Below are 57671 nucleotides of genomic sequence, written 5' to 3' on the forward strand. Positions count from 1 at the left end.
TTAACACGAAGCAATTCGTCATCAATGTCGCCCTCAATCATCATCGGCGGCTGAATATCGATAACTTTACGGCTGAAATCCATTGCCACAGGTATCACAGGTACCTGCGCGGCTTTAGCGATATGCACAAAACCTTTCTTCCACTCTGATACTTTTTTACGGGTGCCCTCTGGCGCTAACGCCAGGATAAGCTCATGCCGTTGCTCAAATTCTTCCACCATTTGCCCGACAACGCCCTGCGCGGCACTACGATCGATTGGAATACCTCCAAGCCACCGCAAAATACCATTCACAGGGAAACGAAAAATGGTGTGTTTGCCTAAAAACGATAAGTTCAGACCTAACGCCAGCATGACAAATACGCCGACAAAAAAATCCCAGTTTGAGGTGTGAGGTGCGACTGGAATAATGGCTTGGCGGGTCTCTGGAAGTTCACCTTCAATACGCCACCCGCCAAGCATACGCATGCCCATGCGCCCGATCCACCTACTGAAGCGGTTGCCCCGCCTGGGTAAAGGGGCATGCAGATGCGCTGGAATTAAAGCCTTCGCATCAGTCATTTTGCAGCGCTGTACGCAACGCATCGAGTTTAAGTTTGACGCGACGCATGTTGTCCGGGCCTAAGCGCAACATCTGTTTCTGCGCATCCGGCAGAGCTTCCAGGGCAGGATCAGCATAGCGATACATGACACTGTAATCATTCAGTTCAATCACAGTTCCAACCGACGGTGTTGCCATTAGCATGTCGATGGCATCCAGCAACACCCGATCGGGTGCGGTATCCGGATAACCAATCTCGGCCAGTGCTTCTTGTACCAGCGGCTGGTAGCGATCCAACATATCCGTTAAGACATCAACATCGAGACTGACAAACCAGTCAACCACGGGGTTGTAGCGATCATAGGAGCGCGGATCAATGTAGATCTTGTCCTCTTGCTCGAGTACCCGAAAACGTCCTTTGGGGCCTTCGACAATTGCCGCATCACTGACCACCACACCATTGCGAATATTGTCCACAAAAACCACAGCATCACGAATCAACTGTTCGCTTTCGATAGGTTCGACTGGCTGCTCTGCCGCTTCCAGGCGCGCGATAATTTCATCCGTGCTTTCGGTTAGACTTGGCAATTCTGGCTCAGGAGCACGTTCTGCAGCTTCCATCTCTTTTGAATCTCTTTGCTCAGGCTCACCAAGTTCTACCGTCGCGGCAGGTTCACTTATCAGGTCTTCGCTTGACTCAGTTTCGGTTGCTGTTGGTTCTGCCGGCAGCGCCACTTCAACAGGCTGAGGGCTGCTTGATTGCCGCGGCTGTTGATCTTGCAGCAAGTACCAGATCACCACCACCGCGAGCACGATGACAACGAGCACCGCCATTATTAACTTGCCCTTACCGTTCGGTTGCGGTTGGTAGTTGGGATCGCGATCAATCATATCAGCTCCTAAGTTGGTTTACTGGTCTCGCTCAGCACGCTGGAAAACCAATTCCGTTTCCGTTGATTGCTCAGCATTAAAACGATAACCATTGGCATTAAACTGCTTCAGCCCGGCGACGCTATCAATCGCTTCTTTCATGATAAAGCGAGCCATTGCGCCACGAGCTTTCTTGGCCCAAAAACTGATCACCTTGTATTGACCATTTTTCTCATCTTTGAAAACCGGTGTAATAACCTTGGCGTTCAGGTTTTTGGGGACCACACTTGAGAAATACTCATTCGAAGCCAGATTCACCAGGACGTCGCTGTCAATCGCAGCTAAATCTTCATTGAGCATGTCAGTAATGGTATTGCCCCAGAACTCATAAAGATTCTTACCGCGTGCGGTATCCAGCTTAGTTCCCATCTCCAGCCGGTACGGCTGCATCAGATCAAGTGGTCTCAGTACTCCATATAGACCTGACAGAATGCGCAAATGTTCCTGCGCGAATGCAATTGTTTCGGCAGACATTTTCTCTGCCTGCAATCCAGTATAGACGTCACCATCAAAAGCGAACACTGCCTGGCGAGAATTATCGGGATTGAACGGTTGATGCCATTCACTAAAGCGCGCGGCATTCAGACCCGCCAGCTTATCGCTAATCTTCATCAGCGAACCCAGTTCCTGAGGCGACAATGACTGGCAACGATCGACCAGCTCTTGCGCGCGATCAAGCAGGCGCGGTTGACTGTACTCATCCGTTGGTAACGGACTTTCGTAATCGAGGTTTTTAGCCGGCGATAGTACAACTAACATCATCCGTTCTCCTGTAATTTTTTATTAAGCGAACCGGTTAGGGCATTGGATCCAAATCTTCGCCTTCTTTCTCTACTTCTGGCGGCATCAGGTCTTCACGGCTTACACCCAGTGCCAGTGCTAACGAGCTGGCGATATAGATTGATGAGTAAGTACCGATAAACACACCAAACAGCAATGCCGTTGCGAATCCATGAATCAGTGCGCCACCGAGAAAGAATAGCGCGAGCAGTACCAGCACTGTTGTCAATGACGTGATGACCGTACGGCTCATGGTGATGGTTAAGGCACCATTGATGATTTCCTCAGGTGTGCCTTTGCGGAATTTACGGAAGTTCTCCCGGATCCGATCGCTCACCACCACGGTATCGTTGATGGAGTAACCAATAACCGCCAGCAATGCAGCCAGTACCGTCAGGTCAAATTCCAGCCCCAGAATTGAGAACAAACCCAAGGTCAGAATGACGTCATGCGCCAAAGCTCCGACAGCCCCAAGTGCCAAACGCCATTCAAAGCGGAAGGCGATGTAGACCAAAATACAAATCAGCGCTGTCAGCATGGCCAGCCCACCCTGCTCAGTCAACTGATCACCGACGTTAGGGCCAACAAATTCAATGCGACGCATGGTGACTTCGTCGTCCGTCGATGCTCGTAACAGGCTGAGAATGTTATCGCCAACTTCCTGAGCTTTAACGTCTTCCTGAGGCTCAATTCGGATCAGCACATCTTGCTGGGTACCAAAGTTTTGCACTACGGCACCGCTGAAGCCATTGGCATCCAGCGTGGTCCGAATCTCGCTCAGGTTCGCTTCCCGCTCATACCCTACTTCAATGACAGTACCGCCGGTAAAGTCGAGACCCCAGTTCAGTTGGTTCACCGCCAGTGAGGCAATGGAGGCCAGCAGTAACACACCGCTTAATACCCAGGCGACCATGCGAAAACGCATGAACGGAATGGTTTTCTCTGTTTTTATTAACTCTTGCATGTGGCCTCCTAAACCGACAACTTCTCAATGCGCTTGCCACCCCAGATGGCATTCACCACCGCACGGGTACCAACAATCGAAGTAAACATTGAGGTCACAATACCGATTGCGAGTGTGACCGCGAATCCTTTAATCGGACCCGTTCCAATCGCAAACAAGATAATCGCTGCTATCAACGTCGTAACGTTGGCATCAGCAATGGTTGATAATGCGCTGTCATAACCGTGATGGATCGCCTGTTGCGGGCTGCGTTTGGCTTTGATCTCTTCGCGTATTCGCTCGAAGATAAGCACATTCGCATCCACGGCCATACCTACTGTCAGGACGATACCTGCCATACCTGGCAAGGTCAGGGTGGCGCCCGGAATCATCGACATCACACCGACAATTAATACCAGATTGGTGGCCAGTGCGAGGTTGGCAACCATGCCAAACTTCCTGTAGTACATCACCATAAAGGCCAACACCAGCACAAAGCCCCAGATAATGGCCTGCATACCCATGTCGATATTTTCCTGGCCTAAACTCGGCCCTACGGTACGCTCTTCAACAATTTGAATCGGTGCAATCAGCGCGCCCGCACGTAGCAACAGCGCGAGGTTTTGTGCTTCTTGCACTGAATCGAGACCCGTAATCCGGAAACTGCTGCCCAAACGTGCCTGAATGGTCGCCACGTTAATGACTTCTTCTTTGCGCTCGAAGATGATGTTGTCTTCCTGATCACGCTCACCCGTCGCTTTAAACTCGATAAACAAAGTCGCCATAGGCTGGCCGACATTATCACGGGTCGCCAGTGACATTTTTTCGCCACCGGTACCATCGAGGCTGATATTCACCTGCGGCCGTTGATTCTCATCAAAACCAGAGCTGGCGTTGACGATATGGTCCCCGGTAAGAATCACATCTTCTTTCAGCAGCACGTTGCCGCCGTTGCGGTTCGGATAAAGCTCAGAGCCAAAAGGTACCCGACCAATTTCGGCTTCACGGACACTGTTCTCGTTATCAACAAGACGGAATTCCAACGTGGCCGTGGCCCCCAGAATTTCTTTCGCCCGTGCAGTGTCCTGCACCCCTGGTAGTTGTACCACAATCCGGTCGGCGCCCTGGCGCTGCACCAAAGGCTCAGCCACACCCAGTTCGTTTACACGGTTACGCAAGATAGTTACGTTTTGCGAAATCGCGTAATCTTTGGTTTCCTGCACCTTAGTGTCGGTCATCCGCAGCGTCAGTTTGCGCGCGGCTTCATCTTCCAACAAGGTGTAACCGTCATAAAGACCATCAAGATAACTTTCTGCCGCCTGATAGTCCTCTGCCGTACGCAGGGTGACGATAATGCTATTACCGCTGCGTTCGACGCCGGTATAACGAATCCGCTCATCGCGCAATTCAGTTCGCACCGTATCGCGCATCTGCCCGAGGATTTTGCGCATGGCTTCGTTCATGTCCACTTCCATCAGGAAATGCACCCCGCCACGTAAATCCAGACCAAGCTTCATCGGAGTCGCGCCTAACGCCGCCAGCCAGTCCGGCGTTGCCGGGGCCAGGTTCAGTGCGACCACATAGTTGGTGCCTAATTCATTCAGAATTGCCTGACGCGCCTGCAGTTGCTCGCTATCCGACGAAAGTCGAATCAACAGCTGATCGTCTTCCATCACAATCGACTTGGGCGTGATATCCAGGTCAGCCAGCGTATCTTCAACACGGCCCATGACCTGTGTATCAACGCTGGTGGTGCGCGTTGCCGATACCTGAACCGCGAAGTCTTCACCATAGAGATTCGGTAAAGCGTACACTGCGGCGATCAGCAAAATGCCGACCACCATCAGGTTTTTCCAGAGCGGAAACTTGTTTAACACGTTAAATCCTTATCTCTATTACAGAGATTTCATGGTTCCTTTTGGCAGAACCGCGGTTACCGCTGATTTCTGCACAGTCACTTCCACACTCTCAGCGAGTGCGATAACCATAAAGTCTTTATCTTCACTGATTTTAGTGATGCGACCTACCATGCCACCGTTCATCAGTACTTCGTCGCCTTTGCTAATGCCAGCGATAAGTTCTTTATGTTGCTTGACGCGTTTTGCTTGCGGACGGTAAATCATGAAATAGAAAATCAAACCGAACATGACCAGCATGAAAATCAATTCCATACCGCCACCTTGTTGCGCTGCGCCGTCTTGTGCGTGAGCCGTACCGATTAAAAAGTCCATAAATCCCTCTGTCTTATCGAGTTAGTTTGAATAGCATTGAGATGGGGTTGTTCTGCTTGCAAACAAGCCCTCTCAGGTTTTTTTTAGAAAATTGTTCCGCATTCTAACGAATTTAACAGTGAATGGGGAGAGATGTTGCAACACAGATCGCTAGGCTTCTGTAACAATCCATGCCAAACTGGCCCCATTACAAGAAAAAAACGTCTGTTTACCATGGCTATAGAGACATTCTTCTACTGGTTTGATCATCTCGGAGTTGCTGTTTTTGCAATCTCCGGCACCTTACTCGCATTCCGTAAAAATATGGATGGCTTTGGTGTCGTCGTGCTCGCCTCGGTCACAGCTATAGGTGGCGGCACCGTTCGCGACTTAATCCTTGATTTGCCAGTCTTCTGGGCCCATGACCCAACCTATATCTATACCATTTTAGTGGCCGCTTTCGGTACTATTTTATGGTTGCGCCTGCGTGACTATATTCATCAGAAAACCTTACTCATCGCCGATGCTTTTGGGGTTTCCTTTTTTACCGTGATGGGCGCACAAAAAGCTCTTGAAGCCGATTACCCGGCAGTGGTCTGTGTCGTTATGGGAACCATTACAGCCTGTTTTGGCGGCATGCTGCGTGATGTCCTCGCACGGGACATTCCCATGGTGCTAAAAAGCGAGCTCTACGCCACCACCTGCATCGTCGGTGCCAGTGTGTATGTCTTGCTCGCGCCCTATACCGCGCTCACCGCACTCCTGGTTGGCGGTTTAGTGACCTTGTTGCTACGACTCGGTGCGATCCGTTGGCAATGGTCACTGACCGTGTTCCAGGAACATGGCGACGGGCATCGTTAACCATGTTGAGTACCGGTGTTGCCATTTTACTGGCCGTCGCCTATATCGCCATTCTTTACAGCATCGCTTATCGCGGTGAGCGTAAACCGCCCAATCAAATCAAACCCTACCGTTATGCATTGGCCCAAGGCATTCACTGCACCACCTGGGCCTTCTATGGCACCATAACTCAGTCGGCTTATTATGGCTGGTCGGTCGCGCCCACCTATATTGGTGCCATGCTGGTGTTTTTGTTTGCCCATCGCATACAACTGCGCTTGCTACATGTGTGTAAACAGCAAAACCTGACCTCTATCGCCGATGTGATTAGCCACAGGTATGGTAAATCTCCTACTTTGGCGCTAGCTGTTGCGGTCATCGCTTTGGTTGGAATTGTACCTTATATTTCATTGCAACTGCGTGCGGTCACAGGCAGTTTTGCCGCAGTCACCGGGCTGGCAGACCAACCCTTACCGTGGTTTGGTGACGTCGCAGCGCTGGTCGCACTTGCCATGATGATGTTCGCGATATTGTTTGGCACCCGCCGCATGAGTCTGGCTGAACAGCACTCGGGACTTATGGATGCGGTTGCGTTTGAATCCGTGGTGAAGCTCTTGGCCTTCATGGGAGTGGGGCTCTACGTCAGTTACAGTCTTTTTGACGGTGTTGCTGACGTGTTCTTGCAAGCGGCGCAGTCAGCTGAAGTCAGCAGCCTGTTGCAAGGGCGTCCATCAGGAGGCTTTGTCTATGTCACCCATATCCTGCTGGGCGCTATTTCAATGTTCTGTCTGCCGCGACAGTTTCATGTCATCTACATCGAAAACACTGACCCCGAAGAGCTGCGGACAGCACGCTGGGCATTTCCGCTGTACTTGTTTGCCATCAACCTGTTTATTCTGCCCATTGCGCTGGCCGGCATGCTGCTGGTGCCAGAGGCAGCGCAATCCGACACTTTTATGATCACCATTCTGCTGCAAGCAGATAATCCGTGGATCACCACCGTCGCTTTTATCGGTGGTCTGGCATCCGCGACCAGTATGGTCATTATCGCCACTTTGGCGCTGAGTATCATGATGTCGAACGATGTGGTGATGCCTTTCTGGCTGCGCGCCACCAAACGCCGACTGCGTAATGTAACCTTTACTCCGCGACGCATTCTGCGGATTCGGCGCACGACCATTGCCGGCATTATTGTTTTGGCCTTCGGTTTTCATAAACTCACTGAAACCAGTCTGCCACTGGTTAATGCTGGTTTGTTGTCGCTGGCCCTGCTGGCACAGCTGGCCCCGGCACTGCTTGGCGGGTTGGTCTGGCAGCGCGGTAATAAGAAAGGCGCGAGTATAGGGATTGCCGTAGGTACCATACTTTGGCTGTGGCTGCTGTTTTTCCCTTCCGTGCAGCTCAACCGCGGTCTGACTGACAGCGAGCTTAGCGCTGGGGTGCTGCTGAGCCTTGGTCTGAATCTGTTGATTTATGTGCTCACCTCCTGGCTCAGCAAGGCCAACGTCACCGAACAACAGCAACATCGGTTGTTTACCGATCCGACTGGTGGCCACCCCGAGCTTTATCAGCATCAACCGATTTCCTGGGGCCGCTTACGACAGTTGCTGGCACGCTTTTTCGATTCCATTGAACTGGAGCGTCTCAACGAGCGCGTCAAACATGACTTGACCAGCGCTCCCGCGGATGAACTTGTACCCGGCTCGCTGCTCGCGCGTGTCGAGCGCGAACTATCAGCGGTGATAGGAAGTGCTGCCAGCCGTATTTTACTCGATACCGTCACCCAGCAGCCCTCAGTGCCCATTTCTCAAGTCGTCACCTGGGCGACTGAAGCATCACAACTCTATAAATTTAATCGCGAGTTGCTGCAGGCCTCAGTAGAAAATATCCCGCAGGGTATCAGCGTGATCGACCAGGACCTGCGCCTGGTGGCCTGGAACCATAGGTACGTCGAAGTCTTTCAGTATCCGCCGGGCTTTTTACATGCAGGTATGCCGGTCGCCGATCTGCTGCGCTATAACGCAGAGCGCGGACTGATTCAGGCAGAAGATAGCAATGCCATCAGCGACGAAGTGGAAAAGCGCCTGAATTACCTTCGGCTCGGCAGTGCCTACCGCTATCAGCGCCAGCAGGGCGAGCATGTGATTGAGTTACAGGGCGCGCCTATGCCAGGTGGTGGCTTTGTGACCACCTATACCGATATTACCGAGCTGGTGCAGGCGCAACGCGCGTTAGAGCGGATCAACGCAGAACTGGAACAACGGGTTGCCGATCGCACCGCGCAGCTGCTTGATGCCAAACAAGCGGAGGAGCGTGCGCACCAGAGTAAAACCCGCTTTTTTGCCGCCGTCAGCCACGACCTGATGCAGCCCTTTAACGCCGCCACGCTATTTTGCGACATGCTGACCCAGCGCCTGAAGGGTGAAGAGTCGAAGCTCGCGCAGCAGATTCAACAGTCCCTCGATAACGCGGAAGAATTACTGACCATGTTGCTGGAGATGACGCGGCTGGAGGCAGGAAATCTGCCAGTGAATAAGCAGATTGTCTCCCTCCATGACATTATTCAGCCGATTGTCGACAACCAGAAAATTATTGCTGCGGAAAAGTCCGTCGCGGTGCACTACGTCCCCTCCCGTTTGCAACTGACGACCGATCGCAAAATGATTGGCCGAATTGTTCAGAACTTACTGTCGAATGCGGTGCGCTATACCGACAGCGGCAAGGTGCTCATCGGTGTCCGCCGACGCGGCAATACTGCACAACTCAAAGTCATGGATACCGGCCGCGGTATTCCCAGCGATCAGCGTGACAAGATCTTTCGCGAGTTTCATCAGGTGAATCAGACCGGCGACAACCCGGGGATTGGCCTTGGCTTAGCCATTGTCGATCGCATGTGTCGCCTGCTTGGCATTCCGTTATCACTGGAGTCACATGTCGATCGAGGAACGACCTTCACTTTGACCTTCCACGATGTGACCTGGCAGCCGCAGCTCGCAAAGGCCAAGCCTGCCACCCGCACAGATGCCGAGCAGTTCTTAAAAGGATGTCATGTCTGGTTACTTGATAATGACGCCAGCGTACTGCAGGCCATGGATCAGCTCTTCCAAAGCTGGGGCGCGAAGGTAACCACAGCAACGCACCGCGAACAGCTGCCTTGGCAGGCAACACCGCCCGATCTTGCCGTGTTTGATTACCATCTGGATGACAGTGATACCGGAATCGAAGTCCTTAAAGCGGTGCGTGCACACTTCGCGCTGGAGAAACTTCCGGCCATTATAAATTCCGCCGATCCGGACGAGACCGTGCGTGAAGAAGTGATCGCTGAGCACGCGCTGTTTGCCTCAAAACCGATCAAAATTGCAGCTCTGAAGAGGTTAATCAAACGTCTGTTGCGGCGTTAAGATCCGGAGAGTTCAGCATTTGTTTGAAGACGATTCCGGCTTGCGTCCGGTTGATCACATTTAGCTTCCGTAAAATCGCAGAAACATGCTGCTTGATCGTTGTTTCCTGCACATTGAGCTCAAACGCAATCTGCTTATTCAGAAGACCGTCAGCGAGACACTCAAGCACCCGAAATTGTTGTGGGGTGAGTTGTTCCAGGCGCTGCGCAAAATCGACATGCTCAGTGGGTAATTCTGCCTCAACGGCATCGCGAAGATGCTCAGGCAACCAGGTATCCCCGGCCAGCACTGCATGCACCGCCTGCTGAAGCTCAGCTAAGGGCATTGACTTGGGAATATAAGCACTCGCACCAAAAGCCATCGCCTGACGAATGGTCGCCACTTGCTCGTTAGCCGAAACAATCACTACCAGAATATCCGGATAGCGGCTGCGCAACGAGGTGAGACCGGTTAGGCCGCGATTTCCGGGCATGGTGAGGTCGAGTAAGATCAGTTCAATTTGGGGTTCGCTGCGGATCAATTCGCTCAACTGTTCAAACGAGGCAGCTTCCAGAATAGGTGTATCAAGAGTTTCAGTAAGTGCCTGACGAAGCGCCGCACGAAAAAGAGGATGGTCATCTGCGATAATAGCGCGCGCCATGTGTGAACCTGATTGGCTTGAAACTGATGTGCTCATGCTAGCGCGTCCACAGAAAAAAGTCAGTGGTTACCCGCATAAAATACGGGCAACCACCAATTCACCAGGGTTAAAACTTATAACCCACGCTCAGGGAGAACGTACGAGGGTCGCCGTAGTAACCAACAACGGCGTCATCGCCAAAGGTTGGGCCGAAGTTATAGCCACCAACACGATATTCTTCGTCAGTCAGGTTCTTGCCATGTAAACCAACGTTCCATTGACCGTTAGCCGAGTACCAGACCACACTGGTGTTCAGTAAGCCGTAGCTCTCCTGATCCAGTGGTGACGGAGCTTCAAACATTTGCGTATCGTCACGGAACGCGTAGTTCGCAGACCAGACCACTTGGCCGGCTTCCATTTCAAACGTCTGGTTGAAGCCGACGTTGTAGGTCAGTTCAGGCGTATTCTGGAACGACCAGGCATCGGTCACATCGGTGGTTTCACCCGTTGCTGGCTCCTGATAAACAACAGAGTCGAACTCAGCGTCGATGTAACCCAACATAGCAGTCACGTTTAAGCTATCCGTTGCCGCAAATACCGTTTCAACTTCGAAGCCTTTTACCGTAGATTCACCGGCATTCAGGACCTGTGACGAAATTCCCGACTCAACTACACGTTGCACAGTAACCTGCATATCCTGGTAATCAGAGTAGAATACCGCGCTGTTCAAGCGCATACGGCCATCGAGTAACTCTGATTTCATACCAAATTCGAAGGTATCGACAATCTCAGGATCGTAAGGCTCATCAATGGTGGGGTTCAGCGACTTATCACCGCGCATATCAACACCGCCAGACTTAAAGCCGTTGCTGTAGCTGGCATAAACCATCACATCGTCGTTCACATCGTAATTAAGCGCAACGTGCGGGGAGAAACGACTCCAGTCGCCTTGCGAATTGAAGTTCGAATTGATGCTGAACGGCTGGCCAAAGGTAGCAATTACTTCATTTGGATCGTATGGCGTGTCCAAGCCAGCACGGTTGATGTAGTGCACACCCAGATACGTGTAACGGAAGACATCGGCTTCTTTTTCATCGCTGGTGTAACGACCACCGATGGTTAACGTCAGATCGTCGGTCATGCGGTAGTCGCCCTGTCCGTAGACAGCGAAACTTTCCGTCTGCACACACCCGCCGTTATCAACGGTAACGCCACCGAAGGCTGCCAGGTACATTGGCAAGACTGTACCAAACACACCACATGCTTCACCGTCGTAGTAGTAAACACCACCGACGAAGTCGAAGTTGTTGTTGTTGGTGTAGCTTAACTGGAATTCCTGAGTAAACTGCTCGTCTTCGTAGATCGCAGGAACCATGAAGATAGGTTCACCGGTTGCGTTAAAGTCGATGTTGGTATCGGTATAACCTTCGCGGCTTGCGGTAACTGATTTAAAGTCCCACTCAGCGTTAATATCCCAGTTCAGAACCAAAGACGCGCCTTCAGTTTCCACCAGGTTATCCACTGGCATGGCGGTATTTGAATCGTAAACATCTTCATAAGGTTCCTGACCGGTAACGCCACTGGTCAACAGACGATGGGCCCCTTTTGAGTTCGACTCATCTTCTGTTTTATCGTAAGAAAACTTCACATCGACTGTATCGCTGACCAGCCATTTGGCCGATAACCGGTAGGTTAAAAGATCTTTATTGTAGTTCTCTTCACCGGTGTTCACGTATTCACCGAAGCCATCACGTTGTAGTGAAGCAACTGCACCACCAACGAAGAAATTGTCTGCTAAGGCGGTTTGGCCTGAGATTTTAATATCACGCTGGTTGTAACTGCCAACGGTGCCTTGTAACGACAGTTCGTTGTAGCCGGTAAGCTCTTTGGTCACATACTTCAGCGCACCACCAATGGTGTTTTTGCCGTACAAGGTGCCCTGCGGTCCACGCAATACTTCGATACGCTCGAGATCAAAAACCTCTAACACTGCGCCTTGGGGACGAGCGACGTAGACATCATCAATGTAGACACCAACACCAGGTTCGAAGCCCCATAAAGGATCCTGCTGACCGACACCACGAATGTAAGCGGTCAGGGTGGAGTTCGTGCCGCGGCTGACCTGAATGGTGGCGTTTGGAATCCGTTGCTGAAGTTCAGTGATGTCTTCGACACCAAGTTCTTCAAGATCGCCAGCGCCAAACGAAGTGACTGAGACCGGCACGTTCTGCAGACTCTCTGTCTTGCGGCGTGCGGTAACTTCAATACGCTCTAATTTGCTGTTTGCTGCTGCTTGTTCTTCCTGCTCATCCTGCGCTTGCGCATATGCCGGCAAACTCACAACGGATGCGATAGCCAGCGCTACTAATGAGTGACGAAACTTGGGTTGACTCATGATGTCATTCTCCCGGTTACTGTTATTGTTGTCTTGTTATAAAAAGTGCGTGTGACGGCACGTTATTTGTTATGGCACAGTTACCCTAGCGCAAAGTCTCGAGTTTGTATTCTGTACGTTAGTACTATGTAATTTTCACACGGTCTCACGCATGATGATGCCATCTCACCGAATAGTGAACTCGAGCCGATATAATAACTACAACGAGGTAATGCATGTTAAGCATGATTGGATTAGTCGGCGGCTTAGTACTACTCATTGTACTGACGCTGCGCGGCATGAACTTATTTATTAGTGCGCCTTTGTGCGCCGTGGTGGTTGCCCTCACCAGCGGTGTCCCTCTGTTTCAGGGTGAGGTGAATTTCGTTAACGCTTACATGGACGGTTTCGCCAGCTTTGTTGCCAACTGGTTCTTCATGTTCTTACTCGGCTCACTCTTTGGTAAATTCATGGAAGACACCGGGGCCGCCGACAGTGTAGCCCACTGGATCATCGGCAAGCTGGGCAAAAAACAAGCGGTACTGGCAGTCGTGCTGGCCTGCGCCATTCTTACCTATGGTGGCGTCAGTGTCTTCGTGGTGGCGTTTTCCGTTTATCCAATGGCCTTGTCTTTGTTTAAAGATGCTGACCTGCCCCGCCGCTTTATTCCCGCGGCACTGGCTTTCGGCTCAGTTACCTTCACTATGACGTCGGCAGGCTCACCTGAAATCCAGAACTGGATTCCGATTCAGTATCTGGGGACCTCACCTTACGCAGCCTGGGAAGTGTCCATTGTGGTCGCGGTGATCATGTTTATCATCGGCTACTGGTGGCTGACCAAAATGATTAAAGCCGCAGTTTCGCGCGGTGAAACCTTCCAGCAGCGCGAAAGTGATCCACAACTGATTGAACGCAAACTGCCATCGCCGTTTAGCGGGCTGATACCACTTATCGTAGTGCTGTCGTTAAGTTTCTTATTCCACGAAGATCTGAAACAGAATGCGCTGATTATTGCTTTGAGTGGCGGCGTACTGGCCATTGCTATTATTAACTTTAAGTACTTCCAGAATATGTCGCGGGCTGTCGGTGAGGCTTCCACAGGTGCGCTGATTGCTATCGGCAACACCTCAGCCGTGGTCGGTTTTGGCAGTATTGCTAAGGTCACCCCGGCCTTCGCTGAAGCAGTGACCTTTATGACCAACCTGCCCGGTAACGAGCTGGTGGGCGCAGCCGTCGCGGTTAGCGTGATTGCCGGCCTGACCGGTTCTGCCTCAGGCGGCCAGGCAATCGCATTGCCGGAAATTGGCCCGCACTACATGGATCAGGGCGTCAATCCAGATCAGCTGCACCGTATTGTCGCGATTTCGTCGGGTGCGCTGGACTCGCTACCGCATAATGGCTACGTGGTCACGACCATTCGCGCGATTTGTAATGAAACGCACCAAGCCGCTTACTGGCCGGTCGCAGCAGTCACCGTGGTGGTCCCCTTTATCGGCCTGAGCATTGCCATCGCTTTATTTAACCTGTTTTAAGCCAAGGCTGTAATTATGTTTGAAACAACACAACATCAGGCGCCGCAACTTGCAGGCGCCATGCAAGCAAGCCAGTTATTGATTATTGATTTGCTGCGCCATGGCGTGCGTCGCCATCCAACTCAGGAAATTGTGAGCCGTCGTATTGAAGGCGATATTCATCGTTACACGTATACCGACTGTTACCAGCGCACCTGTCAGCTTGCCCACAGCTTAACCAAGTTTGGCGTTAAGCCCGGCGAACGTGTCGCTACACTCGCCTGGAACACCTATCGGCATCTGGAACTCTATTATGCGGTCAGTGGCATTGGCGCAGTTTTGCATACGGTCAACCCACGCCTGATTGCCGACCAGATCGAATGGATTTTAAATGACGCCAACGCAACCTGGCTGTTCGTTGATGCATGCTTTGCCGAGCTTGCCGCTGCAGTGGTCAATCAGGTTCCTCAGCTCAAGGGTGTGATCGTACTGGCTGATGATTGCCAGCAACCTGAGCTGGCCGAGTGCCAGGCGCAACTCTATGCGTACGAGTCGTTACTCGAGGATTTACCCGGCGAGTTCAGCTGGCCTGCACTGCATGAGGATAGCGCGGCACTGCTCTGCTATACCTCAGGTACAACCGGTAACCCCAAGGGCGTGTTAAGCTCGCAGCGGGCCATGGTCCTGCATGCGCAGGCAACGGTCAGCGCCGAGCTACTGGATTTGCGCGCCAACACCGTACTGATGCCGATGGTCGCTATGTATCATGCGGGAGCCTGGGGCGCGCCCTACGCTGCTCCATTGGCGGGCTGTAAACTGGTGCTGCCTGGTATGGGTATGAGCGGCGCGGCGATGTACGAACTGATAGCAACGGAGAACGTCACCGTGGGACTGGGTGTTCCCACCATCTGGTTAACCCTGCATAATTACCTCAACGAGACAACGTCCAGCGTGCCAACGCTGGAGCGCGTTTGTGTCGGCGGGGCTGCATCTCCACTGGGCCTTGTGAAAGCGTTCGATGAGGATTACGACGTCTACTGGCAACCTATCTGGGGCATGACCGAGACTGGCCCGTTAACCTGTTCTGCTCCACCTGAACCGAGTCTTATGGCATTACCAAAAGCGCAGCGGTATCGGATCCAGACCACTGCCGGACGCGCTTGCTTTGGTGTCGACATGGAGATCGTTAATGCTGACGGTGAAGCACTGCCACACGATGGCGAAACCAGCGGCGAATTACGCGTGCGCGGTCCCTGGATCGCGAATAGTTATTATCAGCGCAACGACCCGGAAACTTTCGCCGACGGCTGGTTAGCTACTGGCGACATCGCCGTCATCGATCCGCAAGGCTACATGAAGGTTGTGGATCGTAAAAAGGATGTCATCAAAAGCGGCGGCGAATGGATTAGCTCTCTTGATATTGAAAACATCTGTAGCCAGCATCCGGCGGTAAACGAAAGCTGCGTCATTGGCGTAAAACATCCGAAATGGGATGAACGCCCGTTGCTACTGGTGGTACCGAATAAAGGCGCCAGCGTTGATAAAGCCATGCTGTATGAATTCCTGCAGGGTAAAATCGCAAAATGGTGGACACCTGATGATATTTTGATTGTTGCCGAACTGCCACATACTGGCACCGGTAAACTGGTAAAAAACGAATTGCGCAAGCAGTATGAAAATTACTTACTTGAGCAATCATCTGACGCATAACGGGAGCCTGCTATGCAACGTACTATGATTTTCATTGTTAGCTTATTCACACTGCTGCTGAGTTATGGATGCCACGCGCAGACCGAAACCGAGCCGATGCTGGTGGAGAAAAACTCTTTCACCTTTGCCGACTACACCACGTTAGGCGGTGAAGTCATTCCCGAAGTGACGATTGGCTGGGAAAGCTACGGCGAGCTCAATGCCGACAAAGACAATGTAATTCTGATCACGCACTTCTTCTCTGGAAACAGCCACGCCGCAGGTAAATACGCCGCCGATGACGTGCTGCCGGGCTACTGGGACGCGATTATCGGTCCCGGCAAAGCCATTGATACCAATAAGTATTTTGTAATCAGCTCCGACACTCTGGTTAATGCTTTTCCGCATGACCCAAATGTTATCACCACTGGTCCAGCCTCGATTAATCCAGCTACCGGCAAGCCCTACGGTCTGGATTTTCCGGTGGTGACCATCCGTGATTTTGTCAACGTACAGTATGAGCTATTGCAAAGTATGGGCATTACTAAGCTGCATGCTGTAGTCGGCGCCTCCATGGGCTCGCTACAGGCTCTGGAGTGGTCGATTGCTTATCCGGATAAGGTCGAGCGCATGGTTTCAGTGATCGGTGCGGGTGCCATGGATGCCTGGACCATTATGGCACTTGAGCACTGGGCCCGCCCGATCCGCCACGACCCGAACTGGAACAATGGTGATTACTACGATGGTGAAGCTCCTTTAACAGGCATCACCAGCACTCTGGCCATGATTACTCAACAAGCCATGCACCCGGTCATCATGAACTTACGCGCACCTAAGCCTGAAGTTCTCCCGCAAGCCGCGCTGGAAAGCGTCACCAACAGTACTCCTGTGCTTGACTACCTGTTTGCCAGCAGCGCCACCCGGGCGCCCCTTGCGGATGGTAATCACCTGCTTTACCTGGTGCGGGCCAATCAGCTGTTTGTCGCAGGGCACAACAATGATCTGGCCAGCGGCCTTGCTAAAGTGAAAGCGAAAACCCTGTTTTTGCCAGCGACGAATGATCTGTTGTTGCAGCCGTACCTCGCCAAACAGGCGGTCACTGAGCTGGAACGCCAGGGCAAAGCGCCGCAATACGAGGAAATTGAGGGTGTATGGGGACACCTGGACGGTCTGTTCAGTATTCCTAGCAAAGCCGCAACACTGAAAGCTTTTATCGAAGAATAAGCGTACAGCGCCACACCCGCTGGGGAACTAGCCGTTCCCCAGCAATCCTTTAAGTTTATCTTTTACTTTATCTTCAAGCTGATTCTGTAACTTCATTTCCAGCATTTCCTGCAGCCGTGCTTCGCGATTTTCTGCATCAGTCAGTAAACTTGTCAGCTGCGTCAGCTCTTCCTGATACTCCCCAACAAAGCCATCTGACTGTGATGTCAGACGCTGGCGAAGATTTGCCAGCTCACCCTTAGCGGCGTCTTTAGCAGCGGCCTGTAATGCCTGGCCAAGCTGTCGGTCAAGATCAGATGACAAACTGAAATCGGGGTTCATCAGCTCGCCTTTCAGGTCGGCGTTAATATCTAGTCGCTGCAGGCTCTCCAAAGCTTTGGCGATCACCGCCGCCCACTGATTCTCAGCACTGGCCTCGATCACCATGTCGGCCAGGCGCAGCGTTGCATTGCCGTCAAACTGACTGTTGCGTAAAGCGACATTCCCTTCACTATCCAGTAGCGCCGACAAAATGCTCGCCGCTAACTCGCTACGCTCACTTAATGCCGTGCGGGCCAGGTTTACCCCTTGTACTCGCCATTCCTGACGGGCATCAAATCCGGCCTCAGTCAGGGCCAGTTCGCCATTGAGCTGCAATGATGACCAGAGCGCGTTGTTTTCGCCACGGGCACGGAAGGTGGTCGGTTGACCCAGTTGCTGGTGCTGATGGGTGATATTGGCCCAGTCAACATCCAGCACCGTAGGCCCTATTGCGAATTCAGTACGTGCTTTTTTAATCAGAAAATCCGGTGGCGCATCGCTACCAGTGAAGGAAAACCAAATACCTTCGCCGCGCGGAGGTTGCAGCGCGGTTTCATCCGCGGAGCGCATTAACATAGGCGCCAGTTGTTCATAAGCAAGCAGCATATAGTCGGCCCAACGCCGAGCCTGTTCGCCAAAAAGTACGGTTGTTATCTCGCTCAACCCCTGGCTATTCATCTGCAAAAGCTCGCCGACCCGGTCTAAATCGCGTTGGGGCGCCGCTTTCACTTTTTCCATTTGCGTCTTTAATTCAGCCGCAGCAGTTGAAGCAATTTCTTTAAACTCCTGCAGCGCCTGCCGGTCGGCTGCAAATTTTTCTTTCAACTCGGCAAACTTTTCTTTTCTCTCCTGCAACTGAACGGGGGTCTCAATTTTGCCCTCAGTGAGCGCTTTTAACTCGGCTTCATAGGTTGCGATACGCTCTTTGCTTGGCAGCTTATCCATGACCGCTTTAACGCGCTCTTGTTGCTGCTCAAAGCTTGTTTTTGCCTCAGCGACGGCTGCTGGTGTGCGCAAGTCAACACGGGCCATGACCTCATCGACCGAGGGCATCGACAACTGAAGCTTATCCATGCCTTCGCCGAACCATCCTCCGACCTGCTCTTTACTTGGCAGTTGATAAACCTCACCGGTGGTTTCCCGGGGAGTATGAACACGAATGCCTGTGCTGACCACATCTTCAAAATGGAAACGGCCCATAAGCAGCTGCTCCCAGCTTAATTCTCCGCGCACATCTCCCACGGCAACCCGGTTAAAATCAGGCTGCAAAGGATCCGTCACCTGAATGCCAGAGAGCTCGACCGTAAGTGGAACCCACTGATGCTCGACCCGTTCAATATTCACCTCAGCGCCGTTGAGTGTGCCCAGCGTCCGCTCCAGCGACCATTTTAAAATAGTATCGAGCAGCAACCAGGAAAAAGCTGCAATCAGCCCGACAATAACGAGAAAAGCGACCAGTCCTGGCCAGCGAAACGCACTACGGCGAACAGTATGCTGTTCCATGCTTGTTACCCTCTCAAGTTCGAATAAACGGCCCAGAATCGATTGGCTTTAAGTGCCTGAACGATTTTCAGTTTGTTAAACCAGACCTGGATGCGACGTCGATATTGCGTCACCAGCCAAAAGCTCAGGATCGCAAGTATAGGTGCAAAAGCGAGACTAATGACCAGACTGCCTAACGTGATGGTATGGTGAAATTGCACAACCCGCCAAAAGGCAGAATCGTACATGCCCTGCCATACCGGCTGCCAGCTCTCAGCGGAAAGTATCGCGAAGCCGACCTGATGGAAAACAGGGTCCAGTAAAAAGGCCAGTCCGGAACAAATCACAAAGCTGAGAATAAACCCAGAGAGATTGACGCGGAACAATAAAGCTATCAGCAAAATCACCAGGTTATGCACTCGCCATAACGGAGTGAATCCCATAATCATGCCAAGCACGAAGGCGATTGCCAGTGCCCAGGCACCGGATTCTGAGTTCAAAGCACGAAGCAATCGCGCGAGTAACGTGAGCATGTAAACTCTCCTAAATAAGTGAACCCATTGAATTAGTTAAGGATAGCTTACTTGGTTTGTTGTGCTACCCTTTTTTATTGAGCATAAAATAAAATTTTACTTGTGTTTTCGTAAATTTAGCCGTAAATATGCGCGCAATTCTAATGCGGAGTTACTATGCAGAACGCAGCCCTGATTATTCTTGATTCCATTGCCGACTGGCAGCCCTATTACCCCAGTCAGTCCATCATTTCTGCCAGCGATTACCTGCTGGAGCAGGACGCAAAAGCGCGCGCACAAATTCTCAATTTGTGTGGTGACCTGAGCTATTTGTCGACCGGTTACTACGTCAGCTTATTGGCTGAAGCGCGAGGTCAGCGGGTGCTGCCCTCGGTCTCCACGATCAACGATCTGGCTAACTTCTCGCATTACCAGTTATTGCTACCCGCCAGCACCGACAAACAGATCAGTCGTTATCTGACGCAGCAAACCGAAAGCCAGCGCCAGCGTGTTCTCATTTGCTTTGGCCAGACTCAGGATCCTTTGCTGGCCAGCTTTGCACGCCAGATCTTTGACCGTTACCCCTGCCCAATTTTGTGGGTTGAGTTCAGCTATCAGGGGCGCTGGTTTATTCATAACCTGATCGCTGGCAATTTGGCCGAGCTGACGGACGAGCAGCAGACCTTTTTTGGCGATAGTCTGGACAGCTTTAGCAAGCGCGTCTGGCGTAAAGCGCGCGCGAAAAAAGAGTATCGTTACGATTTGGCGATTCTGCATGATCCGGAAGAGCCCATTCCGACCAGTGATAAAAAAGCCCTGCAGAAGTTTATCAAAGCCGCTAAAGAGGCTGATATCGATGCTGAACTGATCACTGCAGATGACTACAACCGTCTGCTGGAATTCGACGCGCTCTTTATTCGTGAGACGACTCGCATCAGCCATTACACCTATCACTTTGCCAAAAAAGCCGAAGCGAACGGCATGGTGGTGATTGACGCGCCACACTCGATTTTACAATGTGCGAATAAAGTCTTTTTGAAGGAACTGCTCGATAAGCACCGTATTCCGACGCCTCGTACAGAACTTATTCTCAGTCAGCAGGACATCGACTATGAAGCCATAGGTGAGCGTTTAGGCTATCCCGTGGTGCTGAAGATTCCTGATGGCTCGTTCTCCATCGGCGTCGAAAAAGCTGAGTCCATTGATGAGTTAAAAAGTATTGCCGCTGATTTGTTTAAGACTTCTACCATACTACTGGCACAGGAGTTTGTGCGTACGGAGTTCGACTGGCGTATTGGTATTTTGAATAACCGGGCCATTTACGCCTGTAAATACTATATGGCGCGTAATCACTGGCAGATCTATAACCATGCCAGTGCGACCAGTCGCAGCAAATCAGGTGGCTTTGAAACAGTTGGCATCCATCAGGTGCCAAAGGATGTGGTGAAAACCGCGTTGCAGGCGACCCGGTTGATTGGCGATGGTTTGTATGGCGTCGATATGAAGTTAACGGCACAGGGGCCAGTGATCATCGAGATCAACGATAATCCATCGATTGATGCAGGGGTGGAAGACTTACTTCTCGGTGATGAGCTCTATCACATTATCATGCGTGATTTTGCGAGGCGGTTAGACGAAAAATAATGGCCAGCTCGATTCGTCCTGCAGAACTATCTGACGTTAACGCTCTGGTTGCACTTGAAGCTGCAACCTTTGATTACAGCCAATTGGGCAAGCGCAGTTTCCAGCGCTTGCTGAAAGCTGAGTCCGCCCACATCTTTGTCTTTACAACACCAGCCGCGCCAGCACAGGTGCTGGGCTACAGCCTGCTATTGACCCGCAAAAACAGTCGCGTCTGGCGCCTGTACTCCATTGCTGTAGCGGCGCAGGCTCGCGGGCAAGGCGTCGGCCGGCAGTTGCTTGAACACGCCATGAGCTATGCACAAACACAGGGCGCTAAAGGACTATCGCTGGAAGTTAAGGTGGACAACACAGCGGCGATCGAACTTTATCGCCGCTATGATTTTGAGGTGGTCGACCTGCTTCCGGACTATTATCCCGGGCATGCCGACGGCTATCGCATGCGTTTGAGTTTTACTTAGCCGCGTACCAGACCCGTTCACCCATTTCGCGGTAACGGGCGACCATCTCCCTGGCGGGTTCAGCAGCAAGCTCTACACCGCGCTCACGCAAATAGTTCTCGTTGTAGAGTTTACTGGCTGAGCGCTCACCTAGGTCGCAGGCAAAGGTAACGATGGTTTTGCCTGGCCCATGCAGAGCTGCTGCCTGCAATGCTCCGGCAAGATTCAGCGCTGAACTGCTACCCAAGACCAGACCGTCATGATCCCGAACATAGCGCGACAGCGCGTAGAGATCCTGATCTGGCAAATTCACCGCGGCGTCGATGCGAGCCTGCTTGAAATTCTCGACCAGACGCATGATACCGATCCCTTCGGTAAAGGAGCCGCCAGTGGCAACATACTCACCGTCTTTCAAAAAGCTGTAAATGCCGGAACCATCTGGGTCCGTCAACCACACCTGAACGTCTTCATTACGCTCTTTCAGATACATCGATGAGCCAGCAATGGTACCGCCGGTGCCGGCGACCGACACCAAAATGTCGATGCTACCCTCGGTTTGCTGCCAGATCTCCGGCCCAGTTCCCAAATAATGAGCGCGGGCGTTGCTGGTATTTTCGAACTGGTTTGCCCACCAGTAATCATCGCGACTTTCGGCCAGTCGCCTGGCGGTGTGATAAAAATGGTTGTCATTGCGAAACGGCACCGGATCAACAGTTTTACATTGCGCCCCATGCAGGCGGATCATGCGCTCTTTCTCCGGCGACTGATCATTCGGCATGACTGCCAGCATCTGTAAACCCAGGGACCGCGCCACCAGTGCCAAACCGATACCAGTATTCCCCGCAGTGCCTTCAACTACGGTCATGCCGGGCTCCAGCTCACCACTGTCGAGAGCATCTTTTATCATCTGATAAGATGCACGATCCTTGATAGAGCCTCCGGGATTCTGTGACTCCAACTTCATCCAGATATCACAACCGGTCAGCTCCGACAGCGAGCGGACACGAATCATGTCCGTCTGGCCAATCAAATCTGTCGGACGTTGTGCGTTGCGCATAACCAACTCCTATTCTTTATTACTGCAATGGCACAGCTTGGTACGCATCGCCCTCGCACCACCAACGGGTCGTGCATCCGCCTTCGTCGTCTTTAACGCATTTTTTCAACACTAAACGGTTTGCCTGCCGTTCAGCGGCGGCAAGTTTCATCCGCATGCGCGCTTGTTCCTGCGAGGCCTCATCCGCCAGCAGGTGACTCGCGCACGACTCGCCCCGAACCGGACCTACGCTGACAAACTCGACGTCTGAGCGTGACAATTCATAAGGTCGCATAAACTCTACCTGACCTGCTTTAGCAAGTTGCTCGGCGCTCATCCCCTGGGGTGCGCTGGCGCACGCTGACAAGCCAGTCAACAGCATCAGGCTCGCGAAAGTGGCGGCGGCTTTGCTGTACATGTTGCGGATCTTGCACATAAAATGCCTCTTCGATAAGTTTGTAGAAACCATACGTTTTGCTCAGACTAAAGTCTAGAACGATTCGCTCTATGCTAAAACGTTCGCTGCGATAGTCTGCGTTTTTCACCAGCTTAGCTACACTTATTAGCAATCAGGAGAGAGGCGATCATGGAAACCCGAGCTTATATCGAAAAGTTACTTGCCCGCGCCGATATCAGTATAAACGGTTCCAGGCCATGGGACATGCAGCTGCATCGTGCTGATGTACTCAATGATGTCCTCGCCCGAGGTAATCTTGGTTTAGGCGAAGGCTACATGCGCGGCGACTGGGATTGTGAGCAGCTGGATGAATTCTTTTATCGAATCTTACGCGCGCAACTTGGTCAGGAAATTAAACCCACGCGCTTTCTATGGCAGCACCTTAAAGCGCGCTGGCTGAACTTACAAAGTCGAGCGCGTGCCTTCCAGGTCGGTGAACAGCATTACGATTTAGGCAATCAACTTTATCAGGCCATGCTCGATGAGCGTATGGTCTACACCTGCGGTTATTGGCAGCGGGCTGAGAATCTTGCCGATGCCCAGCGCGACAAGCTGGAACTGATCTGTCAGAAGCTACAATTACGTCCGGGCATGCAACTGCTGGATATTGGCTGCGGCTGGGGCAGCTTTATGAAGTATGCAGCAGAGAACTACTCTGTCAGGTGTGTCGGCGTAACCGTCTCCAAAGCACAGGTCGAGCTTGGTGAAAAAATGTGCGCGGGCCTGCCCATTGAATTCCGCCTGCAAGACTATCGTGATATTAACGAACATTTCGACGCTGTGGTCAGTATTGGTATGTTTGAACACGTCGGTCAGAAAAATTACGACAGTTTTATGGAAGTCGCCGCGCGCAGTCTAAAAGACGACGGGCTGTTCCTGCTACATACGATTGGCAGAAACCGCGATGTCCGTGGTACTGATCCCTGGATCAACCGGCATATTTTCCCTAACGGCGAGTTGCCGTGCCTGGCCCACATCGATAACAGTTCCCGCGCACATTTCACCGCCGAAGATATCCATAATTTTGGTGCCGACTATGATCGGACGTTAATGGCCTGGAGTGACAATTTTGAGCGCAACTGGGAACAGTTAAGCGGCGATTACGATGAAACCTTTAAACGCATGTGGCGGTACTACCTGCACTCCTGTGCCGGCGCCTTTCGTGCCCGCGACCTGCAGCTCTGGCAGTGGGTCTTCAGTAAAAACGGGATTGAGGGCGGCTATCACCGCCCGACATTGGACTAAGTCGCGGACAGGCTACATTTCGCCATTAAAGTCTTTCATAAAAATCTGCCAGGTCGCCATGAACAGCGCGGCGACCAGCGGGCCGATGACAAAGCCATTGATACCAAAAAGGGTGATACCACCGATGGTAGAAAATAGCACCACATAATCCGGAAGCTTGGTATCGCGTCCAACCAGAATCGGTCGTAACACATTGTCGGCCAGGCCTATGACAACAGCACCGTAGGCGAGCAGGATGGTGCCGCTTATCCAGTCGCCGGTGGCGAATAAATACAAACACACCGGGAACCAGATAATCGCCGCGCCCACCGCAGGGATCAAGGACAAGAACGCCATCACCACACCCCATAACAAGGGCCCTGGTATCGCAAGCAGCCAGAAGATAATACCGCCAAGAGCACCCTGCACGATCGCCACCACTAAGTTCCCTTTTACTGTCGCGCGGGTCACTTCAGCGAACTTTTTAAATAATGCCTCTTCGCGTTCGTCGCCAAGCGGAAGAGCTCTGACGATAATCCGCATCAGCTTACTGCCATCACGCAGCAGGAAAAAGGTCAGGTACATCATCAGCGCCAGACTGATCAAAAAGCTAAAGGTATTCTGCCCGATACTGAGAGTTTCTTTGGCTAGAAATTGCGTTGCACTGACCAGACTGTTAGAAATGCGCTCGCGCAGGTTAGTGGTATCGATGCCAAGCTCGACCAATACCTGATCAAACCAAGGGAAAGCATCACGGAGCTGCTGCAGGATTTGCCGGGGATCAATCTCTCCCGCTTCAACTCGCTGGTAAAATTGAATCCCCTCTTTCACGAAGGCTGTACTCAGGAAGATAACCGGGATAACGACAATCGCCATACAGGTCAATAGAGTGAATCCGGCGGCGGTATTGGGTTTTTCGCCTATTTTTGACAGTACCCAGCGTTGCATAGGCGCAAAAATAACCGTCACCGCACAGGCCCAAAAAATAGCGCCAAAAAACGGCTCTAAAATGAATCCGAAAGCGATGCTTACCAGTATAAGCAGAAGCAAAAACGAGCGACGCTCCAATTTATCGCGCATGGCCTTTCCCTTCAGTGGATTTTCTATTTATAGTAGATGGCAAACCGTCATACTGACAGCACAATAGCTACAGGGCAAGACTATGAAAACAATAACAGACCATTTGTCTGAGTATGCCGCGTACCATCGCGACCGCCGTAATATTGCAACCCATCTGCTGGGTATCCCGATGATTGTCATCGCGATACAGATTTTACTCTCGCGTCCGCATTGGTCTTTTGAGGGGTGGTTCTTAAGCCCGGCTCTGATTATTGCTGTTATCGCATCTTTTTTCTACTTGCGTCTCGACCGTCCGTTAGGACTGCTGATGGCAGTATTACTTGCCTTGACCGTGGTGCTAGGCGTGCAAGTAGCAGCCCTGTCGACCAGTGCGTGGTTGAGCTGGGGCGTTGGCTTGTTCGTAGTGGGCTGGGCTTTTCAGTTTATTGGGCATTATTTTGAAGGGCGCAAACCAGCGTTTGTCGACGACATTATGGGACTGACCATTGGCCCCCTGTTTGTCGTCGCGGAAGTGGTTTTTATGCTGGGTTTGAAAAAAGATTTGCACCAGGCCATCGAAAAGAGATTCTCGTAAATGGACCCACGCAAACTTATTTTCTCTGTGCTCGCAGCAGGATTCTCTCTTGCCTCATCGCCCCTGGTGGCCAGCACCGACACGACCACACTGGCAGGACCTGACGTTGCCTACTCAAGCGTTACCGAGCTCAGCTATAGCGCAGCACAGCAACGGGTAAGCTACGGTGATGATCCGCTGCAATTTATCGATCTCTGGCCAACATCTGGGGTGTCTGCGCCCTTGGTAGTATTCATTCATGGTGGATGCTGGTTAAATGCCTACAACATCGACCATACCCGACCAGCCGCCACTGCTTTGCAGCAGGCAGGCTATGCGGTGGCCTCGATTGAGTATCGCCGTACCGGCGATAATGGCGGGGGTTGGCCCGGAACCTGGCATGATATCCAGAATGCCATGCAGCGGCTCATTGCTCTGCCTGAGTTAGCGCTTCGTGAGCGACAGGTCGTGGTGATGGGGCACAGTGCCGGCGGACATCTGGCTTTACTTGCCGGTGGCGCATTCGCTGAGTCTGTGGATCATGTTGTTGGTCTGGCGGCCATTACCGATCTTGCTGCTTATACCGCAGCCGAAGGCGGCTGCCAGCAGGCCGGCGCGCAGTTTATGCAGAGCGCCTCGGCCAGCGACTGGCAGCAAGCCAACCCCATTACACAGGATATCACCGTCGCAGTCACCTTGCTGCAGGGAGGCGCCGATAGTATCGTGCCTACCGAACAGGCCCGCGCTTATGCACAAAAAGGTGCGGTTCAGGTCGTTCTGGCAGAAAGTGCTGGCCATTTCGACTGGGTTCATCCAAATACAGCGGCCTGGCAACAGCTGCTCACCACCCTGGAAGCGATGCATGACTGATATTAATTTCAGTGCGCTCGAGCGCCTGGACCAAGCTGATCCGCTTGCTCATCTGCGGGATGAATTTGTCATTCCCGAAGACACCGTTTACCTCGATGGTAACTCCTTGGGTTTAATGACCCACGGCACTCAAGCTCGTGTGGCCGAGACGACCGCGCAACAATGGGGTCAGGACGGCATCCGCAGCTGGAACGAACATGGCTGGGTTCACCTGCCCGCTAAAATCGGCGACAAGCTGGCACCAATCATTGGCGCGCAGGCAGGACAGGTCATCTGCTGTGACTCCATCTCAGTGAACTTATTTAAAACGCTCAGTGCTGCTTTTGCGGTTCTTGATGCCCGCGGCGAACCACGCAACCAGCGTCATCAAGTGCTGTCTACCGCGGATAATTTCCCAACCGACCTTTATATGGTGCAGGGGTTGCAGCAACTGATCGGCGCGGAGAATTGTGAGCTGGTGCTTGCCGATGAAGCTGAGCTGCTTGCTGATCTTAGCAAGCATATTCATGCTCAAACCGCCATCGTAATGCTAACCGAGGTCAACTTTCGTAGTGGCCGGCGATTACCTATGGCCGAGATTATCGCTCATGCCCACGCGGCTGGCGCATTAGTCATTGTTGACCTCGCCCATAGCGCAGGTGCTGTGCCGGTCGAGCTGGATAAGTGGCAGGCGGATTTTGCTGTAGGTTGCACTTACAAATACCTGAACGGTGGACCCGGGGCACCGGCCTTTGTGTATGTGGCCGAGCGTCACCTGGGTAGCGTCAGACAGCCACTATCCGGCTGGTTTGGTCATGCCCGGCCATTCGTCTTTGATGCACAGTTCGAAGCCACTGACGGCATCGGAAAAATGCTCAGTGGGACGCCATCAATTCTTGCCATGAGCGCTGTCGATGCGGCATTAGATGTATTTGCGGATGTTACCATGGTGCAGGTCCGCGAGAAATCCATCGGCCTGGCAGAGCTGTTTTTAGAACTTTTAGAGCAAACGGGACTGGCCCGGGAATTCGACTGCATTTCACCGAAGACGGCGCAGCAGCGCGGCAGTCAGCTGTCGTTCGCTCACCCGGATGCTTATGCGATTTGTCAGGCTCTGATTGAGCACAAGGTGATTGCCGATTTTCGCGCACCGAATTATCTGCGCGTCGGCTTCACGCCACTCTACACCAGTTTTACCGATATTGGGCGTGCCGTCGCGCGTCTGGCGGAGATTATGCAAACGCGGGCCTATACAGACCCACGTTTTCAGACGCGTCAGGCAGTCACCTGATCAACCCGGACAGGCTAGCGCAACACCAGAACTGGAGTTGTGCTTTCCTGCAGCATGCGCATGGTGGTGCTGCCCACCAAAAACTGGCGAATGCGTGAGTGGCCAAAGGCCCCCATCACCATGATGTCGATGCCATGGTCGGTCTGATAACTGTGTAAGCTTTCTTCTACATTTCCGCTCAACAGTTTGGTTTCGACGTCGTGCCCGCCCGCGCGCAGATGCTCTGCGGCCCAGTCCAGGCGCTCCTGGTTTTCCACAGTGTCATCATCAACCATTACCAGGTGCACCGGCATACCTTTAAAAAGTGGGCTCTCGGTCACTAGCTCAACCCCTTTTTTGGCGGTTTCACTGCCATCATAAGCCAGCATCGCGCTTTTCGGTGGCTGGAACTCATCAGGGGTCAGCAGTAACGGCCGATGAACGCTACGAATCACGGTTTCCAGATGACTGCCAACTTTGCGGAGCTGATTTATTGAGTCTTCGCCGTGTAAGCCCAACACCGCCAGCCGCACATCCTGCTCCATGTCGAGCAGAGTGGGTGCTAGCCCACCGTGGCGCTGGCGCTGATGAATGTCGGTAAGACCTAGCTTGCGCACCTTCTGTTCAGCTTGCTCAAGCAACATATGGCCATGCTTCAACGCCAGTTTCGCGCGTTGTTCATCCAGCTCTGCCAGCTGCTCGAGTAGATGCTCACGAGTCCCAAGCCCGATGTTACCGGTAACATCCGTGCTCGCTTCCAGGGTCGAGTTTTCGAGCACGTGCAATAGTAAAACTGGCGCAGAAAGCTGTGTTGCGGCCCAGGCGGAATACTCACACACTGCGGTGCTGGCTGTGGCCCCATCGATACATCCAATAACAAATGACATCTTGTCCTCCTGCAGCCTAGTGGCCGCCAATGATTTTATCGGCCGCGTCAGGTTTATCATGCACACCGAAACGGTCAACAATTGTTGCGCTGGCCTCATTCAGGCCTATGACTTCAACGTCAGCACCGTCGCGACGGAACTTCAATACCACTTTATCCAACGCACCAACAGCGGTGATATCCCAGAAATGCGCACGGGTTAAGTCTATTACTACTTTATCGACTGCTTCTTTGAAGTCAAAGAAAGCGACAAATTTATCTGCAGAACTAAAGAAAACCTGGCCAATGACCTGATACTTACGCTCAGTCCCTGCCTCATTGATGGTGGATTGAACATGCATGAAATGGCCAATTTTATTGGCAAAGAACATTGCCGCCAAAAGCACACCAACGCCGACACCTAAGGCGAGATTATGCGTCGCTACAACCACAGCTACGGTAGTGACCATCACGATATTGGTCGACAACGGGTGCTTGCGCAAATCACGAATTGACGCCCAGCTGAAGGTACCGATAGACACCATAATCATGACCGCGACCAGGGCCGCCATCGGGATTTGTTTCAACCACTCATCGAGCACCAGGATCATCACCATCAAAAAGGCGCCCGCAACAAAAGTTGAAAGGCGGGTACGGCCCCCGGACTTCACGTTGATCACCGACTGACCAATCATGGCACAGCCCGCCATACCGCCAAACAAACCGGCGCCCACATTGGCAATACCCTGGCCTTTACATTCACGGTTTTTATCACTATCGGTATCCGTCAGGTCATCAACGATAGTTGCGGTCATCATCGATTCAAGCAAGCCTACTATTGCTAATGCGGCTGAATAAGGAAACACGATCCACAAGGTTTCAAGCGTTAAGGGCACGTCAGGCCAGAGAAAAATCGGCAAGGTATCAGGTAGCTGCCCCATATCACCAACGGTACGGATATCAATGTTCCAGAAAATGGCAACGAGGGTCAGTGCAACAATACAAATCAACGGCGATGGCAGTACTTTGCCAATCACTGGAACATAAGGGAACAGGTAAATGATACCCAGACCGGCAGCGGTCATAGCGTAAACATGCCAGGTCACATTCGTCAGCTCAGGTAATTGCGCCATGAAAATCAGTATCGCCAGCGCATTCACAAACCCTGTCACTACCGAGCGCGAGACAAAGCGCATCAAATCGCCAAGCTTCAGGTAACCGGCAACGATCTGCAGGACGCCAGTCAACAAGGTTGCCGCGAGCAAATACTCAAGCCCATGTTCACGAACCAGCGTCACCATCAGCAGCGCCATGGCGCCAGTAGCGGCAGAAATCATGCCCGGTCGGCCACCTGTAAAGGCAATAATAACGGCGATACAGAACGAGGCATACAAGCCAACTTTTGGATCGACTCCGGCAATAATAGAAAAGGCAATGGCTTCAGGGATAAGCGCCAGCGCCACCACGATACCCGCGAGCAGATCGCCACGGATATTCGAGAACCATTGGTTTTGAATGGTCTTCAACATAATTGTTATCACTTTTAAAGTTAGAAATTAAGAACACGAAAATGCGCCGGCACAGAAGCTGGCCAGCTAAAAGAAGAGAAAACTGTTACGGCTAGGGTGGCGTAAGCAGGAACAAAGCCCAAACTCCACTGTTGTTGCATGGTTTGGGCCGAAGCCCTTTAGAGGGCGGGAATGATATAGAAAATCAGGCGGCGGCGCAAATGCCCCGCCGATTTTAGTTGCCGCCGCGATTACCGCTAAGCACATCCCCAAGGCTGCTTTGTCCTCTACCAGGACTCAATACTGCGCACGGAGAGCCCGTGTCAGCGCAGCCAACGCCGCGAATGCGTGAGCCAATGGAACGGTTATCAAAACTGCCTGAAGCGTCCAGTTGATTGACCAGACGATCGAGTTGAGTACGGTACAGACTTGCGTCTGCGGTGACCGTGATCCGCTCCATGGCCTGCTCAGCCTGACGCAGCAGCTGGCCATCATCGCTCGCAGCAAATTCAGTGCCGGCTAACTGCTGATTAACCTGCTGCAGTTGCTGCCGCGCGTCGCCATAACCTGAGCGAGCTAAGCGCGCAAACAGTGTGCCTGCGGCAATCAAATCCTGCTCCACCAGAGTTCCGGTTTGTTGCAACCGTGCCAGCGCGTACATGGCCGTCAGCAATCCTGTTTCAGCAGCCTGCTCTAACAAGGGAACCGCCTGTTGCTGCTCAGTGACAGTATTACTGGCCAGCAATTGCGTTGCCTTCAAGTACAGGGCGGGCGCGTAACCAGTTTTGACAGCACGGTCGAGCCAGCGCTGACTCTGCTCTGCATTCTGTTCCACTACGAAGCCGCGTTGGTACCAGTCAGAAATAACGTACATCGCTAACGGGTTGCGCCGGTTTGCGCCTTGCTCCATAAACTGTTGGGCTTTTTCGGTGTCTTGTTCCACACCATCACCACTGGCGTAGGCCAGCGCTACCACAGCAGCGGCATCGCCACTGCCCTTGCGTGCCAAACGCTCAAGCTCTGCCAACTGGCGCTCGCAATCGCCACTTTCACAAATGGTCAGGTTTTCACTGACCTGCGCATGTGCCGCGGAGCCAGCACTGAGCGAGATCGCAGATACGGCGAGCAAGATTGCTAACGTGAGACCCGGAAATGATGTGCGTAACATAGCTGATGACCTGTTTAAAAGAACGGATAATGACCACGCGCACAACATAGCACTGGCTGCAGCGCAACAACATTGCCGCGTGGTAAACAATTGTAACCAAGGTTTTCTGTAACGACTGTACGCCTGTTACATGCCGCCCATAGCTTGCGTTAAGGGCACTTGTTGGCCATTCATATCTAATACCCCAGCGGCAACCTGCAGATCCAATACGTAAGAACCATCTTCCTCGCGTAATACACCCTGCTGCACAAAGCTTTGGATCATCATCGCGGCTTGCTGGGCTGCAATCTGTTGCAGTTGTTCAACGGTCAATTCGCGCGCTTGTCCGGCATTAACCAGGCTCATCTGCACATACATTTGGGTTGCCCACTGCAACAGCGGTTTTTCTACATTCAGGTGGGTACTGGCGCGCATGTGTTCACGCCAGAACGCATCATCGTCCATGGCTTGTGGTAAGGCACGGACACCAGCAACCGACAGCGAGGCGCTGGCAACAAACTGACCTTCGGGCAAGCTGCCACTAAAGTTAGTGATCGTCAGCTCTGGCTCGGCCTGTAACAACGCCAGTCCCTGCTGCTCGAACAACTCTTCGAGAGCTGCCTGGAGCTGCTCGGGATCTGTGCCAGCATCGCTTTGCAGCAGTTGCAGATAGGCATCCATAAATCCCTTATCGATAGCGTTCATGGCAGTGTTCATACGCAGGTCATTGGTCTCGACGCCATTCACCCGTAGAGTATCAAACCCGTAGTCCATGGCCATCTGCACGAGCTCGTTTCCGGTCGCACTTGCCTCACTGATGGACACGACGTAGTCCATAGAGACCTTGTCGGCCCCCATCACTTCGCCGGCTTCTGCGGTCGTCACTGTCATGGCATCCAGAGTCATACTGCCGTGCCCTTCGTAAAACTGACCGCGTAACAGGGTTTGCAGCGATGCTTCAGCAAGGCCACTTAACTGTGCATTTTGCAGTTCAACCTGCAACGACTCGACCCCTAGATTAAACTCTGAAAAAGCGCCTTCGTATCTTAACGTTTTACCGTCGTACTGCCCCTGACCACCGTATTCTGCCAGTTCAAAACGTACTTCGCCGGTACGCTCGGTATTACTCAACTGCGGAATACTGTCGCGATAACTGGCATTGCCAGCCAGATTGACGGTACCTTGCTGCAGGTAAAGTAAACGGCTGCTATCCCACTGCACATAATCTTGCAGGCCCTGACCATCATTGCTGACCTGCCACGACGCAAGCCCAATTGCCAGTCCCTGATCTGTCAATAACGGACCGTGTTGCAGGGAAAGTTCGAACTCGGTGGTCACCACCTCACCGGTTGCCCCGTCTTCGAGCCCCAGAGCACGCGTATCAATACCAACCTCGATCACAGCATTTGCGCTCAACCAGTCGCGCTCGTAGCTGACCACCCGCGCTTGATATAAATGCTGAGATTCATCAAAAAGGGCCACGTAATCTTTAATCGCTGACTCTGTTTGCGTTCCGATGAAATAAGGAGTGACCGATAGCCCTGCAGCAACCACGACAATCCCGATAAATGCGCCCTTCTTGCTCATACTCATTGATCCATATCTTGATGTTAAAAGTAACGAGAAGATAACAAAATTGATCCTTCTTATCATAGTTTTTTAAGTTTAATGTTGTAACTAAATATAAGGAAAGGCACGGCGCTATGAAAAAATCAGTTGTTATTCTCACTTTATTGCTCGTGATCAGTGCTTGTTCTTCAAGTGATTGGCGCGATGCATCGCGGGAGTCGGCGGGCTTGGCCGCTGATCCGCAGCTACAGAATCAGGCCATTATTGAGGCCTATGCCGCTGATGCCTTTGGTTGGCGCGGCTGGTTTGCGGTTCATACCTGGCTGGCGGTAAAACCCGAGAACGCGACTGAGTATACGGTTTATGAGGTGGTCGGTTGGCGGGTTGATAATGGCGAGCCTGCACTGCGCGTCTACCAAACTAAAACTCCCGATCGCTACTGGTATGGCGCACGTCCTGAGAAGCTGCTGTCGCTCACCGGTATAGAGGCGGCTGAGCTGATCCCACAAATTGCGGAAGCATCAACCCGTTACCCCTGGGCAAATGAATACCGCGCGGTTCCTGGCCCCAACAGCAACACTTTTCCGGCCTGGATTGCATTACAATTTCCGCAACTGGGGCTAAAGCTCCCCTTCAGTGCCATCGGTAGCGGCTATGCCGATAACGAGTAGCAACATTAATGATGGTCGACTAAGATTCTTGCAGTCATTGCGCTCGTAACGAATCGCGTTAAAAACTGATGACTTTTGAATGCATTTGGTTAAATTAACCAACCGTATCTATGCGGACCAAGATAAAAACGTTGACTTACAATGGCTTATATTTTGGCCTTAATATTGCATAATTATCGGCAGGGTTCGCACAATAAGGAAGACTAATGCCTGTTAAACTCGAAGACCGTCCGCTTGAACAAGTCCGCGAAGAAACCGTCGATAAGCTTATCGTCAATTATAGTCGCGCGATTATTTCCGCCGAAGCTTTTGAACGACGTCTTGATGAAGCTATGGCCATGGACTCCAATCAACAGCTGGTTGAGCTCGTTGCTGACTTGCCGTTAGAAGCTGACCCCGGCTACGACGATTCTAAAGAGCGTTCGTTTACCCCAAATTACGCCGCGGCCAACACAAAATCAGAGCATGGCGAGACTGACGATAAACTCATTAGCATTCTGGGTTCCAATGTTCGTGAAGGGCAATGGCTGGTGCCTAAAAAGATTGTCGTTGTGGATGTTTTGGGCTCGGCTAAGATCGACTTCACCGACGCTGTTTTTCAGCACCAGCATGTAGAAATTCACGTATCTAATGTCCTCGGCAGCCTGGAAGTCTTTGTCCCTGAGAATGTAAATGTCACCAGCCGCATGTTTAATATCATCGGCTCTGCAGAAAACCATGCGCCATCGATGGGCAGCCGCCAGGCTCCGCAAATTACCATCACCGGCTGGACGCTGCTTGGCTCGGTAGAAGTTTCCGTGAAGCGCACCATGAAAGAAAAACTGGTCGCCTTTGCCAACAGCATGCGGGAAACCTTCGGCATGGAAAAGCAGTAGCTTATCAGGGATAATAGCGGGCATACCCTCATTCGTAACCCCGGTAGCCCGCCATGGAAATAAAAGTAAACTTTCTCGACAACTTGCGTCTCGAGGCTAAATTTGACGACTTCACGGTCATCACCGATCAGCCTATCCGTTACAAAGGCGACGGCTCGGCGCCGAGTCCGTTCGACTATTTCCTGGCCTCATCAGCGCTATGCGCCGCCTACTTCGTAAAGGTCTATTGCGTCTCGCGCGATATCGCTACCGACAACATTCGTCTTTCACAAAATAATATTGTCGACCCGGAAAATCGTTACAACCAGATCTTCAAGATCCAGGTCGAGCTGCCAGACGATATTTCTGACAAAGACCGGCAAGGTATTCTGCGCTCAATCGAGCGCTGTACGGTTAAAAAAGTGGTGCAAACGGGACCCGAATTCCAGATTGAAGTGGTTGAGAACCTTGATGAAGATGCTCAGGCTCTGCTGATGGGTGCACCAGATGGCAACGCACTGACCTATATTGAAGGTAAAGATCTGCCACTGGAGCAGACTATCGCTAATATGACGCAGATTCTTGCTGACCTGGGCATGAAAATTGAAATCGCCTCGTGGCGCAATATTGTGCCTCATGTCTGGTCTTTGCATATTCGTGATGCGGCTTCGCCCATGTGCTTCACCAATGGCAAAGGCGCCACGAAGGAAGCGGCGCTGGCGTCCGCGCTTGGTGAGTTCATTGAACGTCTGAGCTGCAACTTCTTCTACAATGATCAGTATTTTGGCGAAGAGCTCGCCAACGCGGAGTTTGTGCATTACCCGAATGAAAAATGGTTTAAACCCGGTGCTGACGATAGCCTGCCCGACGGAGTGCTGGATGAGCACTGCCGGGCATTTTACGACCCAGAGGGCGAGCTATGCGGATCGCACCTGATTGACACCAATTCCGGCAATGTGGAACGCGGCATTTGTGCCCTGCCTTTCGTGCGTCGCTCCGATGGCGAAACTGTGTATTTCCCTTCGAATTTGATTGAGAACCTCTACCTGAGCAACGGTATGAGCGCGGGAAATACCTTTCCTGAAGCGCAGGTCCAGTGTTTGTCCGAGATCTTTGAACGAGCGGTCAAAAAACAAATCATTGAGCAAGAGATTGCCCTACCTGATGTGCCGGACACGGTACTGGCCAAGTACCCGCATCTGGTCGAAGGTGTGCAAGCTCTTGAAGCCCAGGGCTACCCCGTGCTGGTTAAAGATGCTTCGCTGGGCGGTCAGTTCCCTGTCGCTTGTGTGACCCTGATGAACCCCCGCACCGGCGGCGTGTTTGCTTCATTTGGCGCGCATCCCAGCATGGCAGTTGCTATTGAGCGCAGCCTGACAGAGCTACTACAGGGCCGCAGCTTTGAGGGCCTTAATGATTTACCACCGCCCACCTTCAACAGCATGGAAGTGACCGAGCCGAACAATTTTGTCGAACACTTTATTGATTCATCCGGCGTGATCTCCTGGCGCTTCTTTAGTGCGCATAGCGATTATGACTTTACTGAGTGGGACTTCTCCGGCACCAACCAAGCAGAAGCCGACACCTTATTCGGTATTTTTGCGCAAATGGGGAAAGAGGTTTACGTGGCGCAGCATGACGCTCTGGGTGCACCCGTTTGCCGCATTCTGGTGCCCGGCTATTCGGAAGTTTACCCCGTTGAGGATTTGGTTTGGGACAACACCAATCAGGCGCTGAATTTCCGTGAGGATATTCTGAATCTGCACCGACTCAGTGATGCCGAGCTGGAGGACCTGGTGGATCGCCTGGAAGAAAGTCAGCTCGACAATTACACCGATATCATTACCTTGATTGGTGTTGAGTTCGATGAAAATACCGTATGGGGTCAACTCACGATACTTGAGCTTAAACTGTTAATTTACCTTGCTCTGCAGCGTCACGAAGAAGCACTGGAACTGGTCGAAGCCTTCCTGCAATACAACGATAATACCGTCGAGCGCGTGCTGTTCTACCGTGCCATGCAGGCAGCCCTTGAGATTGAACTTGATGACGAGTTGGAAATGGCGGACTTTTCGCATAATCTGCAACGTATGTATGGCGTCGAAACCATGCAGGCGGTGGTCGGTTCGGTGGCTGGCTCTGTTAAGTTTTCCGGCCTGACACCAACCAACATGCAGCTGGAAGGCCTGGATAAGCATCAACGCTTACTGGATAGTTACCAGAAATTGCATGCCGCGCGTGCTCGCATGAAATGAACTCTACAAAAGTCATCTGATAATTGCACACTCAGACTTAGCTCTGAACAGGAGAGGTTTCGTGACCTTCATTATTCAGCAACTGAGCTGGCACAAACGCCGCAAAGCAACGGTTGAGCCTCAACCCGTTGCTATATCTGTTCCCGACTTCGAAAAAGTACTGAATCACTTTTGTACCGTTGAAGTCACTTTTGATAATGGGGAGGTCGCCAAACTTACCGGGCGGGTCACCCAGCATCCCATTACCGGCGTCTGGTCAGTAAACGGCATTAACGCTAAAGGGCAGAGTGTCTCTGCGCGGTACCAGGACGACAACAACGATGACAGCGTCTGAGCTATAGGTGGTCAATATGCTCGAACGCCGCACGTAAGCCAGCATTGTAGCCGACATCCAAGCGCTCGCGTTGCCGGGTAAAGCGTCCTACCGGCATATCTTCGGGTGGCGCGATAATGTGCACCACACAATCGTCGGGTGGGTTCTCAATAAAATCCACGGTCGCATTGTAGCGTTCTGCGCGATCTTCAATCGCATCACATAACTTCGGATATTGGCTCAGGATGCGTCGGGTGATCCCTAGAGTATGGCCATTTTTCTTACGATAGCCCTTTGCCCGAGACAGCACTACGGTTATTTCACGGGCGCCCATTGCGTAGGCTTTCAGGACTGGAATAGAATCCGCGACACCGCCATCAGTCATCGCCACGCCCTCAACTTCAGGGAAATCACGAAACGCTAATGGAATCGCACAGGAAGCGGGGAAGAGCTGATGCAGATTGTTCTCCGTCACCTCGATATAACACGGCGCGCCGTCTTCAACTTGAGTGGTGACCACATAGAGCGGTACATGCCCGGAAAGGTAGCGCGAAAAATGCAGTTCAATTTCCTTGTACGAGGTACGCCAGAGCCACTCAACATCACAGAAGTGACCACCCAGCAGACCGCGGACAGGGTCGATAAAATCTTTCGATTGCGCCAGTTCAGTGAGGATCCGGTAACTGCGTTGATAGTCATCGGTCAGATAACCAATCAGATTAGTCGAGCCAGCAGAAACGCCTATGGCAAAATCATAGAGTTTAAAGGACTCGCGCATAAAACCGTCCAGTACACCGGCAGCGAAGATGCCGCGCATGGCACCGCCCTCTACCACTATTGCTCGTGACTTATGTGTTGTCATGTTTGCGGTTAACCTTAAGCTGGAGCTGTTTTATGCGTCTTTAATGGACGCTTTGCGACGGCTCGAATGTACACTTAGCGCAGTGACCGTAACTAAAATCAGCGCCATGCCCAGGATCTGAATGACATTCAGGTTTTCACCCAGCACCACAACTCCAAACAACGATGCGGTAATAGGTTCCACCATCGCCACCATTGAGGCGATCGCGGGTGCGGTATAGTTGAGCCCAAATATATAAAAGACAAACGACAATCCAGCGCCAAGCACACCCAATAAAACCAGTAACGGAAAACTTGCCGAGGACCATGCGGCGCTGACCTGATCGACTTCACCCAGCACGATTAGGATTCCCGCAAGCACCGCAAAAGCTATCACAAGAATCGCCTGCGCACTACCGTGGGGTGCGGCGTATTTGAAGCCAAAGATGAACATTGCATAAGACAATCCTGAGAGTAGACCGGTCGTTACTGCGAACAGGGTTACCGCGCCGGCACTCAGAGTGTAGATCTGCGTTAATAAAACCACGCCTGACATGACCAGAAGAATGGCCAGGCATTTGAACAATGAAGGTGATTCAAGACCCAGAACAAAGGAGACCAGATAAACAAACACCGGGGCGCAGTACATCAGTGTTGCGGCAACAGCAACACTGCCTTCGGCAATGCTCAGAAAATAAAAAGCGAAGTTACCAGCAACGCCAACTCCGGCCACGACCGACCATAGCCACAACTTTGGTTTGCTTAAACCACTGCGCTGTGGACGCAGCGCTAGCCAGATGACAACAAACAGGAACCCGACCGCTCCGCGGTAGAAGGACACGGTGAATGCATCCCAACCGCGCTCCATCAAAATGGCGCCAATACCGCCTGAGAGGCCCCAGCAAAATGCCGCCAGGGTGACCAGCAACGTACTTCGCCGCACCCACTTGCCTGGTGAGACTAACCGTAAAGGAGCGTATAAGCCAAAGGGCATCGGCGTTATCCTTCAGTGATGCGGGTGCCTGCGTTACCTTGCACCAGGTCCAGCGCATCTTCCATTGCACCTATTGCACTAAATCTGCCCGCACGGACAAAACGTGCCGCTGCGATTAATTTAGGTCCCATCGAGCCTTGCGGCGCCTCAAACTGTTCCGCTTCACTGACGGTCATGGCTTCGATGGCGTGCTCATCGGGTCCGCCAAAATCATGATAAACCGCGGCCACATCGGTCAGCAGTAACAGCGCATCGGCGTTAACCTGTTCGGCCAGTAAGGCGCTGGCGGCGTCTTTGTCGATGACCGCTTCCACCCCACGGTAGGTGCCGTCCGGCTGGCGTACAATAGGAATCCCGCCACCGCCAATGCAGATGGTGATGACCTGCTCCGCTAGCAGCAGCTTGAGAATTTTTAAATCCAGTATTTCCCGAGGCTCAGGTGATGGCACCACCCGCCGCCAGTCGTCGCCGTCTTTGGCAAGGATCCAGCCATGCCGTTGCTTGAGCTTGTTTGCCTGTTCCTCATCATATACCGGACCGATAAACTTGCTCGGATTGTCGAAGCCAGGATCATCAGGGTCCACAGCGATTTGGGTGAGTAAGGTTGCGACAGAGTAATTATCACCCAGCTGATTTTCCAGCTCCTGCTCAATCAGGTAGCCAATCATGCCCTCAGATTCGGCACCGAGGATATCCAGAGGGAAAATGCTATCCGCATCATAAGCATGGTTCTGCAACGCCAGCAGTCCTATCTGCGGACCATTACCGTGGGTGATCACCAAGTGATGTCCTTCCCTTACCAGTTCAGCCAACACTTTTACCGCCTTTTGCACGTTTTCGCGCTGATTTTTGGCGGTGACGTCCTCGCCGCGACGTAACAATGCATTACCTCCCAAAGCTACGACCACTAGCATGATTCCTCCTCACAAGTACAGCGAAGTTATCTGGTTAAACACTAGTTGATCGCGGTGGCTTTCGTCCAGTCGACGCGCACTAGCGGTTGGTGTAATGGCCGATAGCCGCCAATACATCCTGCTGAACCGAGCCTGCGGTCGCCTCAAGGCCGGCGCCTATGCCCTCAACGGGAATTGGGGTCTCTGGAGCGCGCGCGGCCCAGACTCTGAAATATGCGCGCTCGGGAGCGAGCTGAGCATAGGGTGAGTCACTGCTTACCGGCTCCAACGCAGCGCTGGCTTTGACTTGCTGATGCTCGTCTGCCTGCAGTCGTCCTACGTAACAAAACTGAGTGGCATCCGGATAAGTCGTTAAGCGCCACTGGTCGAATGCCGCGTCCAATTCGTCATCTAATGCGGGCGCCATCACCAGACTTTGAATGTCGGCGTCTGCCAAGTCAAAGTCCCAACCAGCCTCACGCGCAACGATGAGCAGTTTTTTCGCAACGTCCCTGCCGCCGAGGTCGGTGCGTGGATCGGGCTCTGTAATACCCGCATCGCTCGCTTTACGCAGTAACGCAGAGAGCTTATCACCGGGCCGGTATTGCTGGAAAATCCAGGTCAGTGAACCGGAAAAGTTACCCTCCACCCTTAGCACTGAATCACCAGTCTCATAACATTCCCGCACCGTTTGCGGTACCGGCACACCGGCACCGACAGTCGCCCGGTAGAGCCATTGTCGCTCATGGGTTTGCAGTGCTGTTTTAACTTTGTGATAAAACTCATAATCGGCGGCGCCGGCATATTTATTAGCACTAATAATATCGGCACCGGCGCCAATCCAGTCAGGGTAACAACGGCTTACAGCTTCCGACGCAGTAAGATCCAGCACCAAAGGTTGCCGTCCTTTGCTTTGCTGCAGCTCAATATCCGCCAGGCTTATTGGGTTACGCGAGTTGTGGGTGCTGGTGACGACCGCAGACGCCGGTAGCTGTGGTGCAAAGTTCTCCAGCCAGCAACTCCCTACCTGGCCAACACCGACCACCAGTAGTGCAAATTGGGGTTCTGTCTTAGACTGTCGTTTCACGGAGGATCGCATAGTGTTCCCTGAGCTGTGATGGTGACCTTTACGTCGTTTCCAAGAGCGCTGGGCGCACCTCTATCGACACGGAGTTAAAGTGTTTTTTCGATAATGCCCAGCGCTTTTTTGGTAACGTGTTAAAATAGTGCATAAAATAAACGCTCAATACAAGCGAGCACCGGACCTTGGGTACCTAATTATGCAAACGTTTTCTTGTCAGTGTGGTAATACTCTGCATTTTGCCAACACCCGCTGTGTCAGTTGTGGTCTGATGCTAGGCTTTATGCCTGACGAAAAAAAGTTGAGTGCTTTTACCCACCACGAAAAAGGCGTCTGGCGCGCCGCAGCGAACGGCAAACTCTACCGTCAGTGCAAGAATTATTCGATACAGGACGTCTGTAACTGGATGGTCCCGGCAGACCAACAGGGAGAGTTATGTGCGTCCTGCGAGTTAACCCGAACCATTCCTAATCTCGACCAGCCTGATAACCGGGGCCTATGGGCGCAGATGGAGCAAGCCAAACGGCGGTTACTCTATACCCTTTATAAACTTGAGTTGCCGGTCATCTCGCGACAACAAGACCCACAGCAAGGTCTGGGTTTTGAGTTTCTTGAAGATCAGACGGAAGATGAGTATGGCAACGAGCTGACGGTTAAGAATTTCGTCACCACCGGTCACAACGCCGGCATCATCACGCTTGATTTAAAAGAAGCTGAACCAAGTTCAAGAATGAAAATGCGCGAAGAAATGAATGAGCAATACCGTACTCTTGTCGGGCATTTTCGGCATGAGTCCGGGCATTACTTTTGGGACCGACTGGTACGTAACAGCCACTGGCTAGATGATTTTAGAGAGCTTTTTGGTGACGAACGGCTGGATTATACCTATGCGCTGCAGCACTACTATGAACAGGGGCCAGCACCGGACTGGCACAAGGTATGGGTCAGTGCGTATGCCAGTATGCACCCATGGGAGGATTGGGCGGAAACTTGGGCTCATTACTTGCACATGGTAGATACCCTGGAGACCGCCAGTGATTTTGATTTCAGCGTATCTTCACATCAGGTCGTCAATCCATTGCTGCAATTACCACAAAGTGATGAAGCGAAAAGTGAAACGCATTTCAATCAGCTCTACAACGACTGGTGTCGACTCACCGCGGTATTAAATGCGCTTAATCGCAGCATGGGACTGGACGATGCCTATCCTTTCGTACTCTCCAACGTCGCCATAGGTAAACTCCGCTTTGTGCACAAGGTCATAAGCTCAGCGCATAGCAGTTCAAGTTAATCCTCTTTTTCCCAATCAAACCGCGGCAGGCCGGAAAATGCCTGTCGCAGACCTTCATTCCACTGCTTCTGCATAGATTTGTACATCGGGCTGAAGGCGCTGTATTTGTTGTGCCAGGGCTCGGCAAGACTACCGTCATCGTAAATCGCCAGCTCAATAGGTAACCCCACACTGATATTACTGCGCACGGTAGAATCAAGAGACACCATGGCGCAGCGCGCGGCATCTTCCAGCGACGTATTGGGCGCGATAATACGATCCAGGATAGGTTTACCGTATTTGTTTTCGCCGATCTGTAAATAGGGTGTATCGTCAGACGCGCTAATGTAATTGCCTTGTGGATAAATCATATAGATTTCAGAAGCTTTACCGGCAATTTGCCCACCGAGAATGAAACTTGCCTCGGCGCTGGCATTACTTTTTTCCAGAGCCGACGCGTGCTGCTGTTGCTCTTTTTGACTCAGGTTGCCAATGTAGCTGGCAAGGTCATATAAATGTTTGCCTTTGCGAAGGTTAAACTCAGCCTCGGGATCTTCCAGATCCGAGTTTATGGCATTCACCACCGACTGCGAGGTCGCCAGACTGCCCGCCGAAAGCAACACCAAAGTGCGCTCACCAGGCCACGAAAACCTATGCATCTTGCTGTAGGTCGCAACGTAATCTACCCCGGCATTGGTGCGTGAATCAGACGCAAACACCAAGCCTTTGTTAACACGAATTGCCAAACAATAGGTCACAAAACACTCCAAAAAATAGCAGCTGATACGCAGCTTAAACTCGCCATATTCTCTATGCAAGTCGCATTAAAAACAAACAGTTTTGTCTTTTTACTGCGATTGCCACTATGTTTAAAGGAGGTAATCAAACAAAAAAGGACCGTGCATGACCATTCGTTGGGGAAGCTATAAAGTCACTAATTTGTACGATGAGTTATTACGAGCGTCAGGTAAACCGAGGGCTGCAGCTGAAATCATATGCGGTTATCTGCGCAGTCTGAAAGATGACGATCTTGAAGAATTTAAGATGGCTGCAGAGTCAGCCATTCATGTCATGGGCATCAGCTTCCGCGTCTATCACGAGGACGAAGGATCGATCGACAGGGACTGGCCCTTTGATATCATTCCAAGAATTATCGACAAGCAGGAATGGCTAAACATCGAGGCGGGGCTAAAACAGCGTGTGAAAGCCTTAAATATGTTTATCGATGACCTGTACAACGATCAGAACATCGTCAAAGACGGCGTATTTCCGGCTGACCTCCTGAAAAAGTCTAAGAATTTTCTACCGCAATGCAAAGGTGTTCATCCTCCCTTAGGAATATGGGCACATATTTGCGGATCAGATTTAGTGAGGGATAACGACGGTACAGTTTACGTCCTTGAGGATAACTTGCGCGTTCCTTCAGGCGTATCCTATATGCTTGAAAACCGTAAGGTGATGAAACGGGTTTTCCCGGAAATGTTTGAACAATACAGTATTTTACCGGTGGACGATTACCCATCGCACCTTTACGACATGTTGTGTGAACTATCACCAAGAGACATTGAACAGCCGGAAATCGTCCTGCTAACTCCGGGCATCTACAATTCCGCCTATTTCGAGCATGCTTACCTGGCCCAGCAGATGGGCGCAGAGGTGGTTGAAGGACGGGATATGTTTGTCGATGACGACGATGTTGTCTACATGCGTACGATTGAGGGTCCTGCACGGGTGGATGTTATCTATCGGCGGGTTGATGACCACTTTATTGACCCTGAGGTATTCAACCCGGATTCGATGCTGGGTGTTCCTGGTCTGATGCGCGCCTGGAAAGCGGGCAATGTCGCACTTGCCAATGCGCCTGGCTCAGGAGTGGCGGATGACAAAGTCGTCTACGCTTTCGTGCCCGATATCATTAAGTATTATTTAAACGAAGATGCCATCCTGCCCAATGTTCCCACCTACAAGTGTATTAACAAAGACGAGCGGGACCATGTCATCGAGAATATTCATAACATGGTAGTTAAGCCAGCTAATGAGTCTGGTGGCGCCGGCATGCTGATCGGTCCCCATTCCAGCAAAGCAGAATGTGAAAAGTTTAAGCGTTTGATCCGCAGAGATCCGCGTAATTATGTCGCGCAGCCTATGCTGATGCTATCCACCGCGCCAACTTTAATTGGCAATAAAGCTGAGCCCAGACATTTGGATTTACGACCATTTGTCTTAAGTGGTAAAGCTATTGAGGTCACCATGGGCGGCTTAACCCGGGTAGCTCTGCGCAAAGGCTCAATCGTCGTCAACTCCTCTCAGGGTGGCGGCAGTAAGGATACCTGGATAGTGGATATGGAGGCCTAATCATGTTGTCACGAGTAGCTAGCAATATCTTCTGGATGGGCAGGTACCTTGAGCGCGCTGAAAACACCGCCAGGGTCATTAACGTTAATTCGCATTTGTTAATGGATTTACCGCGCACGGTAAAGCTCGGTTGGGAGCCGATTATCGACATTTTATCCGTCAGGGAAGATTTCTATGAAAATTATGAAGAGGCTGATGAGCACAGTGTGGTCAAATATATGGTCACAGATAAAAATAATCCCAGCTCTATTATCAGTTCGCTCACCATGGCCAGAGAAAACGCCCGCACGATAAGGGAAATTTTACCCACCGAAACCTGGGAGCAGATTAATTCCCTATACCTTTCGGCCATGCAAAATCGTGCTTCGATGCTGGGCAGACGTCACCGCTACGAAGCGCTAGGCGATGTCATCCGCTCCAACCAAACGATCACGGGTATGCTCTCGGGTACCATGACTCAGGATGAGGGCTACGCCTTTTTGCGCATTGGCCGTAATCTTGAAAGAGGCGATATGACCACTCGTATTATTGATGTGCGCTCGGCGACCTTGCTCCCTGAACTTGATACAGAGCAATCAGCGTTCGAAAATATTCAGTGGATGGGTGTACTTAAATCCATGTCTGCGTATCAAATGTACCGGCGGGAAATGCGCCTGCGTATCAACCGCGCCGACGTGCTGAAATTTCTGCTCCAGGAACCTCGCTTTCCGCGTTCCTTGCTGCATACCCTGAAACAGGTGAAAGCACTGTTGCAGGAACTCCCGCAGCATGACAACGCGATTGTGCGTATCGATAAGCTGCGCTCAACACTACTGGACGCCAAACCGCAATCCTTAAAACAGGATAGCCTGCACGAGTTTATTGATGAGATGCAGTTAGGGTTGATCAAGATTGCCGAGGAGATCAACGAGACGTATTTTTAGCGTCCTTGTTCGCACATGATGACCCGGTTTCGGCCCTCGCGCTTGCCCGCATACAGCATTTTGTCGGCGCGCGTGATGAGGGCCTCCAGATCAACATCGTCTTCGTGCGCGACAGCAATTCCAACGGTGACGCTTAAATTAAGCTCGCCCATGTCTTCCTTCACTGGCAGCTCGGCGACATTGATCTTCAACCGCTCAGCTATCACCTGGGCGTCGGCGGGACTAGTTTGTGGCAGTCCGACAATAAACTCTTCACCACCAAAGCGCCCAATCACATCCGTGGGGCGCAGCGATTGTGCACAAACCTCGGCGATTTTGGTCAAAATAAGGTCGCCGCGGGTATGCCCCCAGGTATCATTGATACTTTTAAAATGGTCCACATCAATCATGAACAGGCAGAACGGTGTTTTTTCTAAGCGTGAGCGTTGCAGCAGCCCTTCGGCGCGTTTCATGAAATAAGAGCGACTGTCGAGGCCGGTCAGCGCGTCTCGCTCGGCAACCATTCGTAACTGTGCTTCCAGTGACTTCCGGTGAGCAATTTCTGCGACTAGATCGCGATTTTGCTGACGCTCTTCGTGAAGTAGCGCAAATTGTTTACGCTGCAGGAACTCGAGTCGCAGTAACGCGCAGTAGCCAACGACATTAGCCATAATTAACAACAGCACTATCCGCACAATTTCCGCCGGCGACAGTCCCGTAAAAAGCATCACCGCCGCGACAAAGCCTACACTCAAATACAAACAGCCCAACGCGGCTACCGTAAGCAGGTTGGGGATGAGCAAGAAGAACGCCAGAACTGCGACAGCGGCGGCTGTTATCTGGCTCGAGAGACTTTCCGGGCGCAGAGGAACGATTAAAAGAATGCCCGTAGCCACAAGCAAAAGCGGTAATAGATGCAGCCAGCGGTTCCGGTTGTAGTCGCCTCGCCGGCCAAGAACAAGTGCCAACACCAGACAAAGACTGACCACCACCGCGCGCATGCTAAGTAATAAGTAGTACTCGCGGGTTAGACCGAGCAGACTGTAGTCAGTAATGGTAAACATACCAAAGACCACCGACACCAAAACCCAGGCGAGACGAGACTCGTATCGAACCCGAGCTTTGATTGAACTGCGATAGCCCGACTCTTTGTCGGGATCGCGAAATTGTCCGGTCAACCAATGGAGATCAAATTGTTTCTGTGGGGATGTCAACGATACTCATTCCTCTAACAAACGGTCATGGTGTCTGTTGCAGCAACTGAACCGTTTTTTCTTTCAGCTACTAAGCCACCTGAATTTCAGCGCTCATGAAATCTGCACAACGCCCGATAAGAACGACACGCTCGCCTTTGACTTCACACTCTATGCTGCCGCCCCTTTGGGAAAGTTGTTCCGCGCTAAGTTTACGCTTGTCAAGTCGCCCGGCCCAGTATGGCGCGAGCTCACAATGTGCGGAACCGGTGACGGGATCTTCGTTTACCCGCAGCTTGGGGAAAAAACAGCGACTGACAAAATCGACATTCTTGCCAGGTGCGGTAACGACAACTCCTCGCAAGCTGAGGTCTTTGAGTTTTTCGAAATCAGGGGATAACGAGCGAATTTCGTCTTCTGAACCATACACCGCTACATAATCAAACCCGGCAAGTACCTGTTCAGGTGGCTTGCCCAGTCCATCCGTAAGCTCCTGTGGTGCTTCAGTTGGGTTCGGCAAGGTTCCAGGAAAGTCCATGGCATAACCGCTTTCTGCGCGGCTTACACGAAGCTCACCACTGCGGGTCTGAAAGACAACCTCAGGCTCGTTAAAGGCAAGGTGAGTAAAGATCACATGCGCCGTCGCCAAGGTCGCATGACCACACAGATCCACTTCTTCAACGGGGGTGAACCAACGCAGCTCAAAAACATCGTCTTTGGCGACAAAAAATGCCGTCTCAGAAAGGTTATTTTCCTCAGCAATAGCTTGCAGCATACTGTCATCAAGCCAGGCCTCCAGGGGACAAACCGCTGCCGGGTTACCCCCAAAGACATGCTCACTGAACGCATCCACCTGAAACATCTTTAACTTCATCTGCTCTCCCCTACTTTGCTTAGTCAGCTTGACCCGTCTGTGCCTTAATAAAGGCGCGGGTGTCTTTTAACAACGCCTGCCGCGCCGGCTCGTGCACATACATCATGTGGCCACCGTGATAATAGTGGTAAATAATGTCCTCGCCCGCAATGCCATGGCGATTCAAGGTGTACTCAGCATCGAAAAAAGGTGTGACCAGATCATAATAACCGGAACCTACCATCACCTTTAACATGGGATTATTGCGCAGAACATCCGCCAAATCAGGGGCGGTATTAACGTAATGCGGCTCCCACGAACGGCCTTCAGGCAGAGGGCTCCAACGCCACTTGCCTGACAATTCAGGGTCCGACGGATTGAGATACTTACGCTGCCAGTCAATACCTAAGTCACTCGCCATGTAGTGCATCAACGCCGCTTTGTACGCAGGTGAAATCACACGAGCCGCATCACCTTCAGGTCGTGCTGCGACATCATCGCGCTCGTCTTGGGTATAGCGGCTATCGAGCAGACCGACTGCGATGCCTTCATCGCGACGCAGCTCTTTGGCAAAACGGAACGCATTGATGCGCAAGTCAACACGCTCAATGTACTCTTTACTCAAACCGGTAAAACGCTGCAGTTTAGCCACTAATTCTGCACGTTTGGCTTCACTTAGCAGATTGCCCTGGAACAGTGCCGGTAACAATTCCTGCGCAGCAAAGTCGCGGCTGGCCTGAATAAAGGCTTCAAAATCGCCTGAGTTATCCACTTTGCCGTGATACCAGGCGGTCGCCGCCATGGTCGGCACATAGGTAATGTAGGAAATGATATTGTCATCAACGTACGGAGTCGACCCTTGGTAATCCAGGGCTTGTGAGACAAACACGATGCCGTTGACGTTGATCACGTAGTCATCCAGCAACACCTTGGCTACGGCTGCCGCGCGGGTGGTACCAAAGCTCTCCCCCATCAGGATGACCGGGGAGTTCCAACGATTATTCGCAGTCAGCCACTCAGCAATGAAGGCTGCCATTGAGTTGGCGTCTTCCGTCAGTCCCCAGAAGTCTTCCTTTTTGCCTTTACCGATAGCGCGGGAAAAACCTGTGCCTACGGGATCAATAAAGACCATGTCGGTGACATCGAGAATGGTTTCCGGTGCATCTTTTAGCGTATAGGGCGCAACGCCCGGATGCTCCGCATCGCTCGGAACAACGATACGTTTGGGACCATAGCCCCCCATGTGTAACCAGGTCGAAGAGGATCCCGGACCGCCATTCCAGATGAAGGTCACCGGGCGATTCTGCTCTTTGTCGACCACATAATCGAACGAGAAAATCGCCGCTGTTGGCTCCCCTTCACCATTGCGAATATAGGTTTCGCCGGCGTCGACCGTATAAGTCAGGCGCTTGCCATTAAAGATACCTTTATGTTCCGAGCGAAAACGCGTCGGCGCCGGCACTGGCTGCTCGGCTTGCTCTGCTGCTTTGCTGGTTTCAGCCGGTTGCGCTGAAACGCTGGCAGGCAACGCCACCAACATTAAAAGAGATAAAAACGCTAAGTAGTTGTGCATTATTTTCACTGTTTTGCTTCCTATCTGGGCTATTTACGCAGATTACCATAAATAGGAAAGGCAAAGCGATGCATAAGCAACCAAGCCTGTTATGGCTGCATGTGCAGCGGAATGAACATACAGCACCGAAGACCTAAGGTAGTGTTCGCCCACGGGGCAATTTAGGGGGAACTCCCCTATATCGTTCTTCAGGGGGAGGTGTAACTCTGAGAAGGTCAACCACGACCTTTTTGGAGATTAACCATGAAACGAACACTTCTATCATTAGGTATTTTGGCCTCAGGCCTCTTCGTCGCACCAGCGGTTAGCGCTGATGCATTACTGGGACCTAAATTGGCACAAGATTTAAAAAGCCTTACCGGGCCATACGATGTCATCGTATCCTTTGACGAACAGAGTACTATCGAACCCGTGTTGCAGAATTTGGGAATCCCATTTCTGGCACTTAAAACCATGCCAATGGCGGGCGCCACTGTAACTAAATTGCAATTAGAAGCGCTGATGGTTAACCCTGCAGTTAGCAGTATTTATGCGAATAACCCTTTAGAATACAGTAATTACACCTCTGGTGAGATTACTGGTGGTCATTACGTGCAAGACTATTATGGCTTAGACGGAGACGGCGTGACCATAGCGGTACTTGACTCAGGAGTAGATGCAACGCACCCAGACCTAGAGTTTCAGACAAAAACCGTTGAAAATGTAAAGATTGTCGGTGACCTTGATTTGCTTGGTGGACGCAACGCCTTTATCGAAGGAGTTCCCAATAGCGATACTTCGTCAGGTCATGGTACCCACGTTGCGGGCACAGTTGCAGGCTCTGGTATGGCGTCAGTTAACGATGAGCGCCGGGCTTACTATCACGATGGTATTGCCCCAGGAGCAAGTCTCATTGGCCTTGGCGCAGGGGAAGGTATCTCGATCCTATATGCGTTATTAGGTTTCGATTATGCCATTGCCAATCAAGACCGACTTGATATTGATATTATAACTAATAGTTGGGGCGGCGGAGACGGTGCTGAATTTGACCCAAATAACCCTATCAACAAGGCTTCCTTCGAGGCTTATAGTAAGGGTATGGTTGTCAGCTTTGCAGCTTCTAATTCCGGTCCTGCTGAAGATACCCTAAACCAGTATGCCGTTGCACCATGGGTAATTAATGTCGCGGCGGGCACGAGCGAAAAACTTCTCGCCGACTTCTCAAGTCGCGGTGTGGCGGGCCACCCGTACAAGCTACCGGATATTACAGCACCAGGGCAAGATATTACTTCTACCCGAGCTCCGAATACCGCTATTGGAGCAACCGGCCCGGTTACCGACCCAGCGCACCCTGAATATACAGTGTATTACCATACGATCAGCGGTACTTCGATGGCCACGCCATTTGTAGCAGGGGTCGCCGCATTGTTGCTGGAAGTTAATCCAAACTTATCGCCTGACCAAATTGAGCAAATCATCAAAGACACTGCAGAGCCAATGGACTATGCTCCGCACGAGGTGGGGAGCGGCTATATAGATGTCAAAGCAGCTGTCGATTTAGCGAAGGTAACAACTGGTAAGCGCCTTGCCTTTTTGGATGGCGATACCTTATGGTCGAGTCAAGGTGAGTGGACGGCGGCCGATGAAAGCGCTGAACAATTTGTTTATGTGGGTAAGTGGCAAACTAAACACTACGATTCCGCATTCCAACAAACCGTGACTACGGCGAAGAATCCTCATTCGTCGGTTTTCGTAAAAGTACGTGGCGAACGGGTTCGTTTTCACTTTTTAGCCGTCAATGATAAGCCAGTTTCGATTGAGCTTATTGCTGATGGGCAATCCATGGGGACGAAAACAATCTATGCTGCTGATGCGTCAGAAGCGGCACCAAAGGACGTTGCCGTCGCCTTTGATCACTTAGGTGAAGGAATCCACGACCTGGAAGTCCGAATTCTGGATAAACGCGTCATGTTTGACCGTATGGATGTGGATGGAGCAATTCTATCTCCAGATGTCAGCTTTACCACCAGTCAGCAGATGGATTCCGGCACTATGGGCGTTTCAGCCGAGAACCTCGAAGTACAAGAATTCCCGCTGGAAATCGCACCAAATGATGTCAGCATCACTTCAACCCTGAACTGGACGGGTGTGGCTGACTTGGACTTTTTCCTGGTCAATCCAGAGGGCGTCGAAGTCGCTTCCAGTGCATCATTGGAGAACCCTGAGGTAATACAGTTCTGGACCGATATGCCAGGCACCTACACGCTGCGTGTAACTGGCTACATTAGTCTTGCTACACCATTTACCATCACGACCGACATCACCTCTGAAGTACGGTAATAGTTTAACAAGCGCGGAATGCATGACGCATTCGTGAGCTCTAACCAAAAGGCGCCATTGGCGCCTTTTTACTTAATGAGTTTTTCAAGTGTAAGGAGGTACTGAATGAATAGGGCCAACTTTTTTGTTTTCACAAATTTTGTTGTAAAGCGTTTGTTTTGCCATGCAAGCTAAATCTGCAACTTGGCATGCTAAATTGAGAAAAAAAATCGTGTGCGTGTAGCGTGACGACTTCCAGATAGATTATTGGTAGCTTTGTAGGCTCGGTTGCGAGAACAAGAGCCGGCGTAGACAAGAATAAGAAGCCGGACAGCACGCCCGCCGCAGCTAAAAGTCCCCTCAGATATGATCGCGCGGAATCGTCTCGTCCCAGCTCATGCAGCACACCCGCGTCTCACCTTCATAGGCATCGAGCTCGGCGCGGATGTAGAAATTGTTCTCGTCCGAGCTCAGACAGGTATAGGTCCGGGTCTTGATCTTCCAGTCGTCGCGCTGGAGCGTCCGGATCCACTCAGTTGTCCCCATCACGCTGGTGAAATCGCCCGTGACGGCTGAATATTTCTCCACTGCATGGGTGCCGACCGTCAGGTCGATATCGTCGAACCGGAACAGGCCGCGATCATCGATGACCTCCAGTTCGGAGCGCTGGTCAGCAAGATCGCGATGGACCAGCCAGCGATGCTCGCCCGACTCGTACAAAGTGGTCGAGGGGGGAGGCGCGCAGACCGGCGGATCGAAGCTTGCCTCCTCCTCGCCGCCGACATTTTTCGTGCGGCAGGGCAGGATGATCCGGCTCTTGCCCGTATAGACCGTGAGCTTGGTGGATTCCGGCGGGGTCCAAGCCATCGGCCAGTAGACGGTGGAGACGGAAACCCGAATTCGGTGGCCCTTCTCGAAGCGCTGGGCGATATGGTTCAAGGGCACCTTGACCCTGTAGCGCTTGCCCGGTTCCAGTAATTCGGGGTGCTGGCGGCTGTCACGATGGGTGAGGTTGAGCATCCCGTAGGTCACGCGCGTGATTTGATGGTCGGGCAGGAAATCCGAAAGCCGCACCGCGACCATGGCGATCGGCTGATCGCTCTCCAAGTCTAGTTCGACGACCGGCTGACCAAAAATCTCCACGGCCTCTTCCAGCTCGTGGGTCTGGAAGATCAGTCCGCCGCCGTCCTCGGAACGCTGATCACCGGCGAGATCCGGCCCGTTGGCGTAGGAACACCATTTGCCGGCAAACAGTCCCAGCGTGACCGGGGACTGGACCTTCATGCCCACCTCCTCGGTCTCCTCACCGCTATCCTCTGCGATGAGGTGGCGTCCAGTCCCGAAGCTGTAGGCGCGAGGCTCGATATCCGGGCTCGGCCATTCAGCCTCGACCACCCAGCGGCCTTTGCGGTATTTGTACTGGGGATTGGGCGGGGCGGAGTCCTGCATGTAGGCGCACAGCATGTTCTCGTCGTCCATGCCCTGGTCCTTGCCCTTCAGCCAGTGATCCCACCAATCGAGAAGCTCGCCGAGAAAGTCGATGGCCGGCCCGGGGCTTCCGATATGCGGATAGGTGTGACCCCAGGGCCCGACGAGGCCCTTACGCGGCACGTCGAGATTTTCCATGAGGCGGAAGACGGTATTGGTATAGCCGTCGGCCCACCCTGAGACTGCGAAGACCGGGATCTTGATGTCGCCGTAATGCTCAGAAACTGAGCCGTGCCGCCAGTAGCAGTCGCGGCGCTGATGCTGCAGCCAGGTCTTCAGCCACAGTCCGCTCCCCTTCAGGCGCTCCATCCACATCTCCTTCCAGCGGTCCCCGACTAGCGCGGGGTCGGGCGGCATGGTGTTGTAAGAGAACATGACGCCAGCCCAGGAGAGATTGTCGCCCAACAGCGTGCCGCCCATGTGGTGGATGTCGTCGGCATAGCGGTCGTCGCTGGAGCAGACCGTAACGATGGCCTTGAGCGGTTCGGGCTGCATCGCCGCGATCATCAGACCGTTGAACCCACCCCAGCTGATGCCCATCATTCCGACATTGCCGTCGCACCAGTCCTGCTCGGCCAGCCAGTGGATGGCGGCCACACCGTCATCGAGCTCGCTCTGCAGGTACTCGTCAGTCAGCACGCCCTCGGACTCCCCGCTACCCCGAATGTCCAGGCGAACACAGGCATAGCCGTGCCCGGCGAGGTATTTGTGCGTGATCTCGTCGCGCACGGTCGAACCGAAGCGCTTTCTGTAGGGAATGTATTCCAGGATCACCGGTACCGGATCGTCGCCTGAATCCTTCGGGCGCCAGACGCGCGCGGCCAGCTTCAGGCCGTCGCCGACCGGGATCCAGACATTCTCCTCCTCGATGATCTCGCGGGGAAAGTCGGATACGCTTTTCATAAGTCCTCGGGGTGCGGCTGAATGTAGATGGGAAGCGAAGCTAAAATCCGGTTATACGCATCCTCCAGCATGTCCTTGTCATGGCCGCCGAGGAAAATGTCGGCAAGCTCGTACGAATAACTGTCTTGGTAAAACATGTCAGAGAGACGCTGATCCTTCTCGACAAGAACGTTCGCATCGAAATCGGGCAGGATGCGCTTCAACTCCGCGATCTCTTCAGAGCTGGGCACGCGCTTGACGATGCCATCGGCCTCGAAGCTTCTCAGCATGAACTTGCCCGCGATGGCGTCTTTTCCTTCGCGGTAAGGCATGTCTGGCTCGAGCCCCATCGACAGCTCGATAGCCACCTTCTGGTGAGCCGCGCCGTCGACCATGTGGAATAACGGAGAGTGGGACTTGGAGATTCGGGCGTTGATCTCGAGCAGATGCAGGTCGCCGCTATCGGGATCGTAGAAGAATTCGACATTGAACGGCGAGCCGTCATAGCCGAGCGCCGTCATCATCTTGCCGGCGATCTCGGTGGAGCGCTCGATGACCTCTTCGGGCAGATCGGCGGGGTACTGATAGCGCGAGAAGCTGGACGCGTTCTCGCCCTCGCGTAGGGACTCCACCGCGCCGTAGACCCTAATTTCGCCCTGCCAGACATAGCCTTCCAGCGTGAACTGCCGCTGGGCCGAAATAAGTTGTTCGGCCACGGCGAAATTACCGTCGATACCGTCGATCTCGCTGCGGTCCTCAAGCTTGTCCAGGAAAGCGTTGAAAGGCTCGCCGATCAGATGGATCTTCTGGCGACAGGCTTGCAACGCCGCATCGAATCCTTCCTCGTCCTCGACCAGAAACCCGAGCACGGAGGAATGACCTTTGACCGGTTTGAGCCAAAACGGATAGTCCGGCGCGTCTTTCTTCGCATTTTCCGGCTCGAAGGGATTGATGGCACGCACCTCGGGTGTAACATCGGGGAAGGCCTCTTTCTGCTTCAGGCGTGCCCAGTACTTGTGCTCGCATTTCGCGACCGCTTCGGGACTAGCACCCGGCATTTCGTAGTCGCGCAGCAGCAACGAAACGAGCGAGGTCACGGGAAAATCCAGATAGCCGATGATCGCATCTGGCCTGCCGCCATGCGCGTCGATAATGGATCTGGCACGCTCGTAAAGCTCGTCGAAATCGATGCGGCCGCTGGCTGGCTGAACGTCAGAATATTCAAGTGTGCGGATCAGTTCCCAGTTCTCCGAGCCTGGGATTTTCTCGATCAGGGAGAGATTGAAGTCGTCGGCACCGACGACGAAGATCTTTTTTTTGCCGCTGCTGGCCTGGGTCCGATCGTTCATCTGTAATATCCCTGTACTGCTAGACTTTCCAGAAGTATAGGACACGTCTTAAGAAATTTCCTATTTGGACGAGCCTGCTAATAGACCAAGAGCGGCAGCACTGAGATGGGCTCTACGCAAATTTTACGCACACATCCAAAGCGAGGCCTCAATATGCCCATAAGGAGTGTTCATGACCAAAGGAGAGAAATACAGTAACTTAATGATTTTTTTGGTGGCCCCTCCCAGATTTGAACTGGGGACCAACCGATTATGAGTCGGCTGCTCTAACCACTGAGCTAAGGGGCCATTACAGATAGGAATTGAAAAAGCGGGCGCAAGTATATGAAATTTCGGCCCGCTTGTCATGACCCCTGAGGGCGGTTTTTACAGTTTAATATTGTAGAATTCGGCAGCGTTGCGCGCGAATACTTTGTCAATCGCGTCGGCGTTGTCCAGCGCGCCAGCGACAACTGAGATGTCGGTTCTGTTAAACGGTCGCTCAGCGCGATTTGACGGCAGGTCGGTACCGAACATCAAACAGTCAGGGTTGGTCTCGTACAGCTTCTGCACGGCTTCAGCAACATTTACTTCCGTCCGACCAAAGCCACTTGCTTTAATCTTCACCCCAGCTTCTGCCAGCTTGCGCACCTGTGACAGACCTGAACGTGCCATGCCCAGATGATCCACTGATGCCTTTGGTAACTTTATCAGCTTAGGAATGATTTCATCGAGCTCACGGCTATCGACGTACATTTCCAGATGCCAGCCCGCCAGATCCCAGATCCGCATGCCGAAATCGACCAGGTTATCCAGACCGCTCACCACGCCGCGCTTCAAATTAACACGAACGCCTCGCACACCTGCGTCACGCAGGCTCAAAATCTTTTCATCGGAGACCGTACTCGGCAGATTGGTGATGCCAACAAACTGATCACCGAGCTTCTCCAGTGCGGGTTTCAAATACTTTTGATCAAACCCATGGGATGAGCCTGACACAACAACCCCACCCACGATCGGCAGATCGCGTGTACGATGTTGGTAGTCTTCCACCGAAAATGGTGGCGGTAAAAATCCCTGATTCTCGATCAACGGATACGCATCATTATAAATGTGTAGATGCGCGTCAATAATACGACCCGGTTGTGGGTTATCAGCGATTTTCTTATCCGACTCTGTCATAAGGTATCCTTTTCAGCGAAGTTAGCCTCACCTTAACAAATTTAGCGGCAAATTTCACATCAGCCGCGTTTATACTCATTACAAAAAAGCCCCTGAGCTATTCGCTACAAGGGCTTTCGAAGTAGTAAGCACTTACCTCGGGGTAAGACGCTTACTCGTCAAGGAACGATTTCAGTTGCTCAGAACGGCTAGGATGACGCAGTTTACGCAGCGCCTTAGCTTCGATCTGACGAATTCGTTCGCGGGTGACATCGAACTGTTTGCCCACTTCTTCCAACGTATGGTCCGTATTCATATCAATACCGAAGCGCATCCGCAAGACCTTCGCTTCACGCTGGGTCAATCCACCCAGGACTTCGCGGACTGAATTACGCAAGCTTTCCGAGGTTGCAGAGTCGACTGGCAGGTCGAGGGTCGTGTCCTCGATAAAATCGCCAAGATGCGAATCTTCATCATCGCCAATTGGCGTCTCCATGGAGATCGGCTCTTTGGCAATTTTCAGCACTTTACGGATTTTATCTTCTGGCATCACCATGCGCTCAGCCAGCTCTTCAGGTGACGGTTCGCGACCCATCTCCTGCAGCATCTGCCGCGAAATACGGTTGAGCTTGTTGATGGTCTCGATCATATGCACAGGAATACGGATGGTCCGCGCCTGGTCAGCGATCGAACGGGTGATCGCTTGACGGATCCACCAGGTCGCATAAGTTGAGAATTTATAGCCACGACGGTATTCGAATTTGTCGACGGCTTTCATCAGACCAATGTTACCTTCCTGAATCAAGTCCAGGAACTGCAGACCACGGTTGGTGTATTTCTTGGCAATCGAGATAACCAAACGTAAGTTCGCTTCAACCATCTCTTTCTTGGCGCGCCGTGCCTTGGCTTCGCCGATCGACATGCGACGGTTGATGTCCTTCACTTTCGCGATGGTCAAACCGGTCTCAATTTCGACTTCAGACAATTTTGAGATGCAACGCTCGATTTCCGGGCGCAGGTCACTCAAGCCTTGCGCATAGCTTTCGCCACTGTCAATAGCGGCATCTAGCCAGGCGGTGCTGTTCTCGTTTCCGGCAAAAGCTTTCATGAAGGCGCGTTTTGGCATTTGTGCCTGTTCGACACTCATCTTCATGATCAAGCGCTCTTGCACGCGAACACGATGCATCATGTCGCGCATATCTTTGACCAAGCGGTCAAACTGCTTAGGAACCAGACGGAATTGCTTAAATAAGTCGCTCAGCGCGTCGATTTCTTTACGAGCTTTTGCGTTATCGCGGCCATGTTTGCTGATAGCTTTGCGCGTTTTTTCATACTGCGCGCGTAATTCGCCAAACTTTTGCCGTGCAAATTCCGGATCGATACCGCCCTCATTTGCATCATCGTCGTCATCGTCATCGTCGTCGTCATCATCTTCGTCATCGAGCTCATCCTGAGATAGCTCAGAACCGATGT

At 52.2% G+C, this 57671-nt stretch carries 48 protein-coding genes and 1 tRNA gene (2 of these 49 cut by a window edge); 19 read left to right on the top strand and 30 right to left on the bottom strand.

Going from position 1 to position 57671, the window contains the following annotated elements; genetic code table 11:
* The 6 genes from J6J28_RS10045 to yajC all read right to left on the bottom strand — a co-directional run.
* Positions 1 to 473, bottom strand: the 5' portion of a protein-coding gene (locus tag J6J28_RS10045) for a lysophospholipid acyltransferase family protein (protein ID WP_301721481.1). The gene continues 46 nt to the left of window position 1, outside the view; 473 of the gene's 519 nt are visible here — the first part of the coding sequence; it begins with the start codon at positions 471 to 473; its stop codon lies beyond the left edge, outside the window.
* Positions 474 to 552: 79 nt separating this feature from the next.
* Positions 553 to 1431: a DUF3014 domain-containing protein gene (locus tag J6J28_RS10050; protein ID WP_301721482.1), complete on the bottom strand. Its 879-nt coding sequence runs from the start codon at positions 1429 to 1431 to the stop codon at positions 553 to 555.
* Positions 1432 to 1449: 18 nt separating this feature from the next.
* Positions 1450 to 2229 (bottom strand): peroxide stress protein YaaA, encoded by a 780-nt coding sequence (yaaA, locus tag J6J28_RS10055; protein WP_301721624.1) that lies wholly within the window; start codon positions 2227 to 2229, stop codon positions 1450 to 1452.
* Between the two features lie 37 nt (positions 2230 to 2266).
* Positions 2267 to 3214 (bottom strand): protein translocase subunit SecF, encoded by a 948-nt coding sequence (gene secF, locus J6J28_RS10060; RefSeq protein ID WP_301721483.1) that lies wholly within the window; start codon positions 3212 to 3214, stop codon positions 2267 to 2269.
* Between the two features lie 8 nt (positions 3215 to 3222).
* Complete coding sequence (gene secD / locus J6J28_RS10065) at positions 3223 to 5070, bottom strand: protein translocase subunit SecD (RefSeq protein WP_301721484.1); 1848 nt, start codon at positions 5068 to 5070, stop codon at positions 3223 to 3225.
* An 18-nt stretch (positions 5071 to 5088) separates the two neighbouring features.
* Entirely contained in the window at positions 5089 to 5424 is a 336-nt protein-coding gene (gene yajC, locus J6J28_RS10070; RefSeq protein ID WP_301721485.1) for a preprotein translocase subunit YajC, read from the bottom strand.
* Positions 5425 to 5643: 219 nt separating this feature from the next.
* Between yajC and J6J28_RS10075 the strand changes: the two genes are divergently transcribed.
* Both J6J28_RS10075 and J6J28_RS10080 read left to right on the top strand, forming a co-directional pair.
* Complete coding sequence (locus J6J28_RS10075; RefSeq protein ID WP_301721625.1) at positions 5644 to 6264, top strand: trimeric intracellular cation channel family protein; 621 nt, start codon at positions 5644 to 5646, stop codon at positions 6262 to 6264.
* Entirely contained in the window at positions 6219 to 9644 is a 3426-nt protein-coding gene (locus J6J28_RS10080) for a hybrid sensor histidine kinase/response regulator (protein WP_301721486.1), read from the top strand. The genes J6J28_RS10075 and J6J28_RS10080 overlap by 46 nt, the downstream gene beginning before the upstream one ends.
* Here J6J28_RS10080 and J6J28_RS10085 read toward each other — a convergent pair.
* On the bottom strand, positions 9622 to 10320 hold the full coding sequence (locus J6J28_RS10085) for a response regulator (RefSeq protein WP_301721487.1): 699 nt from the start codon (positions 10318 to 10320) through the stop codon (positions 9622 to 9624). The two genes, J6J28_RS10080 and J6J28_RS10085, sit on opposite strands and share 23 nt — an antisense overlap.
* Positions 10321 to 10390: 70 nt before the next feature.
* A complete protein-coding gene (locus J6J28_RS10090) occupies positions 10391 to 12658 on the bottom strand; it encodes a TonB-dependent receptor (RefSeq protein ID WP_301721489.1) in 2268 nt (755 codons plus the stop codon).
* A gap of 215 nt (positions 12659 to 12873) precedes the next feature.
* On the opposite strand from J6J28_RS10090, the gene J6J28_RS10095 reads away from it, so the two are divergent.
* The 3 genes from J6J28_RS10095 to J6J28_RS10105 are packed head-to-tail and all read left to right on the top strand — an operon-like array spanning position 12874 to position 17061.
* Entirely contained in the window at positions 12874 to 14169 is a 1296-nt protein-coding gene (locus J6J28_RS10095) for a GntP family permease (RefSeq protein WP_301721490.1), read from the top strand.
* A gap of 15 nt (positions 14170 to 14184) precedes the next feature.
* Positions 14185 to 15858 carry a long-chain fatty acid--CoA ligase gene (locus J6J28_RS10100; RefSeq protein WP_301721491.1) on the top strand — a complete coding sequence of 558 codons (1674 nt, stop codon included), beginning with the start codon at positions 14185 to 14187 and terminating at the stop codon, positions 15856 to 15858.
* 12 nt (positions 15859 to 15870) lie between these two features.
* Complete coding sequence (locus J6J28_RS10105; protein WP_301721492.1) at positions 15871 to 17061, top strand: E22 family MetX-like putative esterase; 1191 nt, start codon at positions 15871 to 15873, stop codon at positions 17059 to 17061.
* A gap of 27 nt (positions 17062 to 17088) precedes the next feature.
* On the opposite strand, the gene J6J28_RS10110 is transcribed toward J6J28_RS10105, so the two are convergent.
* Positions 17089 to 18864 (bottom strand): TIGR03545 family protein, encoded by a 1776-nt coding sequence (locus J6J28_RS10110; protein WP_301721495.1) that lies wholly within the window; start codon positions 18862 to 18864, stop codon positions 17089 to 17091.
* A 5-nt stretch (positions 18865 to 18869) separates the two neighbouring features.
* A complete protein-coding gene (locus J6J28_RS10115; RefSeq protein ID WP_301721496.1) occupies positions 18870 to 19376 on the bottom strand; it encodes a TIGR03546 family protein in 507 nt (168 codons plus the stop codon).
* Between the two features lie 156 nt (positions 19377 to 19532).
* Between J6J28_RS10115 and J6J28_RS10120 the strand changes: the two genes are divergently transcribed.
* On the top strand, positions 19533 to 20999 hold the full coding sequence (locus tag J6J28_RS10120) for a RimK family protein (RefSeq protein ID WP_301721497.1): 1467 nt from the start codon (positions 19533 to 19535) through the stop codon (positions 20997 to 20999).
* Positions 20999 to 21457: a GNAT family N-acetyltransferase gene (locus J6J28_RS10125; protein ID WP_301721498.1), complete on the top strand. Its 459-nt coding sequence runs from the start codon at positions 20999 to 21001 to the stop codon at positions 21455 to 21457. The genes J6J28_RS10120 and J6J28_RS10125 overlap by 1 nt, the downstream gene beginning before the upstream one ends.
* On the opposite strand, the gene J6J28_RS10130 is transcribed toward J6J28_RS10125, so the two are convergent.
* Together J6J28_RS10130 and rcsF are read right to left on the bottom strand one after the other, a co-directional pair.
* Positions 21450 to 22493 carry a cysteine synthase A gene (locus J6J28_RS10130; RefSeq protein WP_301721499.1) on the bottom strand — a complete coding sequence of 348 codons (1044 nt, stop codon included), beginning with the start codon at positions 22491 to 22493 and terminating at the stop codon, positions 21450 to 21452. The genes J6J28_RS10125 and J6J28_RS10130 overlap by 8 nt on opposite strands.
* A 19-nt stretch (positions 22494 to 22512) precedes the next feature.
* On the bottom strand, positions 22513 to 22908 hold the full coding sequence (gene rcsF, locus J6J28_RS10135) for an Rcs stress response system protein RcsF (RefSeq protein WP_301721500.1): 396 nt from the start codon (positions 22906 to 22908) through the stop codon (positions 22513 to 22515).
* A 150-nt stretch (positions 22909 to 23058) separates the two neighbouring features.
* Here rcsF and cfa point away from each other — a divergent pair, with 150 nt between their 5' ends.
* On the top strand, positions 23059 to 24174 hold the full coding sequence (gene cfa, locus J6J28_RS10140) for a cyclopropane fatty acyl phospholipid synthase (RefSeq protein WP_301721501.1): 1116 nt from the start codon (positions 23059 to 23061) through the stop codon (positions 24172 to 24174).
* A gap of 12 nt (positions 24175 to 24186) precedes the next feature.
* Here cfa and J6J28_RS10145 read toward each other — a convergent pair whose 3' ends face one another.
* Positions 24187 to 25233 (bottom strand): AI-2E family transporter, encoded by a 1047-nt coding sequence (locus J6J28_RS10145; RefSeq protein ID WP_301721503.1) that lies wholly within the window; start codon positions 25231 to 25233, stop codon positions 24187 to 24189.
* A gap of 82 nt (positions 25234 to 25315) precedes the next feature.
* On the opposite strand from J6J28_RS10145, the gene J6J28_RS10150 reads away from it, so the two are divergent.
* Genes J6J28_RS10150 through kynU form a run of 3 tightly spaced genes read left to right on the top strand, consistent with a single transcriptional unit; the run spans position 25316 to position 27926 of the window.
* Entirely contained in the window at positions 25316 to 25807 is a 492-nt protein-coding gene (locus tag J6J28_RS10150) for an Mpo1 family 2-hydroxy fatty acid dioxygenase (protein WP_301721504.1), read from the top strand.
* The gene (locus tag J6J28_RS10155; protein WP_301721505.1) at positions 25808 to 26656 is read left to right on the top strand and encodes an alpha/beta hydrolase; all 849 of its coding nucleotides are present in this window, start codon (positions 25808 to 25810) and stop codon (positions 26654 to 26656) included. It begins immediately after the preceding gene.
* A gap of 1 nt (position 26657) precedes the next feature.
* Positions 26658 to 27926: a kynureninase gene (kynU, locus tag J6J28_RS10160; RefSeq protein WP_301721626.1), complete on the top strand. Its 1269-nt coding sequence runs from the start codon at positions 26658 to 26660 to the stop codon at positions 27924 to 27926.
* 14 nt (positions 27927 to 27940) lie between these two features.
* Here the strand turns inward: kynU and J6J28_RS10165 are convergent, their stop codons facing one another.
* The 4 genes from J6J28_RS10165 to J6J28_RS10180 all read right to left on the bottom strand — a co-directional run bounded on the left by J6J28_RS10165 (position 27941) and on the right by J6J28_RS10180 (position 33012).
* The gene (locus J6J28_RS10165) at positions 27941 to 28792 is read right to left on the bottom strand and encodes a universal stress protein (protein ID WP_301721507.1); all 852 of its coding nucleotides are present in this window, start codon (positions 28790 to 28792) and stop codon (positions 27941 to 27943) included.
* A gap of 16 nt (positions 28793 to 28808) precedes the next feature.
* On the bottom strand, positions 28809 to 30299 hold the full coding sequence (locus tag J6J28_RS10170) for a SulP family inorganic anion transporter (protein ID WP_301721508.1): 1491 nt from the start codon (positions 30297 to 30299) through the stop codon (positions 28809 to 28811).
* 214 nt (positions 30300 to 30513) lie between these two features.
* Positions 30514 to 31446 (bottom strand): tetratricopeptide repeat protein, encoded by a 933-nt coding sequence (locus J6J28_RS10175; protein WP_301721509.1) that lies wholly within the window; start codon positions 31444 to 31446, stop codon positions 30514 to 30516.
* Between the two features lie 126 nt (positions 31447 to 31572).
* Complete coding sequence (locus J6J28_RS10180; protein ID WP_301721511.1) at positions 31573 to 33012, bottom strand: DUF945 family protein; 1440 nt, start codon at positions 33010 to 33012, stop codon at positions 31573 to 31575.
* 116 nt (positions 33013 to 33128) lie between these two features.
* Here J6J28_RS10180 and J6J28_RS10185 point away from each other — a divergent pair, with 116 nt between their 5' ends.
* The 4 genes from J6J28_RS10185 to J6J28_RS10200 all read left to right on the top strand — a co-directional run bounded on the left by J6J28_RS10185 (position 33129) and on the right by J6J28_RS10200 (position 37108).
* Entirely contained in the window at positions 33129 to 33665 is a 537-nt protein-coding gene (locus tag J6J28_RS10185; protein ID WP_301721514.1) for a DUF3750 domain-containing protein, read from the top strand.
* 206 nt (positions 33666 to 33871) lie between these two features.
* A complete protein-coding gene (locus tag J6J28_RS10190; protein WP_301721515.1) occupies positions 33872 to 34540 on the top strand; it encodes a LiaF domain-containing protein in 669 nt (222 codons plus the stop codon).
* Between the two features lie 53 nt (positions 34541 to 34593).
* Positions 34594 to 36774 (top strand): OsmC domain/YcaO domain-containing protein, encoded by a 2181-nt coding sequence (locus J6J28_RS10195; protein ID WP_301721516.1) that lies wholly within the window; start codon positions 34594 to 34596, stop codon positions 36772 to 36774.
* Between the two features lie 61 nt (positions 36775 to 36835).
* Positions 36836 to 37108, top strand: coding sequence for a hypothetical protein (locus tag J6J28_RS10200; RefSeq protein WP_301721518.1), 273 nt, complete (start codon positions 36836 to 36838; stop codon positions 37106 to 37108).
* A gap of 1 nt (position 37109) precedes the next feature.
* Here the strand turns inward: J6J28_RS10200 and J6J28_RS10205 are convergent, their stop codons facing one another.
* The 4 genes from J6J28_RS10205 to J6J28_RS10220 form a co-directional block, all read right to left on the bottom strand.
* Positions 37110 to 37949: a patatin-like phospholipase family protein gene (locus tag J6J28_RS10205; protein WP_301721519.1), complete on the bottom strand. Its 840-nt coding sequence runs from the start codon at positions 37947 to 37949 to the stop codon at positions 37110 to 37112.
* Positions 37950 to 37979: 30 nt separating this feature from the next.
* A complete protein-coding gene (locus tag J6J28_RS10210; protein ID WP_301721520.1) occupies positions 37980 to 38921 on the bottom strand; it encodes a DMT family transporter in 942 nt (313 codons plus the stop codon).
* A 5-nt stretch (positions 38922 to 38926) separates the two neighbouring features.
* Positions 38927 to 39835: a carbamate kinase gene (gene arcC, locus J6J28_RS10215; RefSeq protein WP_301721521.1), complete on the bottom strand. Its 909-nt coding sequence runs from the start codon at positions 39833 to 39835 to the stop codon at positions 38927 to 38929.
* Positions 39836 to 39914: 79 nt separating this feature from the next.
* Positions 39915 to 40901, bottom strand: coding sequence for a hypothetical protein (locus J6J28_RS10220; protein ID WP_301721522.1), 987 nt, complete (start codon positions 40899 to 40901; stop codon positions 39915 to 39917).
* 193 nt (positions 40902 to 41094) lie between these two features.
* Here J6J28_RS10220 and J6J28_RS10225 point away from each other — a divergent pair, with 193 nt between their 5' ends.
* Positions 41095 to 42186 carry a zinc-binding metallopeptidase family protein gene (locus J6J28_RS10225; RefSeq protein ID WP_301721523.1) on the top strand — a complete coding sequence of 364 codons (1092 nt, stop codon included), beginning with the start codon at positions 41095 to 41097 and terminating at the stop codon, positions 42184 to 42186.
* On the opposite strand, the gene J6J28_RS10230 is transcribed toward J6J28_RS10225, so the two are convergent.
* On the bottom strand, positions 42183 to 42923 hold the full coding sequence (locus J6J28_RS10230) for a proteasome-type protease (RefSeq protein WP_301721524.1): 741 nt from the start codon (positions 42921 to 42923) through the stop codon (positions 42183 to 42185). The genes J6J28_RS10225 and J6J28_RS10230 overlap by 4 nt on opposite strands.
* A gap of 145 nt (positions 42924 to 43068) precedes the next feature.
* Here J6J28_RS10230 and J6J28_RS10235 point away from each other — a divergent pair, with 145 nt between their 5' ends.
* Together J6J28_RS10235 and J6J28_RS10240 are read left to right on the top strand one after the other, a co-directional pair.
* Entirely contained in the window at positions 43069 to 44520 is a 1452-nt protein-coding gene (locus J6J28_RS10235; protein ID WP_301721527.1) for a circularly permuted type 2 ATP-grasp protein, read from the top strand.
* A gap of 2 nt (positions 44521 to 44522) precedes the next feature.
* Positions 44523 to 45443 (top strand): alpha-E domain-containing protein, encoded by a 921-nt coding sequence (locus tag J6J28_RS10240; RefSeq protein ID WP_301721528.1) that lies wholly within the window; start codon positions 44523 to 44525, stop codon positions 45441 to 45443.
* Here J6J28_RS10240 and J6J28_RS10245 read toward each other — a convergent pair.
* The 3 genes from J6J28_RS10245 to J6J28_RS10255 form a co-directional block, all read right to left on the bottom strand.
* On the bottom strand, positions 45440 to 46636 hold the full coding sequence (locus J6J28_RS10245; protein WP_301721530.1) for a GGDEF domain-containing protein: 1197 nt from the start codon (positions 46634 to 46636) through the stop codon (positions 45440 to 45442). The two genes, J6J28_RS10240 and J6J28_RS10245, sit on opposite strands and share 4 nt — an antisense overlap.
* Positions 46637 to 46706: 70 nt before the next feature.
* Positions 46707 to 47489, bottom strand: coding sequence for a PhzF family phenazine biosynthesis protein (locus J6J28_RS10250; protein ID WP_301721531.1), 783 nt, complete (start codon positions 47487 to 47489; stop codon positions 46707 to 46709).
* 19 nt (positions 47490 to 47508) lie between these two features.
* Positions 47509 to 49041, bottom strand: coding sequence for a S10 family peptidase (locus J6J28_RS10255; RefSeq protein ID WP_301721632.1), 1533 nt, complete (start codon positions 49039 to 49041; stop codon positions 47509 to 47511).
* A 243-nt stretch (positions 49042 to 49284) separates the two neighbouring features.
* On the opposite strand from J6J28_RS10255, the gene J6J28_RS10260 reads away from it, so the two are divergent.
* Positions 49285 to 51360: a S8 family peptidase gene (locus tag J6J28_RS10260; protein ID WP_301721532.1), complete on the top strand. Its 2076-nt coding sequence runs from the start codon at positions 49285 to 49287 to the stop codon at positions 51358 to 51360.
* A gap of 339 nt (positions 51361 to 51699) precedes the next feature.
* Here J6J28_RS10260 and J6J28_RS10265 read toward each other — a convergent pair whose 3' ends face one another.
* From J6J28_RS10265 to rpoD, 5 genes are all read right to left on the bottom strand, one after another.
* On the bottom strand, positions 51700 to 53730 hold the full coding sequence (locus tag J6J28_RS10265) for a CocE/NonD family hydrolase (protein ID WP_301721534.1): 2031 nt from the start codon (positions 53728 to 53730) through the stop codon (positions 51700 to 51702).
* On the bottom strand, positions 53727 to 55058 hold the full coding sequence (locus tag J6J28_RS10270; RefSeq protein WP_301721535.1) for an ATP-grasp domain-containing protein: 1332 nt from the start codon (positions 55056 to 55058) through the stop codon (positions 53727 to 53729). The genes J6J28_RS10265 and J6J28_RS10270 overlap by 4 nt, the downstream gene beginning before the upstream one ends.
* Positions 55059 to 55270: 212 nt before the next feature.
* Positions 55271 to 55346 (bottom strand) — tRNA-Ile (locus tag J6J28_RS10275).
* Between the two features lie 78 nt (positions 55347 to 55424).
* Positions 55425 to 56219 (bottom strand): amidohydrolase family protein, encoded by a 795-nt coding sequence (locus J6J28_RS10280; RefSeq protein WP_301721536.1) that lies wholly within the window; start codon positions 56217 to 56219, stop codon positions 55425 to 55427.
* 151 nt (positions 56220 to 56370) lie between these two features.
* Positions 56371 to 57671: the 3' portion of an RNA polymerase sigma factor RpoD gene (gene rpoD / locus J6J28_RS10285; RefSeq protein ID WP_301721540.1), read on the bottom strand. The gene runs 538 nt beyond the window's last position; the window shows 1301 of its 1839 coding nt (coding positions 539-1839); its start codon lies off the right edge, out of view; it ends in the stop codon at positions 56371 to 56373.

The organism is Pseudidiomarina terrestris, from assembly GCF_030466375.1.
Classification (GTDB): Bacteria; Pseudomonadota; Gammaproteobacteria; order Enterobacterales; family Alteromonadaceae; genus Pseudidiomarina; species Pseudidiomarina terrestris.

What these genes read in the sequence shown, in the direction of transcription:
- J6J28_RS10050 (WP_301721482.1), bottom strand. Translation starts at nt 1,431, where the DNA reads ATGATTGATCGCGATCCCAACTACCAACCGCAACCGAACGGTAAGGGC.
- yaaA (WP_301721624.1), bottom strand. Translation starts at nt 2,229, where the DNA reads ATGTTAGTTGTACTATCGCCGGCTAAAAACCTCGATTACGAAAGTCCG.
- secF (WP_301721483.1), bottom strand. Translation starts at nt 3,214, where the DNA reads ATGCAAGAGTTAATAAAAACAGAGAAAACCATTCCGTTCATGCGTTTT.
- yajC (WP_301721485.1), bottom strand. Translation starts at nt 5,424, where the DNA reads ATGGACTTTTTAATCGGTACGGCTCACGCACAAGACGGCGCAGCGCAA.
- J6J28_RS10080 (WP_301721486.1), top strand. Translation starts at nt 6,219, where the DNA reads ATGGTCACTGACCGTGTTCCAGGAACATGGCGACGGGCATCGTTAACC.
- J6J28_RS10085 (WP_301721487.1), bottom strand. Translation starts at nt 10,320, where the DNA reads ATGAGCACATCAGTTTCAAGCCAATCAGGTTCACACATGGCGCGCGCT.
- J6J28_RS10090 (WP_301721489.1), bottom strand. Translation starts at nt 12,658, where the DNA reads ATGAGTCAACCCAAGTTTCGTCACTCATTAGTAGCGCTGGCTATCGCA.
- J6J28_RS10095 (WP_301721490.1), top strand. Translation starts at nt 12,874, where the DNA reads ATGTTAAGCATGATTGGATTAGTCGGCGGCTTAGTACTACTCATTGTA.
- J6J28_RS10100 (WP_301721491.1), top strand. Translation starts at nt 14,185, where the DNA reads ATGTTTGAAACAACACAACATCAGGCGCCGCAACTTGCAGGCGCCATG.
- J6J28_RS10105 (WP_301721492.1), top strand. Translation starts at nt 15,871, where the DNA reads ATGCAACGTACTATGATTTTCATTGTTAGCTTATTCACACTGCTGCTG.
- J6J28_RS10110 (WP_301721495.1), bottom strand. Translation starts at nt 18,864, where the DNA reads ATGGAACAGCATACTGTTCGCCGTAGTGCGTTTCGCTGGCCAGGACTG.
- J6J28_RS10115 (WP_301721496.1), bottom strand. Translation starts at nt 19,376, where the DNA reads ATGCTCACGTTACTCGCGCGATTGCTTCGTGCTTTGAACTCAGAATCC.
- J6J28_RS10120 (WP_301721497.1), top strand. Translation starts at nt 19,533, where the DNA reads ATGCAGAACGCAGCCCTGATTATTCTTGATTCCATTGCCGACTGGCAG.
- J6J28_RS10125 (WP_301721498.1), top strand. Translation starts at nt 20,999, where the DNA reads ATGGCCAGCTCGATTCGTCCTGCAGAACTATCTGACGTTAACGCTCTG.
- J6J28_RS10130 (WP_301721499.1), bottom strand. Translation starts at nt 22,493, where the DNA reads ATGCGCAACGCACAACGTCCGACAGATTTGATTGGCCAGACGGACATG.
- rcsF (WP_301721500.1), bottom strand. Translation starts at nt 22,908, where the DNA reads ATGTGCAAGATCCGCAACATGTACAGCAAAGCCGCCGCCACTTTCGCG.
- cfa (WP_301721501.1), top strand. Translation starts at nt 23,059, where the DNA reads ATGGAAACCCGAGCTTATATCGAAAAGTTACTTGCCCGCGCCGATATC.
- J6J28_RS10145 (WP_301721503.1), bottom strand. Translation starts at nt 25,233, where the DNA reads ATGCGCGATAAATTGGAGCGTCGCTCGTTTTTGCTTCTGCTTATACTG.
- J6J28_RS10150 (WP_301721504.1), top strand. Translation starts at nt 25,316, where the DNA reads ATGAAAACAATAACAGACCATTTGTCTGAGTATGCCGCGTACCATCGC.
- J6J28_RS10155 (WP_301721505.1), top strand. Translation starts at nt 25,808, where the DNA reads ATGGACCCACGCAAACTTATTTTCTCTGTGCTCGCAGCAGGATTCTCT.
- J6J28_RS10165 (WP_301721507.1), bottom strand. Translation starts at nt 28,792, where the DNA reads ATGTCATTTGTTATTGGATGTATCGATGGGGCCACAGCCAGCACCGCA.
- J6J28_RS10170 (WP_301721508.1), bottom strand. Translation starts at nt 30,299, where the DNA reads ATGTTGAAGACCATTCAAAACCAATGGTTCTCGAATATCCGTGGCGAT.
- J6J28_RS10175 (WP_301721509.1), bottom strand. Translation starts at nt 31,446, where the DNA reads ATGTTACGCACATCATTTCCGGGTCTCACGTTAGCAATCTTGCTCGCC.
- J6J28_RS10180 (WP_301721511.1), bottom strand. Translation starts at nt 33,012, where the DNA reads ATGAGCAAGAAGGGCGCATTTATCGGGATTGTCGTGGTTGCTGCAGGG.
- J6J28_RS10185 (WP_301721514.1), top strand. Translation starts at nt 33,129, where the DNA reads ATGAAAAAATCAGTTGTTATTCTCACTTTATTGCTCGTGATCAGTGCT.
- J6J28_RS10190 (WP_301721515.1), top strand. Translation starts at nt 33,872, where the DNA reads ATGCCTGTTAAACTCGAAGACCGTCCGCTTGAACAAGTCCGCGAAGAA.
- J6J28_RS10195 (WP_301721516.1), top strand. Translation starts at nt 34,594, where the DNA reads ATGGAAATAAAAGTAAACTTTCTCGACAACTTGCGTCTCGAGGCTAAA.
- J6J28_RS10205 (WP_301721519.1), bottom strand. Translation starts at nt 37,949, where the DNA reads ATGACAACACATAAGTCACGAGCAATAGTGGTAGAGGGCGGTGCCATG.
- J6J28_RS10210 (WP_301721520.1), bottom strand. Translation starts at nt 38,921, where the DNA reads ATGCCCTTTGGCTTATACGCTCCTTTACGGTTAGTCTCACCAGGCAAG.
- arcC (WP_301721521.1), bottom strand. Translation starts at nt 39,835, where the DNA reads ATGCTAGTGGTCGTAGCTTTGGGAGGTAATGCATTGTTACGTCGCGGC.
- J6J28_RS10225 (WP_301721523.1), top strand. Translation starts at nt 41,095, where the DNA reads ATGCAAACGTTTTCTTGTCAGTGTGGTAATACTCTGCATTTTGCCAAC.
- J6J28_RS10235 (WP_301721527.1), top strand. Translation starts at nt 43,069, where the DNA reads ATGACCATTCGTTGGGGAAGCTATAAAGTCACTAATTTGTACGATGAG.
- J6J28_RS10240 (WP_301721528.1), top strand. Translation starts at nt 44,523, where the DNA reads ATGTTGTCACGAGTAGCTAGCAATATCTTCTGGATGGGCAGGTACCTT.
- J6J28_RS10250 (WP_301721531.1), bottom strand. Translation starts at nt 47,489, where the DNA reads ATGAAGTTAAAGATGTTTCAGGTGGATGCGTTCAGTGAGCATGTCTTT.
- J6J28_RS10255 (WP_301721632.1), bottom strand. Translation starts at nt 49,041, where the DNA reads ATGCACAACTACTTAGCGTTTTTATCTCTTTTAATGTTGGTGGCGTTG.
- J6J28_RS10260 (WP_301721532.1), top strand. Translation starts at nt 49,285, where the DNA reads ATGAAACGAACACTTCTATCATTAGGTATTTTGGCCTCAGGCCTCTTC.
- J6J28_RS10265 (WP_301721534.1), bottom strand. Translation starts at nt 53,730, where the DNA reads ATGAAAAGCGTATCCGACTTTCCCCGCGAGATCATCGAGGAGGAGAAT.
- J6J28_RS10270 (WP_301721535.1), bottom strand. Translation starts at nt 55,058, where the DNA reads ATGAACGATCGGACCCAGGCCAGCAGCGGCAAAAAAAAGATCTTCGTC.
- J6J28_RS10280 (WP_301721536.1), bottom strand. Translation starts at nt 56,219, where the DNA reads ATGACAGAGTCGGATAAGAAAATCGCTGATAACCCACAACCGGGTCGT.